Raw genomic sequence first — 56168 nt, 5'->3', positions numbered from 1 at the left:
AACCGACCACCAGGCCAAAGCCTGCCGAAATCGCTACCGTCTGCCACGGATGGCCGCCGATGTAGTCCTGGGTGGCCTCGACCACCGGCTGCGCCTTGCTGCGCACGCCAGTGACCGCGTCGCGGGCCTGTTTCAGTTTCAGTCCGACCTGGGCGCGCAGGGTTTCGGCTTCTTCGCCAACCAGCGCGGCGCTTTCGCTGAGCAGTTTTTCCGACTCCTCGATCAACGCCTGCAGCTCACTGAACGCCTGGTCCTTGATTTGCTCGGCATCGCTTTGCACGGTGGTTTTCCTGGCCATGGGTGCTTCCTCGTCAGTTGATGGGCATTGAACAGTGGATGCCGGCGGGCGCTGAAAGTTGCAGCGGTTTGCCGGGCATCGGCGGCTACAGTGTAAGATAGCGCCTATTTTCTAGCGGCAGGACACCCCTCATGAGTTTCAATCTGGCCAACAAGAGCTTCGCCGAACGGGCGCAGATCGAGGACGAGAAAGCACGCCTGTTCGAGCTCTGGCAGACCAACCTGGGCAAGGCCAAGGCCGATGCGGCGCGAATCATCGCCGAAAAGCCGCGGCGCAAGGGCAAGTGGGCCGAATGGGTGCGGGCAGAGCTGGACGGCATGTCACCGCCCGAGTACGCCAACATGGTCCGCAGTGAAGTCAACAAGCTGATGGCCGCGGCCAAGTAAGCCCCCGGGCCCATCACGCCATCACCAGGTGGCTTTGGCTGGCTGTGGCAGGTTGAGCCGGCCGCTGTCACTGAAGCGCCGGGTCCCGAAGGCGCCACCGGCCAGTTTGCCGCGCACCGTGTACGGCAGGCCATCGAGGCTGCGCACCTGGCTCAGGCCCACGGCCTGGCGCAGCACCGAGAACGCGGTGATGCTCACCGGCACTACCAGTACCTGCTCGCTGAAACGCCCGATGCTGCCACTGCGATCGCTGACACCGGCCGCCAGCGGCTGGCCATTGACCTCAAGGTTGAGGGCGATGCCGTTGTAGTCGATTGCGGTTTCGTTGGGGTTCTGCACACGGATCTTCACCGCCATGCGCAGTTCCAGATCCTGGCCGGGCAGGGGCTCGATGCCGATCACGCTGATGTTCAACGGGTCGCGGGGCTGCAACAGGGCGCAGGCGTTCAAACCGCCGATCAACAGCAGGGCCAGGCACAGGCGTAAGTATCGGGTCACGGCATAGCTCCAGCGCAGGAAAACAGCCCCGAGTGTGGCAAATGCACAGCGGCGTTGAAAGTCCTGTACGTTATGAAAGATACTTGTTCTCATTAACGTCCGCTAATTCTTCCCACTGGCCATCGAATCCTTCATGTTGACGTCTCCCGTGTCCGGGCTGCTTGCAAGCTTCCAGGAACATTACGATGACCTGCTGCAGTTCCTGACCCGGCGCATGAGCGACCGCCAGCGGGCCGCCGACGTCGCCCAGGAAACCTACCTGAAACTGGTGAAGATCGAGCAGCAGGACCTGCCGGTGCTGCATGCACGCAGCTTCATCTTTCGCGTGGCCGGCAACCTGGCCATCGATACCTTGCGCCGCGAACAACGCATGAGCAGCAGCCTCGACGACAGCGAAGCGGCGCGTCAGGTGCCATGCCCGGCGCCGGCACCGGAAGCGGCGTTGCTCGCCAGTGAGCGCCTGGAGCTGCTCGATGAAGCCTTGCTGCAACTGTCGGCCAACGCCCGTCAGGCCTTGCTGCTCAACCGCGTCGAAGGCCTGACCCAGGCGCAGATTGCACAACGGCTGGGCGTTTCCGAGAGCATGGTGGCAAAATACATCGGCCAGGCCCTGCGCCATTGTCGCGACTGGCTCAAACACAACCATGACTGACGCCTACGCCATGCCTGCGCCGCAACCGATCAGCGATTTGTCCGATGATGCCCTCGACTGGCAGGTGCTGCTGCATTCGGGCAACGCCAGCGCCGCTGACCGCCAACGCTACCAGCGCTGGTGCGCGCTGAGCCCGGCGCATGCCGAGGCTGCGGGTGAAGCCGAGGCACTGTGGGCTGACCTGGGGCAGACCCGGGCGGCGGCAGAAGTAGCCGCGCCGGCGCCACGTTGGCGGCGCTGGGGCTCGGCCGTGGCCGCCTCGCTGGTGTTGGCACTGGTCGGCTACGGCGGCGTGCAGCAGGCGCCGGCCCTGCTTGCCGACTACCACACCGGGGTGGGCCAGCAGCAGCGCATCACCCTTGCCGATGGCTCGCAGGTCACCCTCAACAGTGGCAGTGCGCTGTCGGTGGAGTTCAACAGCGGTGAGCGCCGGGTGCTGCTCAAGGCCGGCGAGGCCTTGTTCGAGCCTGCTGCCGACCCGCGGCCGTTCGTGGTCGATGCCGGCGCCGAGCCGGTGCAGGGCAGCGCTGCGGTGTTCAGCGTGCGCCGTGATGGCGGGCGCAATCGCGTGGTGGTAGCCCAGGGCCAGGCGCAGGTAGGCGGGCAGGTGCTGGAAACCTCGCCCGACGCCCGCGCGCAAACCGCCTGGCAGCGCGGCAAGCTGATCTTCAACGGCAAGCCGCTGCGCGAAGTGCTGGCCGAGCTTGAGCGCTATCAGCACGGGCGCATCGTGCTGTCGGATCAGCAACTGGCGGCGCTGCAGGTCAGCGGGGTGTTTGACCTGAACGACCCTGAAGGCTTGTTGCGCACCCTTGAACAGCGCTATGCGCTGAAAGTTACCTACCTGCCCTGGCTGGCGGTGGTGAACTGACGGGCCTCATCGCTGGCAAGCCAGCTCCCACAGGTATTGCATGCACCGTACCTGTGGGAGCTGGCTTGCCAGCGATAGGGTCGTAACTGCGCAAAAAATATTTTCGAATTGCCACTGCAAGTTCTTCTTCGCCCAATCGTCGTAGTGAGACTGATCAGCAATCCATTCTCATTTACAACCATTTGCCTGGAAGAAAACAGTGAAGGGTCCGCTCAAGCCAATCGCCCGTTCCACCGGTTATTTCAAACACGTCCTGCTGGCCTCGACCGCCGTCGCCGCGTTGCTCGGCACTCTGCAGGTGCACGCCGCCGACCCGGTAAAAGGCGCCAGCACCCAGCAGGAGCGTGAAGTATCCCTGGACTTGCCTGCGCAGAACCTCGACCAGGCACTGACCGCCTTCGCCGACCAGGCCGGCCTGCACCTGCTGTTCACCAGCCAGGATGTGGCGGGCCGGCAAAGCCCGGCGCTCCAGGGCCGTTACAGCATTGCCCAGGCCTTGCAGAGCCTGCTGGCCGGCAGCGGCATGAGCTGGCAGTTCAGCGCGCAGAATACGGTGATCCTGCGCAAGAGCGCGGCGGCGCAAAGCGTCAGCCTCAAGCCCATCGAAGTCAGCGTCGCCTCGCGTACCAGCACTTCGATCAGCGAAATCCCCGGTACTGTCTGGGTGGTCGACCAGCAGCAACTGCGTGAGCAGATCGACAGCGGCGTCAGCCTCAAGGAAGCTATCGGCAAGCTGGTCCCGGGTCTGGACCTGGCACCGGAAGGGCGTACCAACTACGGGCAGAACATGCGCGGGCGCAACGTCCTGGTGATGATCGACGGCGTCAGCCAGAACAGCTCGCGGGGTTTGTCGCGCCAGTTTGACAGCATCTCGCCGTTCAACGTCGAGCGCGTCGAAGTGCTCTCCGGCGCCAGTGCCATCTACGGCGGCGGCGCCACCGGCGGCATCATCAATATCGTCACCAAGAAGGGCGAAGCAGGCCCGGCGCGCTTTGAGACCCAGCTGGGTGCCAGCAGCGGCTTCAACAACAGCGACGACCTGTCGACCCGCATCGCCCAGTCGATCAGCGGCGGCAACGAGCGCATCAATGCGCGCCTGGGTGTGTCTGCCGAGCAGAACGAAGCCTTCTACGACGGCGCTGGCGAGCAGATCTTCATCGACAACACCCAGACCGACCTGCAGTACAACCGCACCATCGACGTGCTTGGCAGCCTGGGCCTGAAGTTCAACGACGAGCAGAGCCTCGACCTGCTGGCCCAGTACTACGACTCGGGCAACCACGGCAGCACCGGTATCTACTTTCCCAACCTGAACTACAACGGCCCGTCGGATCTGGAAGACGCCGAACTGCGCGGCGGCTACTCCACCGATCTTGAGCCGCGCACCAAGCGCCTGCTGCTCAACGCCAACTACCACCACAGCGATGTGCTCGGCCAGGACTTCTACCTGCAGGCCTCGTACCGCAAGGAAGACGACAACTTCTACCCGTTCCCGTACTACAACACCGGCAAACCGGCGGGCTCCAAAGGCGTGTACTTTGCCGCCTCGCAGCAGAACTTCGAAGTCAGCAGCCTCAAGGCGCTGTTCGCCAAGCAGTGGGACAGCCTCAAGCTGACCTACGGCGTGGACCTGGACCGCGAGCGTTTCAACGCCGACCAGACCACCTTCAATGCCCTGACGTCGTCCGAAAGCGGTGGCCTGGACCTGGATGAAGCCAGCAAGGCAGCACGCTACCCCAGCTACCGGGTCGACGGCATCTCGGCCTACGCCCAGCTGGACTGGAAGGCCACCGATAACCTGACCTTTTCCGGTGGCGCCCGGCGCCAGCAGATGGACGTCGATGTCGGCGACTTCAAGAACGTGCCCGGCGGCAACAACGACTACCAGGTCAACCTGTTCAACTTCGGCGCCATCTACGACTTCAAGAACGGTCATCAGGTCTGGAGCAACTACGGCGAAGGCTTCGACCTGCCGGACCCGGCCAAGTACTACGGCAAGCCGGGCCTGAGCGTCGAGGACAACCCGCTGGCCGGGATCAAGAGCCGCCAGGTGGAGCTGGGCTGGCGCTATGCCGACCTCGACTGGGACGCCCAGGCGGCGGTGTACTACATCTGGTCGGACAAGATCATCACCACCGACATGGCCACTTTGACCATCAATGTCGAAGAGCAGAAAAGCCGCGACTTCGGCTTTGAAGGCGCGCTGACCCGTCACTTCGAAAGCGGCTGGGAGGCCGGCAGCACCCTGCACCTGGTGCGCTCGCAAGAGCAAGACAAAGACGGCGACTGGATCAAGCGCGATGCTCGCTATGCGTCGCTGTCCAAGTCCACCGCCTTCGTCGGCTGGAAGGGCGATGGCCGCAGCGCCCGTTTGCAGGCCAACCACGCCTTCACCCTCAAGGACGATGCCGATCACACGATCAGCGGCTACACCACCTTCGACCTGCTGGGCAGCCAGGACACCGGTTTCGGTACCTTCAGCGCTGGTATCCAGAACCTGCTCGACAAGCAGTACAGCACCGTCTGGGGCCAGCGCGCGACGCTGTTCTATTCGCCGACCTATGGCCCGGCCTACCTCTATGACTACCAGGGCCGTGGCCGCACCTACACCCTGACCTGGTCGCTGGCCTACTGAGTCAGGCGAAGGCGGCCAGCAGGTCGGCTGCGAAGGCCTGCTCGGCATCACTGGCCACCTGGGCGCGGTGGCGCACCAGCACGAACGGCACGGCGAAATCCAGCGCCGGGTCCAGAGCCTGCAACAGGCCGCGCGCGACCCAGGGCTCGGCGTAGTGGCAGGGCAGATAACCGATGTGCCGGCCGGAGAGGATGAAGGCCAGCGCGCCTTCGACCTGCTCGGAACGGGCCGCGCCGCTGGTGCCGTCAAAGGGTTCCTGGCGGCTCTGGAAGCGGTAGGGGTGTTCGACCTGGTCGGCCTGTTGCAAGGCCGCCAGACTGACCTCGGTTTGCCCGGCCAGCGGATGATGGCTGGCGCAGTACAGGCGCTGGTTTTCTTCGAACAACGGCGTGTAATCGAACGCTGCCTGCTTGCCGGAAAAGTAACCAATGGCCAGGTCCAGACGCTGCTGCAACAGCTGGCGCTCAAGGTCGGCTGGCATGGCGCTGACCAACTCCAGGCGCACCGCCTCGTCACGCTGGCGAAAACGCTCGATGGCCCGCGCCAGGCGCAAGGTCACGGTACTTTCCTGGGCCTCGGAAATGCCGATGCGCACCTCGCCGAGCAAGCGTCCGGCGACGCCGTTGGCCTGATGCCGAAACGCCTCGATCTGCACCAGCAGTTCGCGGGTGGCCTTGAGCAGCACTTCACCCTTTGCGGTCAGGCCAAAGCCGCCCTTGCCGCGGCGGCACAGGCGATAGCCCAGGCGGGTTTCCAGGCGCGCCATCTGCTGGCTGATGCTCGGCTGGCTCAAACCCAGCACGCCCTGGGCGGCGCTGAAGCCGCCGGCCTCGACTACAGTGACGAACAGCCGCAGCAGGTGCAGGTCGAGGTCGTGCAGTTGTCCCAGCATCAAACATTGCTCCATATGAATGTCAGGTTAACTGACTTGCCATTTTAGTAATGTAACCCGGCAGGCATGCTGGCGGCATCCACTGACAAAGGTGCCCGACATGCGTACATCCCTGTGGTTGTTGTCCCTGGCCCTGGCCTTGCCGGTACAGGCCGAGGAAAAAGTCCTCAACCTGTACAGCTGGGCCGACTACGTCGCGCCCGAGACCTTGCAGCGCTTCGAGCAAGAAACCGGCTACAAGGTGCGCTACGACACCTTCGACACCACCGAAGTGCTGGAAACCAAGTTGCTCACCGGTGGCAGTGGTTATGACGTGGTGGTGCCGTCCGCCAGCCTGTTGGCCCGCGCCCTGACCGCAGGTGCCTTGCAGCCGCTGCACGCCCAGGCCATGCCCGGCTACGCCAACCTCGATCCGGACCTGCTGGCCAAGCTGGCCGAGGTCGACCCTGGCAACCAGTACGCCGTGCCCTACACTTGGGGCACCCTCGGCCTGGGCATGAACCTTGAGGCGGTGCGCCAACGCCTGGGTGATGTGCCGCTGGACAGCCTCGACCTGTTGTTCAAGCCCGAGTACGCCAGCAAGCTCAAGGATTGCGGGATTGCCATGTCCGACTCGCCTCAGGAGGTGATCGGCGTCGCCCTGCATTACCTTGGCAAGGATCCCTACAGCCGTGACAAGGACGACCTGGCGGCCGCCCAGGCGCTGCTCAAGCAACTGCAGCCGTCAATCAGCTACGTCGCCAACGGCCGGCAGATCAACGACCTGGCCAACGGCAGCGTGTGCCTGGCGCTGACCTACAACGGTGATGCAGCCATGGCCGCCGACCAGGCGCACAAGGCCGGCAAGCCGTACCAGGTGATCTACCGCATCCCCCGCGAAGGCACGCTGATCTGGCAGGACAACCTGGTCGTGCCCAAGGACGCGCCGCACCCAGAAGCGGCCCGCGCCTTCATCGCCTTCATGTTGCGCCCCGATTCGGTGGCGCCACTGACCAACACGCTGTTCTTCGCCAATGCCAACCAGGCCGCCACGCCTCTGGTGGATGAAGCGGTGCGCGGCGACCCGGACATCTACCCCTCGGCCGAAATACGCGCGCGGCTGTTTGCCGACCGCAGCATGAGCCTCGCCGACATGCGCCAGCGCACCCGCCTGTGGACCACCTTCCGTAGCCGCCAATAACAACAAACCAGGAGCCCGACCATGGACCTCGCCCCCGACAACGACCAGGCCATTACCCGCGACAGCCTCTACGGCACCATCGCCGAAAACACCTTTGCCGGTATCACCAGCTTCTCGCGCCGGCGCTACAGCCGCGATTTGCGCGGCGTCGATGTGGTGGTCAGCGGCGTGCCGTTCGACACCGCCACCAGTAACCGCCCGGGTGCGCGCTTCGGCCCGCGGGCGATTCGTGCCGCCTCGGTGCAGCAGGCCTGGGCCCGGCACTGGCCGTGGGAGTTCGACCCCTTCGAGCACCTGGCGGTAATCGACTACGGCGACTGCAACTTCGACTACGGCAGCCCGCACACCGTGCCCGAGAGCATCCAGGCCCATGCCGAGCAGATTCTCGAAGCCGGCTGCGCCATGCTCACCCTGGGCGGCGACCACTTCATCAGCTACCCGCTGCTCAAGGCCCATGCACGCAAACACGGTCCGCTGGCGCTGATTCATTTTGATGCCCACAGCGACACCTGGCCGGACGAGGAGGGCCAGCGTGTCGATCACGGCACCATGTTCTGGCACGCCGCCCGCGAAGGCCTGGTAGACCCGGCGCGCTCGGTGCAGATCGGCCTGCGCACCACCAATGACGATACCCAGGGCTTTGCCGTGCTCGATGCCCGCCAGGTGCATCAACGTGGTACCCAGGCAATCATCGAAGCGATTCGCCAGCGGGTTGGCGAGCAACCGGTGTACCTGACTTTCGACATCGACTGCCTGGACCCGGCCTACGCGCCCGGCACCGGCACCCCGGTGTGTGGCGGCCTGACCACGGTGCAGGCGCTGGAAATCCTCGGTGGGCTGCGCGGCATCAACCTGGTGGGCATGGACCTGGTGGAAGTCGCTCCGGCCTATGACCATGCCGATATCACCGCCCTGGCCGGGGCCACCCTGGCCATGGAAATGCTTTGCCTGTACGCCGCGAAGCATAAGGTCGATGGCTGATCCGGTAACAAAATGAATCACCTGCGGGGCAAATCGAGGTTTCCCGGCGAACCTGTCGCGCCTTAGGCTATCCAACGCTTGGGCGCGCTGGTTTTCGGCGCCGTGTGTTGCCGGAGGTGAATACCGTGAACCGATCGCTGACGGGCCTGGCCATGGCCCTGCTCCTGAGCTCGCCGCTGCAGGCGGCGCCTGTTGCCGCGCCGTTGCAGCTGGCGGCCAGCAACAACAACCCCTACAACAGCCCGATCATGCGCGCCAACCCCAACAGCCGCCAGGGCAGCGTGCCGGCCACGCCGCCGGTGCGCGGCCCGTCGACCCAGCCCAACCCGCGCCCGCCGACCCTCGAGAACCGTGGTATCGGCAATGGCGAAAACATCCGCCGCGAACAGACCACCCCGCGCCTGGAACCCAGCCGGCCGCCGCGCGCGCCCGCACCCTGAATAACAGGCCCTCCCTGGAAGGAATCGCTGATGTCCCCACGCACCTGGCTACCCACCCTGATGACCGCGGCGCTGCTGCCGCTGCTGGCCCATGCCGCGCCCGAGCGCGACTTCAAGAGCGAGGAGGGCAGCGTCAAGGTCAGCACCCTCGCCGAAGGCCTGCGCAATCCCTGGGCCCTGGCGTTCTTGCCGGACGGCCAGGGCATCCTGGTGACCGAGCGCGCCGGCAACCTGCGCATTGTCAGCCCCGAAGGCAAGGTCGGGCCGCCGCTGGGCGGCGTCCCCGAAGTCTGGGCCAAGGGCCAGGGCGGTTTGCTCGACGTGGTGTTGTCACCGACCTTCAAGCAGGACCGGATGGTCTACCTGTCGTATGCCGAAGGTGGTGGGGAGGGCGGCACGGCCGGTACCGCGGTGGGCCGCGGGCGCTTGTCGGCCGACAGCGCCAAGCTTGAAGACTTCAATGTGATCTTCCGCCAGCAGCCCAAGCTCTCCAGCGGCAACCATTTTGGCTCGCGCCTGGTGTTCGACCGCGACGGCTACCTGTTCATCGCCCTGGGCGAGAACAACCAGCGCCCGACCGCCCAGGACCTCGACAAGTTGCAGGGCAAGGTGGTGCGCATCCTCCCGGATGGCACGGTGCCCAAGGACAACCCGTTCGTCGGCCAGGCCAACGTGCGCCCGGAAATCTGGTCGTTTGGCCACCGCAACCAACAGGGCGCGGCGCTCAACCCCTGGACCGGCGAGTTGTGGACCAACGAGCATGGGCCCCGTGGTGGCGATGAGATCAATATCCCCAAACCCGGCAAGAACTATGGCTGGCCGATCGCTACCCACGGCATCAACTATTCGCTGATGCCGATCCCGGAGGCCAAGGGCGAGCACGTCGAGGGCATGCTCGACCCGCACCATGTCTGGGAGAAGTCCCCGGCCATCAGCGGCATGGCGTTCTACGACAACCCGCGCTTCAAACCCTGGGATCACAGCCTGTTCATCGGCGCCCTGGCGGCGCAGGAACTGATTCGCCTGGAGCTCAAGGGCGACAAGGTGGTGCATGAAGAGCGCCTGCTCGGCGAGCTCAAGGCGCGGATTCGCGACGTGCGGGTAGGGCCGGACGGGTATCTGTACCTGCTTACCGATGAGACGGATGGGGCGCTGCTCAAAGTCGGGCTGGATCTGTAGAGTTGCACCGAGCCCTGTGGGAGCTGGCTTGCCTGCGATCGAGCGCGCAGCGGTCGTAATCCAGGCTGTACTGGCCCCATCGCTGGCAAGCCAGCTCCCACAGGATGCGGGCTTGCCCCATACTGCGCTGCAGCCGCAGAATGCCCCCTTTTGCGACGGACGCCGCGCATGTCCTGCTTCACCGAACAGTCCCCGCTGACCCGCTACCAGCAGGCCATTGCCAGCCAGGGGTTTGTCAGCGATCCGGCCCAGTTGCAGGCCGCCACCGCCCTGCAAACCTGCTTCGAGGCCCTGCAACGCGGCGAAACCCCGCAGGGCGTGTACCTCTGGGGGCCGGTTGGGCGCGGCAAGACCTGGCTCATGGACCAGTTCCACGCCTGCCTGCAGGTTCCGGCCCGGCGCCAGCATTTTCATCACTTCATGCGCTGGGTGCATCAGCGCCTGTTCCAGCTCAATGGTACCGCCGAGCCCTTGCAGGCCCTGGCCTTGTCCCTGGCTGAAGAAATCCGCGTGCTGTGTTTCGACGAGTTGTTCGTCAACGACATCGGCGATGCGATCATTCTCGGCGGGTTGTTCCAGGTGCTGTTCGAGGCCGGGGTGGTGATCGTGGCCACCTCCAACCAGCCGCCCGGGCAGCTCTACAGCGACGGTTTCAACCGCGAGCGCTTCCTGCCGGCGATTGCCGCCATCGAGCAGCATATGCAGGTGGTGGCGGTGGCGGGTGAGCAAGACCATCGCCTGCATCCGGGCGCGCTGATACAGCGTTACTGGATTACCGAGAAAGGCCAGCCCGCAGCCCTGGCGCAGGTCTTCGAGCAACTGCGCGGTGAGCAAGCGGCGACTGAACAACCCTTGCTGATCGGCTCACGCCAGCTCAGCGTGGTGCAACGCTGTGAGACGGTGCTCTGGTGCCGCTACGCCGACCTGTGTGAGCAACCCTTCGCCGCCATGGATTTCATGGCCCTGTGCGACAGCTTCCAGGCCATTCTGCTCGGCGAGGTACCGGCGCTCGGCGCCCGCCAGCGCCCGGCGAAGATTGCCCGCGGCACCGAGGACGGCGCCCGGCGGGTGGTCGCCGGGGACCGTGAGTTGCCGCAACTGTCGGTACATGACGACAGCGTGCGGCGCTTCATCGCCCTGGTCGATGAATGCTACGACCGGCGGATCGCCCTGTACCTGGAAGCCGAGGTCGCCCTGGAAGCGCTCTACACTGAAGGGTATCTGGAGTTCCCGTTCCGGCGTACGCTCAGCCGCTTGCGGGAGATGCAACTGCAACGCTTCTGCTGAGGAATCGATCATGGCCGAGCCTCTTTCGCGCCACCTGCTGACCATGGCCTACCAGAACGGCTGGGCCAACCACCGGGTCTACAAGGCCTGCAGGCAACTGAGCCAGGATGAGTTCGTCGCCCCGCGGGCGAGCTTCTTCCCGTCGATCAAGGCCACCCTCAACCATATTCTTACGGTCGATTGGTTCTATTTGCAGGCCCTGGAGTGCGAGCAGCGCGGCGAAGCGCCCGACCCGGACAGCGAGCGCTTCTTCGAGCCCGAGGAGCCATACTCAACCTGCCTGGAACTGCACGCCGAACAGTTGCAGGCCGATCACCGCCTGATCGCTTACTGCAGCCAGTTACGTGACGACCAGTTGCAGCGCTATGTGAACATCGTGCGCCCCGACTGGGTGCAGCGCGAACAACGCCTGCGCCTGCTCTCGCACCTGTTCGAGCACCAGATCCACCACCGTGGCCAGGTGCACGCGATGCTCAGCGACACCGCGGTGCGCCCACCGCAACTGGATGAATTCTTTTGTGAGGATGAAGCGCACCTGCGCGCCCAGGACTTTGCCGAACTGGGCTGGACCGAAGCGCAGATCTGGGGGCGTTAGTGCTGCATCCAGCCCAGCGTCAGCAGCGCCAGCACCAGGTAGCGGCCGGCTTTGGCGAGGGTGACCAGCACTAAAAAGCGCCAGAACGGCTCGCGCATGATCCCGGCAATCAGCGTCAACGGGTCGCCGATCACCGGCATCCAGCTCAGCAGCAGCGACCACTGGCCATAGCGCTGGTAGCGTTGCTGGGCCTTTGCCAGTTGCTCGGACTTGAACGGGAACCAGCGCTTGTCGCGCAGGTGCTCGATGCCGCGGCCCAGCAGCCAGTTGACGATCGAACCGAGCACGTTGCCGGCGGTGGCGATCAGCAACAGGCTGACCAGCGCCTCAGGTTCGCGCAGCAGCAGGCCGACCAGCACCGCTTCCGATTGCAGCGGCAGCAAGGTGGCTGCGCCGAAGGCGCTGAGAAACAGCGCCCAATAGCTGAGCATCAAGGCCGGATCAGTAGTTGGCGACCACTTCGTCCTTGCCCTCAAGGGTCAGACCGATGACCTGGTAGGCGTCCTTGTGGTCGCCCATTTCCATGCCCGGCGAGCCCATGGGCATGCCCGGTACGGCCAGGCCCTTGAGGTCGGGACGCTTGCTCAGCAGCTTGATCTGCTCGGCCGGCACATGGCCTTCGACGAACTTGCCGTCGATCACCCCGGTATGGCACGAGGCCAGGCGCGGCTCGACGCCCAGGCGCTGCTTGAGCGCGCTCATGTTCGGCTCGACATGGTCGTTGACCGTGTAGCCGTTGTCGTGCAGGTGCTTGATCCAGTCCTTGCAGCAACCGCAGTTGGGGTCACGGTAGACATCGATGGTCGGCCCGGCCTGGGCCAGGGTGCTCAGGGCCAGCAGGCCGAAGGCGACGATTTTCTTGCTCAGCATGTACTTCTCCACTTCTAGAAACGCAGGCGAACTCCAGCGACCAGGCGGGTCTGGCCGATGTCGCCGTGCTCATCACGGATTTGCTCGGCGTTGTTGCCGTAGGCCCGGTTGACGCTGATGCCCAGGTACGGGGCAACGCCACGGGTGATTTCGTAGCGCAGGCGCAGGCCAATCTCGCTGTCGGCAAGGCCACTGCCCTGGTCCCGGGTGGCGTCGTTGCGGCCATAGAAATTGGCCTCCAGCGACGGTTCGAGGATCCAGCGATTGCTCAGCAGGATAGCGTAACTGCTCTCCAGGCGCAGCGCGGTTTGCTGACGTTCGCCGGCATACAGGGTGGCTTGCAGCTCCAGCCCGTACAGCGGCGTGCCCTGGATGCCGAAGGCGGCCCAGGTCTGGCCAGTGGCCGGCTTGAAGTCCTGGCGCAGGCCACCGACCAGCTCCCACCAGGGGCTGATGGCATGGCCCCAGAGCGCCTGCAGTTCGGCCTTGTGGGTCACGCCCTGTTCGCGTTCGCCTTCGCTGCGCAGCCACAGGCGGTCGACATCGCCGCCGATCCAGGCGTTGGCGTCCCACTTCAGGGCGCTGCTGTTGTCGAAGTTCTGGTACTCCAGTTGCTCGACCGTCACGGCCCAGTTGGTCTGCTGGTCGTGGACCTGATGACCAGGCAGGGGCGGGAAGGCCGCCTGGCGGTCGGCGTCGGTGATCGGCCGTAACGGTGTGCGCGGCGAATCGGACGCCATGCTGTGGTTCATGCCTTGCTGGGGCATGGCACCGTGGCCCATGGCGGCGTGATCCATGGCCTCGGCACGGGTCTCTTCACTGGCCAGCAGGGCGAGCAGGGCGAGGCCGCCGAACAGCGGCCGAACAATGGGCTTATTCATCGACGCGTACCTCGCGGAACATGCCCATCTCCATGTGGTAGAGCAGGTGGCAATGATAGGCCCAGCGGCCCAGGGCGTCGGCGCTGACCCGGTAGCTACGGCGGCTGCCCGGCGGGATGTCGAGGGTGTGCTTACGCACCTGGAAGCGCCCGTGTTCGTCTTCCAGGTCACTCCACAGGCCATGCAGGTGGATCGGGTGGGCCATCATCGTGTCGTTGACCAGGGTGATGCGCAGGCGCTCGCCGTAGGTCAGGCGCAGCGGCTCGGCGTCGGAGAACTTGATGCCGTTGAACGACCAGGCGAAGCGCTCCATGTGTCCGGTCAGGTGCAGTTCGATTTCCCGGGACGGCTCGCGGCCATCGGGGTCGGCGAAGGTGCTTTTCAGGTCGGCGTAGGTCAGCACCCGGCGGCCGTTGTTGCGCAGGCCAATCCCTGGGTCGGCGAGGTTGGGCCTGGGGTTCATGGTCTGCATGTCCACCAGCGGGTTGCCGCTTTCGCTGGCTGGGTGTTGCTGCATGCCGGTCATTTTCGAATGGTCCATGCCGGCCATCTGGCTGTGGTCCATGGCGCCCATCCCGGCCATGGCGCCGTGGCCCATGTCGGCCATGGTCAGGATGGGGCGTGGGTCCGGCTCTGGCACCTCGGCGCTCAGCCCGTTGCTGCGCGCCAGGGTACCGCGGGCGTAGCCGCTGCGGTCCATGCTCTGCGCGTACAGGGTATAGGCGGGCAGGTCGCCGACCCGCACCAGCACGTCATAGGTTTCGGCCACGGCGATGCGCAGTTCATCGACCTCGACTGGCTCCACCGGCTGGCCATCGGCGGCGATCACCGTCAGCTTAAGGCCCGGAATGCGAAAGTCGAAATAGCTCATCGCCGAGCCGTTGATCAGGCGCAGGCGCACAGTGTCGCCGGGCTGGAACAGGCAGGTGAAGTTGCCATTCGGCGGCTGGCCGTTGAGCAGGTAGGTGTAGGTAGCGGCGCTGATGTCGGCAAGGTCGGTGGGGCTCATGCGCATGGCCGCCCAGGCCTTGCGTTCGGCGACGGTTTGCTGCCAGCCATCTCTGGCGACATCATCGATGAAGTCGCCAACGGTGCGCTTGTGGTAGTTGAAGGCGTCGGACTGCTTTTTCAGGGTCGCCATCAGCGCCTCGGGGGCCTGGTCGCTCCAGTCGCTGAGCAGCAGCACGTAGTCGCGCTGGTAGCGATGGGCTTCGGGCTGCCTGGGTTCGATGACGATCGCGCCGTAGACCCCGGCCTGTTCCTGCAGGCCGCAATGGCTGTGGTACCAGTAGGTGCCGCTCTGCTGCAGGGTGAAGCGGTAAAGGTATTCGCCACCGGGCTCGATGCCGGCAAAGCTCAGGCCCGGCACACCATCCATGTTGGCCGGGAGGATGATCCCGTGCCAGTGCAGCGAGGTCGGCTCGTTCAGGCGGTTGCGCACCCGCAGGGTCACGCTGTCGCCCTCCCGCCAGCGCAGGGTCGGGCCGGGCAGGCTGTTGTTGATGGTCAGCGCCGTACGCGGGCGGCCGGTAACGTTGACCGGGGTCTGACCGATGAACAGCTCGAAGTGCTCGCCGCTCAGCTCATTGGCAAACACAGGGGGCGCAGCAAATGCCGGCAAGCGCCAGAGGCCGAGGCCGGCCAGGGCGCTGCCGGCGGCGAAGCCCTTGACGAAGGTGCGGCGGGTCGGGTGTCGAAGCATGGCTGCCATTCCAGGGGCGGGGATGGCACGACCTTAGCCAGTGCTGACTGTCAGCAAACTGAGCAGCGCATTACAGATTTGTCAGCTGGCCAGGCAGGTACGCGTTCACTTGTGGCCGCAGGTCGGTATACTCCGCGCCGCACGGAGCCCACCACTATGAAGGATCAGCGATTCATGCAGGCAATCAAGGCCTATTTCAAACGCCACGGCCACGACCCGTTCAAGCTCGGCCAGGGGCGTATCAGCGGTTACCTCTCGGCGGCCCTGGGGCTGCTCAGCCTGCTGGCGGTGTTGTGCTTCCTGTTTCCGCAGTGGCTGACCTTTGCCGAGTTTCGCAAGGTCTATAGCGTGCACTTTGCCCGTACCGCGCTGCTGATCGGGCTGATCCTGGCCTTCGCCCTGGGCACCCTGAACATCCTCCTCAACAAGCGCAAGCGCCTGGGCTTTACCGGCATCAGTGCGGCAGGCCTGGCGATGTTTCTCGGCGGCACCAACATCCAGACCGAAACCATCGGCCAGACCCCGTACTCGCTGGGCCTGGACTGGTTTGTACTCGCTCTGCTGGTATCGGCGGTGATCTTCATCCCGCTGGAAAAACTCTACGCCAAGGACCCGCAGCAAAACATCCTGCGCCCGCACTGGCGCACCGACCTCAGCTACTTCTTCGTCAGCCATATGCTGGTGCAGTTCATCCTCATCTTTGTCACCGCCTCGTCCAGCTGGCTGGCCGGCTGGGTGCTGTCCGATACCTTGCAGGCCAAGGTGCAAAGCCTGCCGATCGTGGTGCAGTTCTTGCTCGCGGTGTTCGTCGCCGACCTCGGCCAGTACTGGCTGCACCGCTTGTATCACGTGGTGCCGTGGATGTGGCGCTTTCATGCCGTGCATCATTCGAGCACGCACATGGACTGGCTGGCCGGTTCGCGCATTCATTTCTGCGAGATCCTTCTGACCCGCACCGGGGTGTTGGCGCCGCTGATCCTGCTGGGCTTTTCGCCCCAGGCGATGAACGCTTACGTGATCCTGGTCGGTGTGCAGGCGGTGCTCGCCCATGCCAACGTGCGTATCGACGGCGGCTGGCTCAACTACCTGCTGGTGCTGCCGCGCTATCACCACTGGCACCACGCCCGGCACAAGGATTACATCTACAAGAACTACGCGATCCATACGCCGCTGGTGGACATGCTGTTCGGCACCTTCAAGCTGCCGCCCAAGGAATGGCCGGCGCGATACGGCGTGTTCGGCAAGGACCTGCCTGAAGGTATCGTGCGCCAGCACCTGTACCCGCTGCGCAAGGCCGAAGCCAAGGCACCGGTACCGCCACCGGCTGCCTGAAGCGGCTTTGTGCCCGGCCCCTGACTGCGTTAGCCTTGAGGGGTCAACGCCATTGGGGGCAAGGAGTATCCATGGACAAGGTTATCGTGATCACCGGCGCCAGCCGCGGCATTGGCGCTGCCACCGCACGCCTGGCCGCGCGCGCCGGTTACCGTATCTGCATCAATTACCTGCGTGACGACGAAGCCGCCCAGCGGGTGCTGGCCGAGGTCCGTGAACTGGGTGCCGAGGCCATTGCGGTGAAGGCCGACGTCAGTGTCGAGGACGAGATCGTCCAGCTGTTCCAGCGCGTCGATGCCGAGCTGGGCCCGGTCACTGCGCTGGTCAACAACGCCGGCACCATCGGCCACCAGAGTCGGGTCGAAGAGGTGTCGGAGTTTCGCCTGCTCAAGCTGATGAAGACCAACGTGGTCGGGCCGATGCTGTGCGCCAAGCACGCGCTGCAGCGCATGTCGACCCGCCATGGCGGGCAGGGCGGCAGCATCGTCAACGTCTCGTCGGTGGCCGCGCGGCTGGGCTCGCCTAACGAATACGTCGACTATGCCGCCTCCAAGGGCGCGCTGGATACCTTCACCGTCGGCCTGGCCAAGGAAGTGGCCGGCGAAGGGGTGCGGGTCAATGCCGTACGCCCGGGCTACATCTTCACCGACTTCCACGCCCTCAGCGGCGACCCGCAGCGGGTCAGCAAGCTTGCGCCGGGCATCCCCATGGGCCGCGGCGGGCAGGCCGAGGAAGTCGCCGAGGCGATCCTCTGGCTGCTGTCAGACCAGGCCTCGTATTCCACCGGTAGCTTTCTGGACCTTGGTGGCGGGCGCTGATCAGCCGATCATTTCCTCGATACGCTGGGCCAGGGTGTCGAGGCTGAACGGCTTGGTCAGCACCCGGGTAGTGGGCTCGAACACGCCGCTGCCGAGCACCGCCTGCTCGGCGTAGCCGGTGATGAACAGCACCTTCAGTCCGGGCCGCAATTGGCGGGCGGCGGCCACCAGTTGCTGGCCGTTCATGCCGCCGGGCAGGCCGACATCGCTGATCAACAGGTCGACGCACGCACCCTTTTTCAGGGCCGCCAGGGCGCTGTGGCCGTTGGCGAATTCTATTCTGGCGCAGCCCAGTTCCTCGAGCACTTCGCCGACCAGCATGCGAATGGTTGCTTCGTCATCGACCAGCATCACCGTCATGTCGCGCAGTTCACGTTGCGGGCGGGCCGTTGGTTTCGCTTCGCTAAGCGGCAGGCTGGCGCTGTCCAGGCGCGGCAGGTACAGGTGCACGCTGGTGCCCTGGCCAGGTTCCGAATACACCCGCACCTGGCCACCGGACTGACGGACGAAACCATAGACCATCGACAGCCCCAGGCCCGTCCCCTGGCCCACCGGCTTGGTGGTGAAGAACGGATCGAAGGCGCGCGCCAGCACCTGCGGTGACATGCCGCTGCCGTTATCGCTGACGCTTAAGGCCAGGTAGTCACCGGGCTTGAGGTCCAGGTGCGCGGCGACTTGCTCATCGGCTGGCAGATGACGGGTTTCGATGCTGATCCTGCCCCCGCCCGGCATGGCGTCGCGGGCGTTGATGCACAGGTTGAGCAGGGCGTTTTCCAGTTGCGAGGCGTCGATGTTGGCTCGGCAGGATGCGCTGGAGGTAAACACCTCGATGTCGATGTGCGGGCCGACGCTGCGGCGGATCAGCTCAAGCATGCCGCCGACCAGGCGATTGACGTCGATGGTGCGCGGTTCCAGGGTCTGGCGCCGGGAAAAGGCCAGCAGCCGGTGAACCAGGGATGCGGCGCGGTTGCACACATCCTGGGCGGTGCGCAGGTAGGGGGCGATCTGTTCATGGCGCTCGCGCCCGAGCAGGTTGCGCGACAGTTCGAGCGAGCCGCTGATGCCGGTCAGCAGGTTGTTGAAGTCATGGGCGATGCCGCCGGTGAGCTGGCCGACCGCTTCCATTTTCTGCGCCTGGCGCAGGGCTTCTTCAGTCTTGCGCAGGCGTTTTTGCTCGCGGACCCGCTCGCTGATGTCGTAGGCGAACAGGTAAGCGCCGATCAGTTGCCCATTGCTGTCATGCAGCGGGCTGAACCGCAGTTCGTAGTGGCGATGCTGCTCGCCCTCGCCAAATTCGGCAACCTCGACGAATGCCTCACCTTTGAGTGCCCGATGCCATAGTTGCAGGCCCCGGGCGCAGTCTTCGGCTCGGCTGGCCATGAGTGTCGGCAGGCTGTCGCCGACGCTGGGTATCTGCTCGAAAATTCGCTGGAATTCGTCACGCGCGGCGCGGTTGATAGCCAGCCAGCGTATGTCCAGATCGACCACCTGGATTTGCGCCAGGGTCGCCTCGACCACATCGGTGAGGATCTTGCGCTCTGCCAGCGCCTGGGCCACCCGCAGTTCAAGCTCCTGGTTGAGGCGCTTGAGTTCGGATTCGGCACGTTTGCGCGCGGTGACATCCTGGAACAGCACGGCGACCTGCTTGCGGCTGGCCGGCTCCAGGCGAAAGGCGCAGATGTCCAGGTGGCGGCCGGTGGCTACCAGCTCCTGCTCGAAGCGGATCGGATTGCCGCTGTGCAGCACCGGTCCATAGCGGGCAATCCATCCATCGGCCTCATCGGGCACCATCTCTCGCAGCTTCTGCCCGACCACATTGTCGATCCCGGCATGCTTGGCGTAGGCGGCGTTGGCTTCGATATGCACGTAGTCACTGAGTGGGCCATGGGGGCCGTCGAAGAACTCGATGATGCAAAAGCCTTCGTCCATGGCCTCGAACAGAAAGCGATAACGCTGCTGGGTATCGGCCAGGGCCTGCTGGTCAGGTGCAGGCCCAGCGCGGCTGCGCTCGGCGAGCTGGGCTGTGAGCAGATTGTTCTGCTGCTGCAACTGCTCAAGTTGCTGGCGCAGGGACTGCAGTTCGCTCGACGGCATGCGCGTGTTCCGGCCTGGGGATAGTGGCAAATGTAGCGTCCCGCGCAGCACTCAACAACTGTGCGGCTCAATCACCGTGGTAGCGCGCGCTGGCCCATTCCCACCAGAGAGCGTTGAGCTCGCAGTAGGGGGCTATTCGCCCGCTGGTTTCGGCGTACAGGTCGTCGCGGTCAAGTTTCGCCGGGATGAAGCCCAGGTTGCGCAGGTCGCGGTCGATCAGTGCCGCGCTGCTGGCCAGGGCCTTGATCGGCTGGCGCGGGTAGGGGCGCGGGTCTTCACCGTAATACACCTTGGCCGGGCCGAAAGGTACGCCCTCCAGGCGAGTATGGCCGAGGTTGTTCAAAAAGCCTTCGGCAATGCTGCCGTCGGCGAAGATCACCTTGTAGGCCGCGCCGGGTACACCGCCGAGCTTGCCGTCGTCCAGGCTCAGCTCCAGCCAGTTGCTGGTGGCTGCCGGGTTGATTTGCTCGCGGCTGAGTTTGCCGCCATCACTGGCCGCTGGGTGGGTATTGAGCGTTCCGTGCTCGCGCAGGTTATCGACACGCCGCGACTGCGGTTTGCTGGTTTGCGCCGGCACGCGGGTGCTGCTGCCCGAGGCTTGCGCCGAGCTGTTGCGCTGCACGGCAAGCCAGGGCATCAGGCGTTCGTCGATGCGTTCGATCAGGTCGTCAAGGTGTTCACCAGCCTGTTCCAGGTCGCTCAGCACCAGGGCCTGGCGCTGCGCGTCGAGGGCCAGGAAGGTCGCACTGGCGCTGACCGCAGCGATGATTTGCGCAAGCTCGCTGCGTAGCAGCTCGGCGTCCAGGCTCTCTTCGAGCAGGGCATCCGGGCTGGTCTTCAGTTTGCAGTTGAGCAGTACGTGGCGCAGCAGGTCATAAAGCTGCTCGGCATGCTTTTGCGGGTCGCGATTGACCAGGCGCAATACCCGTTTGAGCCCGTGGCCAGGGCCTGGGACCCAGCCAAGCAGGGCCAGGGCGAGGTCGAAGAAAGCCTCGTCTTCCTCCTGCTGGTCGGCCGCCAGGTTCAGGGCCAGGATCGCTTCGACGGTGTCGTAGGCACTCAGGGCCTGGGCCAGGTGCGGGATGCTGCCGGCATCGATGGCGTCGGACAAGGTGACGCCGGCGGCCTTGATGTCGTAGGCAAAGTCTTCGTCGCTGTCGTCTTCGTCGTCTTCGTCGATCAGCTCTTCTTCGTCCTCCTCCTGATCGTCTTCAGCGTCGCCCAGGCACTCCCAGCGAATGCCCTGGTAGGCGGGCAGGCTGCGCGCGTGAGCGAGCAGCTCATGGGGGAAGATCACGTGCAGCAGTTCGCGGGTATCGATGCCGTAGAGCAGGGCCACTGCCGCGGCCTCGAATGACCAGTAGCCGACGTAACCGCTGATATCGTCGCCATGGGTGTCGTACCAGCTGGCGTGCTCAAAGTGCTCGTACCACTGCTCGCAGTAGCCCTGCAGGCGGCTGGCCGCTTGCTCGGGGCTGGTGGCATAGATGGTTTGCACCAACGGCGTGGCGTAGTCCTGGTACCACGCATCGACGTCGTAACGGTCGGGCAGGACCCGACTCAGCAGGTCTTCATAGAGGGTGTCTTCTTCGGCATAGCCGCCGTTGTCCATCAGCGTGACGAAGCGCTCGAGCAGGTCCTGGCGATCGAGCAGAATGCACAGGCTGATGACCAGCATGCATTCGTGGTGTTCTTCACTATCGCCCAGATTCAGCGGAGCGACGTTGGCTTGCTCGGTGTACACGGCCATCTTGCGTTGCAGTTGCTCGTACTCGGCGACCAGCGCTTCGAGCAAGGCGGGCAGGGCGTCGATGTCAACGCCGGCGGTATAGCTGATCAGCAGTTTGTCCAGCGCCAGGCCCTTGAGGCTCTTGCCGCTGAACACTGCCTCTTGCTCGTCGGAGTCGGCTTGCAGGCGATTGTCGCGCAGGAATGCACGGCTTTCTTCGTCGTGTTCGAGGAAGCGCTCGTAACGCTGCGGCGTAAGAAAATGCTGTCGCTTGTGCATGCCATCCATCCCTGGGAAATTCGAGCGCGCAGGGTGCCGCAAGCGCGCTCGAAGTACAACCGCCGATCAGAACGAGCGGACGATCTTGCCCAGGGTTTCCATGGCCTTTTCCGACTGCTCGGTCCAGGGGCTGCCGTAGTTGAGGCGGATGCAGTTGCGAAAGCGCCGGGTCGGCGAAAAGATCGGTCCGGGGGCGATGCTGATGCCTTGCGCCAACGCCATCTGGAACAGCTTGAGCGAGTCCATCTGTTCAGGCAGCTCCAGCCACAGAAAGTAGCCACCGGCCGGATGGCTGACCCGGGTCTGCGCCGGAAAATACCGGGCAATGGCCGCGAGCATCGCCGCCTGTTGCTCTTCCAGGGCATAGCGCAGCCGGCGCAGGTGCCGGTCGTAGCCGCCGTGCTGCAGGTAGTCGGCAATCGCCGCCTGGGCCGGCATCGAGGCGCACAGCGAGGTCATCAGTTTCAGCCGTTCGATCTTCTGCGCGTAACGCCCGGCTGCCACCCAGCCGATGCGGTAGCCGGGGGCCAGGCTCTTGGCGAACGAGCCGCAGTGCATCACCAGGCCGTCGGTGTCGAAGGCCTTGGCCGGTTTCGGCGCTTGCTGGGCGTAATACAGCTCGGCATAGACGTCGTCCTCGATCAGCGGCACTTGATGTTCGCGCAAGAGCTCCACAAGCTGCTGCTTCTTCTCTTCCGGCATGCTCGCGCCCACCGGGTTCTGGAAGTTGGTCATGCACCACACGGCCTTGACCGGGTGCTTGGCCAGGGTTTGCGCCAGCACCCCGAGGTCGATGCCTTCGCGCGGGTGCACGGGGATTTCCACCGCCTTGAGCTTGAGCCGCTCGAGGATCTGCAGGCAGGCATAGAACGCCGGCGCCTCGATCGCCACCAAGTCGCCGGGCTCGGTCACCGCCTGCAGGCACAGGTTCAGGGCCTCCAGCGCGCCGTTGGTGATCAGCAGCTCCTCCATGGGCAGCATCAGGCCGCCGACCATGTAGCGCAGGGCAATTTGCCGGCGTAGCTGCGGGTTGCCCGGCGACAGGTCGGTGACCACCATGCGCGGGTCCATCTCACGGCTGGCGCTGGCCATGGAGCGGGCCAGGCGCGGCAGCGGGAACAGATGAGGGCTGGGAAAAGCCGAGCCGAAGGCCACGGTTTGCGGGTCCTTGATCGAGTCGAGGATCGAGAACACCAGCTCGCTGACATCCACCTCGGTGGACTCGCTGGCTTGCTCGATGATCTGCGGCTCGCTGAACTGGCGCGGCGCGTGGGCGTTGACGAAGTACCCCGAGCGCGGCCGGGCGCGGATCAGCCCGCGGCGCTCCAGCAGGTAGTAGGCCTGGAATACCGTGGACGGGCTGACGCCGTGGGTCTGGCTGGCATAACGCACCGACGGCACGCGCTGGCCGGGGCCGAGGACCCCGGAGCGGATCAGTTCGGCAATGTCGTCGGCGAATTTCTCGTAGCGTTTCATCATGGCTCGAAAGGTTTCGGATGCTCGGGCAGTGTATGGGATCAGCGGTTCAAAGGCGCAACAAAACGGCTGTGGGCGACGCTGCGCACACCGGGTTCGTCCGTATCGATCAGTTCGAAGCTGATGTCCTGGGAGCTGCTTTGCGGGCGATCGGCCAACATCGCTACCGACACCGGCAAGTCGCTCATTTCCCCGGCCGCCAGGCTGAATTCGGTCCTGCCGTGCAGTTCGAAGCCTTCGGCATCGAGCAGGCGCAGGCGGTAGTGCTGGGATTGCTGGGTCTTGTTGATGACCTTGAGGGTGTAGATGTTCTCGATCTGCCCGGCGTTGTTCTCACGGAACAGGCCACGGTCCTTGATCACGTCCATCGACACCATCGGCCGCTGCTGCAGAGCGATCACCAGGGCGCCGATCATCACCACCAGGGCGGTGACGTAGCCGAGCAGGCGCGGGCGCAGCCAGTTGGTGGTGCCGCCTTGCAGGGTGTGTTCGGACTTGTAGCCGACCAGGCCGCGGGCGTAGCCCATTTTGTCCATGATTGAGTCACAGGCGTCGATACAGGCGGCGCAGCCGATGCACTCCATCTGCAGGCCGTCGCGGATGTCGATGCCGGTCGGGCACACCTGCACGCACATATGGCAGTCGATGCAGTCGCCCAGGCCCTTGGCCTTGTGGTCGACTTCCTTCTTGCGCGGGCCGCGGGATTCACCACGGGCCGGGTCGTAGGCGACGGTCAGGGTGTCCTTGTCGAACATTACGCTCTGGAACCGGGCGTACGGGCACATGTGCATGCACACCGCTTCACGCAGCCAGCCGGCGTTGATGTAGGTGGCGCCGGTGAAGAACAGAATCCAGAACAGACTGACACCGCCCAGTTGCAGGGTGAACAGTTCTTCGGCCAGCGGCCGGATCGGCGTGAAGTAGCCGACGAAGGTCAGCCCGGTCAGCAGGCTGATGGCCAGCCACAGGGTGTGCTTGGCCGAACGCCGGGCCAGTTTGTTCAGGCTCCAGGGCGCGGCATCGAGCTTGATGCGCTGGTTGCGCTCACCTTCGGTGACCTTCTCGCACCACATGAAAATCCAGGTCCAGGAACTTTGCGGGCAGGTGTAACCGCACCAGACCCGGCCGGCGAGCACGGTGATGGCAAACAGGCCGAAGGCGCAGATGATCAACAACGCCGAGAGCAGGATGAAGTCCTGCGGCCAGAAGGTGGCGCCGAAGATATGGAACTTGCTGTCGGCCAGGTCCCAAAGCACGGCCTGGCGACCGCCCCAGTTCAGCCAGACGGTGCCAAAGAACAGCAAAAACAGAAAACCCGCGCCAGCCAGGCGCAGGTTACGAAACAAGCCGGTGAAACTACGGGTGTGGATCTGTCGGTCACTGCTGGCAGGCTTCTTCTTGAAGGTGGAAGGCTCAGCAATTTCAACGATCTGGACGGGGATTCTATCGCTCATGGTTCGTCGCTCATCAGGCCTCGATCAGGCCAGAGCACTATGGCGCCCCATCTGTTTGCATAACAGTCTCAGGTATCTGGATAAAAACCGTATCAGATTTCCCTTGGAAACTCCGCAGGCCTCAGATTATCGAGCCTTGCTCGGTCTCCTTGAGGTGCCTGCGACCATCCACCGCACCCGCTACAGTGAGGGCATCGGCTTCCTGCTCGGTGATTGGCACGCGCTTGCCTTCGAGCTCGGCAACCGACATGCGCAAGGCCTCGTCGGTGACGATTCGCACCTGCGTGGCCTCGCCCTGGATGTGCATGTCATCGCTGATCAGGGTGCAGCGCTGGTTAGTGGTGTCGATTTCAATAGGCATGGCTTTGTCCTCTTTACTCGGGTCCTATATTTGGGACCGCACGGGTGCAGGGGATGCTGGCAGCAACCGATCAGCGGTCGGCGGCGCACTTGCCGCCAGTGGCGTTGTCCATCGATTAATCCCTACTGCATGGACACAGCCCATGGACGCCTGGTGGCATCAAGTCTGGATCACCCTGGTGGCGGAATTTGCCGACATCACCGATGCCAAGCAGCTTACCCAGGTGACCGTGCGCCTGGTCATGGCGGCGCTGCTGGGCGCCATTCTCGGTTTTGAGCGCGAACTCAAGGGCAAGGCCGCCGGGGTGCGCACCCATATGCTGGTGGCCCTCGGCGCGGCGCTGTTCGTGCTGGTGCCGCGCATGGCCGGGGCCGACGATGCAGCGCTGAGCCGGGTGGTGCAGGGCATCGTCGCCGGTATCGGCTTTTTGGGTGCCGGCACCATTCTCAAGGGCCACGACCAGGATGCCGGGCACGTCAAGGGCCTGACCACGGCTGCGGGCTTGTGGATGACTGCGGCGATCGGTGTGGCGGCGGGCATGGGCCGGGAGGCCACGGCGGTGGTCAGCACGGTGCTGGCGTTGCTGGTATTGGGGGTGATGCCGCTGGTGGTCAATCGCTTCGAGAAGGACGACGAGGACGAAAACGAGGAGGGCAGGAAGCACTGAGGGGAGCCTAGGCTCCCCTCAAAGATTGTTGCGTGCTCTTTTTTTGTTATTGGAGGGCGGCCTGTTGTTGTTTTTGGCGACCGTTGCCTCTGTATCTTTGGCGATCCCCATCCGGGATCAAGAGCAAACGTATTTTTTTGAGCGCTGATCTACCTTCATCATTGCTGATCCAACCGTGACCTGCGCTACCTTGGGGTAGTTTTATTGTTCTGTGTCCGGTTGCGGGGCAAGCCCCTGGAAAGCACATCCTCTCCAAAAAAATCTGTTAGCTGCGCCTCTGTCGTGTTGTTCTTGTTATGTCAGAGTCGTTTCGTCTTATTTTTATTGGGTGTGTCGCACTTTTTATTGTTCTTGTACCTGAGATATAGCAGGTGCCGTGCCAACTTTTTAAAACCCAATAAAATCAATGGCTTGAAGATTTTGCGGAAAAATATCCTCGGGAAATTCTGTCGATTTGTTTCCGAGTTACCCGGAATTTCCCTGAAAAGTGCGGGGGCGGTAACACCCGCACGCAGATCCGCCTGTTACCGCTTGTGATTATTGTGCCTGACGGGCGCGAGCCACCCGCGAGCCGCTGGCGCGGCCCAGCACTTCACTGATACGCAAGCCCGCGGCAATCAAGCGCTGCAGGTCGATACCGGTGTCGATACCGAGGCCCTGGAGCATGTACAGCACGTCTTCGCTGGCAACGTTACCGCTGGCGCCTTTGGCATAGGGGCAGCCGCCGAGGCCCGCAACAGAGCTGTCGAACACACTGATGCCTTCAAGCAGGCTGGCATAGACGTTGGCCAGGGCCTGGCCGTAGGTGTCATGAAAGTGTCCGGCCAGCTGGGCGCGTGGCACCTGGGCGCCGACCACTTCGAACAGGCGCCGGGTTGCCCCGGGGGTGCCGGTGCCGATGGTGTCGCCCAGCGACACTTCATAGCAGCCCATGTCGAACAGCTCGCGGGCCACCGGGGCCACCTGCTCGGCGCTGACCGTGCCTTCATAGGGGCAACCCAGCACGCACGAGACATAACCGCGCACCCGCACCCCGTGCTGACGCGCCGCTTCGATGATCGGCACGAAGCGCTGCAGGCTGTCGCTGATCGAGCAGTTGATGTTGCGCTGGGAGAACGCCTCGGAGGCGGCGGCAAAGACGGCCACTTCCTTGACCCCGGCCGCCAGGGCATCTTCGAAACCGCGCAGGTTCGGCGCCAGCGCGGCGTAGGTCACCCCGTTGCGCTGCTGGATATTGGCAAACACTTCGGCGGAGCCGGCCATCTGTGGTACCCACTTGGGGGAAACGAAGCTGCCCACTTCTATATAAGAAAGGCCTGCTGCACTCAGGTCATCGACCAGGCGAACCTTGTCGGCCACGCTGATGGGCTGGGCTTCGTTTTGCAGGCCGTCGCGCGGGCCGACTTCGACCAGGCGGACTTTTTCAGGCAATGACATGGGCAGGATTCCTCAGGGCTCAATGGCTGTTTTTCTGGTTGTTCAAGGTCGCGGCCAGGGCTTGCTCGCAGCGCTCTTCGGCAGTGTCCAGCTCCAGTTGCATCTGCTGGATGTCGAGCAGTTGCTGTTCAAGCTGGGCGCGGCGTTCGGCGATCTTCGCCAGCATGCTGTGCAGTTGCTTGAGGTTGCCGCTGGACGGGTCATACAGCTCGATCAGTTCACGGCACTCGGCCAGGGAAAAACCAATGCGCTTGCCGCGCAGGATCAGCTTCAGGCTGACCTTGTCGCGAGCCGAATAGACCCGCTCCAGGCCGCGACGCTCCGGGCTGAGCAGGCCCTGTTCTTCATAGAAGCGAATGGCCCGGGTGGTGATGTCCAGCTCGCGGGACAGGTCGGAGATGCTGTAGGTCTGGCTGCTCATTGCTTGGCTCGGGAAAAGGGCATGGAGCTAAGCTAATTGCAGGTTGACGTATACGTCAAGCAAGGATTGGTGGGGCTTGCCCCGCCATAGCTCCCTACACCTCAGCCATGGCCGCCCGCTCATCCTGCGCCACCACACCCTGACACAGCTCGATGATCTGTTCGCGCATCCAGCGGTTGGCCGGGTCCTGGTCGGTGCTTTCGTGCCAGTACAGGTGGGTTTCCAGCGGCGGCACGTCCACCGGCAGGTTGACATGGTTGAGCTGGTGGCGGCGGGCGAAGCGCTCCGGCACGGTCATGACCATGTCGGTCTGCTGCAGTACTTGCGAGGCCATCAGGTAATGCTGGGAGCGCAGGGCGATCTTGCGCTGCACGCCCATCTTGCCCAGGGCCAGGTCGACATAGCCCAGGCCATTGCGGCGGCTGGAGATATGGATGTGGGTCATGCCCAGGTAGTCGTCGAGGCTGAGCTTGTCCTTGAACAGCGGGTGGCCCTGGCGCATGGCGCACACATAGCGGTCTTGCATCAGCTTGACGTGGCGCACTTGCGGGTCGGTGTTGAGCGGCGCATCGACGGCAAAGTCCAGGCGCCCGGCGGCCAGTTCCTTGGTGGTTTCCCGGCGCTTGCACAAGAAGCTTTCGATCACCACCGCCGGCGCCAGGCGTCGCAGGCGCTGGAACAGCAGCGGCAGGATCACCGCCTCGGTGAGGTCGGTCATGCTGATACGAAAGGTCTTGCTGGCCTGCAGCGGGTTGAAGATGCGGCTCTCTTGCACCGACACGCGCAGCAGCGACAGGGCATTGCGCACCGGGCCGATGATGTTCTGCGCCATGGGCGTGGGCACCATGCCCTGGGCGGTGCGCACGAACAGCGGGTCGTTGAAGGTTTCGCGCAGGCGCGCCAGGGCGTTGGACACCGCCGGCTGGGTAATGCCGACGATCTGCCCGGCCCGGGTCAGGTTGGCTTCGGTGTAGATGGCATCGAAGACGATGAACAGATTCAGGTCGACCTTGCTCAGGTTCATGGGCGCTGCTCTTGTTGGTGTTATCCGTGGATCATATATCGGTTATGAATGTTTATACACGCCGAGAATAGACTAGGTGGATTTTACCGGCTGATCTAGGATCGATAACAGATCCCTTTTCCACTGAAGGTACTGCCCATGGATTTCGCCTATTCACCCAAGGTCCAGGCGCTGCGTGAACGTGTCACGGCGTTCATGGATGCCTATGTCTATCCCGCCGAAGCGGTGTTCGAGCGCCAGGTTGCCGAAGGCGATCGCTGGCAGCCGACCGCGATCATGGAAGAGCTCAAGGCCAAGGCCAAGGCCGAGGGTTTGTGGAACCTGTTTTTGCCGGAGTCGGAGCTGGGCGCGGGCCTGACCAACCTCGAATATGCCCCCCTGGCCGAGATCATGGGCCGCTCGTTGCTCGGCCCCGAGCCGTTCAACTGCTCGGCGCCGGACACCGGCAATATGGAAGTGCTGGTGCGCTACGCCAACGAAGAGCAGAAGCGCCAGTGGCTCGAACCGTTGCTGCGCGGTGACATCCGCTCGGCATTCGCCATGACCGAGCCGGACGTGGCCTCGTCCGACGCCACCAACATGGCCGCCCGCGCCGTGCGTGACGGTGACGAGTGGGTGATCAACGGCCGCAAGTGGTGGACCTCCGGCGCCTGCGACCCGCGCTGCAAGATCATGATCTTCATGGGCCTGAGCAACCCGCAAGGCCCGCGGCACCAGCAGCACTCGATGATCCTCGTGCCTACCGATACCCCCGGGGTAAAGATCGTCCGGCCGCTGCCGGTGTTCGGCTACGACGACGCGCCCCATGGCCACGCCGAAGTGCTGTTCGAGAACGTGCGCGTACCTTACGAGAACGTGCTGCTCGGCGAGGGCCGCGGTTTCGAGATCGCCCAGGGGCGCCTGGGCCCGGGGCGCATCCACCACTGCATGCGTTCGATCGGCATGGCCGAGCGGGCCCTTGAGCTGATGTGCAAGCGCTCGGTGGAACGTACCGCCTTCGGCCGGCCTCTGGCGCGCCTGGGGGGCAACGTCGACAAGATTGCCGATTCGCGGATGGAAATCGACATGGCCCGGCTGCTGACCCTCAAGGCTGCCTACATGATGGACACCGTCGGTAACAAGGTCGCTCGCAGCGAAATCGCCCAGATCAAGGTGGTGGCGCCGAACGTGGCGCTGAAGGTTATCGACCGGGCGATCCAGATCCACGGCGGCGCCGGTGTCTCGGGCGACTTCCCGCTGGCCTACATGTACGCCATGCAGCGCACCCTGCGCCTGGCCGACGGCCCGGACGAAGTGCACCGCGCGGCGATCGGCAAGTACGAGATCGGCAAGTACGTGCCCAAGGAAATGCTCCGTAGCAGTCATTGATGCTTGCCGTGCAAGTCCGCCTCCTTGTCGGCGGCGGGCTTGCCCTGTGCACGGGTTGAGAACAGCGAAACCAGCACGCCACCGCTGAGCAGGGCAATGGTCACCGCCAGTGACAGCATCGGCGGCACGGCGCCAATCAGGCCGTGGTAAAAGATCTTGCCGCCAATGAACACCAGCACCAGCGCCAGCGCGTACTTGAGGTAGATGAAGCGGTGCATCAGCGCCGCCAGGGCAAAGTACAGCGCCCTTAACCCGAGAATCGCGAAGATGTTCGAGGTGTAGACAATGAACGGGTCCTGGGTGATGGCAAAGATCGCCGGCACGCTGTCGACGGCGAACACCAGGTCGGCCAGCTCGATCAGCACCAGGGCCAGGAACAACGGCGTGGCATAGCGCAGTGCCTTGCTCTGCCCGGGCGGGGTGATGTGCACGAAAAAGCGCGGGCCGTGGATCTCGTCGGTTACCCGCATATGACGCCGGACGAACTTCAGCACCGGGTTGTTGGCCAGGTCCGGGTGGGAATCTTCGCTGGAGAACAGCATCTTTACCCCGGTGAACAGCAGGAAGGCGCCGAACACGTAGAGGATCCACTCGAACTCCTGCACCAGCGCACTGCCCAGGCCGATCATGATCGCCCGCAGCACCACCACGCCGAGAATCCCCCAGAACAGCACCCGGTGCTGATAGCGACGAGGGATGGCGAAGAAGCTGAAGATCATCGCCATGACGAACACGTTGTCCATCGACAACGACTGCTCGATGAGAAAGCCGGTGTAGAACTCCAGGGCCTTCTGCGCGCCCAGCTCGAACCACACCCACACGCCGAACAGCACCCCGACGCTGAAATAGCCGCCATACAGCAGCAGGCTCTCGCGCATTTCGATTTCGTGCAGCTTGCGGTGCAGCACGCCCAGGTCCAGTACCAGCAGGGTCAGGACGATGCCGAGAAAGGCCAGCCAGAACCACAGGCTGGTGCCAAGGAAGTCGTTGTCGAGAAATACCTGTAGAGCTGCCATGAGCCCCTCCTTAATGTCGACGTTGCTGAGCAACAGTGACTCCGACATGGCGGCTTGGCAGCCGTCAGAGGGGCCCGGCGTCACTAGGGACAAGCCTAGACCCGGAGAACCAGGGCGCCCAATCGAGGCTGTAACAATTGATTGCCCCGCCTGGCAGGCAGTGGCTCAGTAGACCCACACCTCGACCCGCCGATTGCGGATCCGCCCTTGTTCGGCGGTGTTCGCCGCCACTGGCAGTTCGTCACCCAGGCCGATTATTTCGCGCAACTCGACACCACTACGAGCCAGTTCCCGGCGCACTGCCATGGCCCGCAGCCGCGAGAGCAGGGCGGCGCGCTGCGGGTCATCCTTGGCATCACCAAAGCCCACCAGCACCACCCTGTTACTCAGCTTGTGCTGCGCCTGCAGGTACTGGACTACCCGCTGCACATCGCGCAGGGCCTTGTTGTCGAGGCTGGCGTTACCCTCCTGGAAGCGGAAGTTGACCGACAGGCGCCGGGCATCATTGGCAAGGCCCAGGTAGCGGCGCGGCATGTCGGTACGGGGCTGAACCTTGATGCTCTGCACCTGCTGGCCGACGAAGCCGCTGCCGGTGACGATGGCCTGGCCCTGGGGGCTTTGGGCGAACTCGACCAGGGCGCGGGCCAGGGGGTTGGCCTGGCCGGGGGGCAAGTAAAAGAACAACCGGCGTGACAGCGGATAGTCTTCGCTGGCCACCAGCGCCGCTGTCGGCAGCATGGCCCGGGAATCACCGTCGGCAATCGCCACGACCTTGGCGCCGTGCACCGTGGCCAGGCTGCTGAAGCCGATGGCCTGGCGATCGCCGAGCACCTGGCTGGCCAGTTGCTCCGCCGATTCGAAACGTTTGGTGTGGTCGGCCAGGGCTTGCCGTGCCGGGTCGAGGACTAGCGCTTTGAAGGTCTCGAAGGTGCCGGAGCGGTCATCGCGGGCGTACAGGTTGATCGGGCCGCTGCCGATGCCCAGTTGCTCCCAGCGGTCGATCTGCCCGCAGAAGATCTGCGCCAGCTGGGTGGTGGTCAATTGCGGCAGCGGGTTGTCGGGGTGGACGATCACCGCGACGCCGTCCAGGGCAATGATCTGCTCGGCGGCGGCACTATTAAGGTCGCCCAGCGCTTGCAGCTCGTTCAGTTCGGCTGGCTTGATCGGACGTGAGGAAGCCGCCAGCTCCGCTTGGCCGGATTTGAGTGCAGTGAAGCCAGTACTGGAACCGTGGGCGGCGACGTCGATGCGCAAGGCCTGGCCGTTGCTGTCCAGGGCACGGACCTGAAGCTCGTTGGCGGCGTCGCTGCTGACGATGCTGATGGCGCTGGCGCCTTGTTGCGCGAGCAAACCTGAGACCAGCGCCGGTGCCAGCGCGGCGCCGATAGTGTTGGAACCCTGAATACGCAATTGCGCCTGCGGGTCAGCGGCGCCAATCAGCGGGAGCAGGCAAAGCACAAGCAGGGAGAGGTGGCGCAACATGCCGTCTGGCACTCATGGGCAAAGGGTGTGCCGGGAGATTAAGACAGCCATGTGACCGGGGGATGACAGGCTGTGGCAGGAGCGGGCTTGCCCCGCGATAGCATGCTGTCTGCCAGATCGCATCGCGGGGCAAGCCCGCTCCTACAAAGCCTGTGGGAGCGTTTATCAGTTCAATTCAAGCCAGATCGGCGCATGGTCCGAAGGCTTTTCCATGCCGCGCAGGTCATAGTCGACGCCGGCGTCCTTGATCCGCGGCAGCAGCGCCTGAGAGGCCATGATCAAGTCGATGCGCAGGCCGCGCTTGGGCTCGTCTTCAAAGCCGCGGCTGCGGTAGTCGAACCAGCTGAAACGGTCGGCGACTTCCGGGTGCAGGTGGCGGAAGCTGTCGACCAGGCCCCAGTTTTTCAGGCGCGCCATCCACTCGCGCTCTTCCGGCAGGAAGCTGCATTTACCGGTCTTCAGCCAGCGCTTGGCGTTGTCGGCGCCGATGCCGATGTCGCAGTCTTCTGGCGAAATGTTTACATCACCCATTACCAGCAACGGCTGGTCGTTCTGGAACTGGGTTTCCAGCAGTGCCTGCAGATCGCTGTAGAAACGCTGCTTGGCCGGGAACTTGGTCGGGTGGTCGCGGCTTTCGCCCTGTGGGAAGTAGCCGTTCATGATGGTGATCGGCGTGCCATCGGCATCGGCGAAGGTGCCCCAGATGAAGCGCCGTTGGGCGTCTTCTTCATCGCTGCTGAAGCCCTTGTGCAGGCTCAGTGGCGCCTGGCGCGAGAGCAGGGCGACGCCGTAGTGGCCCTTCTGGCCATGAAAGTGCACGTGATAACCCAGGGCCTGGACGTCGGCGAGCGGGAACTGCTCGTCGCTGACCTTGGTTTCCTGCAGGCCGATGACGTCGGGCTGGTGCTTTTCGATCAACGCCGCCAACTGGTGGGGCCGGGCGCGCAGGCCATTGATGTTGAACGAGACGATCTTCATGGGCAGCACAATCCTGGTAAAACCCAGGATGCTAGCCGACATCGGCGGCGCCGGCCAGCGTGGCGAGCCACTCGATAGGTTGCTAACCTGTGCCACGAGGTGAACGTTGGCACCGCGAACACCTCAAAGGCAATGAATGCCCATTTCCGGAGGTTTGCCAGCATGCCCGAATCGACTGCCGCACCGGCTGAAGTCCGTCTGCTCGATGGCGGCTACAGCCGCGAGGCGCGCTCCCTGCTGTATCACGCCTATCGCCACGAACCGACCTTTGCCTTTCTGTTCGAGGCCCGGCGTCCGGGGTTCGACCAGCGCATACGCGCCACGGTGCGCGAGCTGGTCAACCAGCATTTTCTCCAGGACCTGCCCGCCATCGGCCTGTTGGTTGAAGACCGGCTGGTCGGCATCGCCTTGATCGCCCCGCCGCAGCGACGCCTGGGCATCACCGAAAGCTGGGCCTGGCGCATGCGCATGGTGCTCAGCACCGGCTTTCGCTGCACCCGCCGCTATTTGGACTACCAGGCCGCACTGATGGCCTGTCTGCCCAGTGATGCGGTGCATGTGTTGCCACTGCTGGGGATCCATCCGCAGTTTCAGGGCAAGCACTACGGCGAACAATTGTTACAGGCTGTGCACGATTGGTGTGCCGTGGATGAGCATTCCGAGGGGGTGGTGCTGGACACCGGCAACGAGCACTACCTGGCGTTCTATCATCGACAGGGCTATCAGGAAATTGGCGAGATCGCTGTAGGACCGGTTCACGAACACGTGTTCTTTCACCCCAATCCGCAGTCGTCGCAACAGGCTTCGGCCTCAATTGCATAACAACGAGGAATACCTCGGGCTCCATGCTGCCGCCAAGCTCTGGTAGCATCCGCGCCTATGACGTATTCAGGACGATTCACCTGCGGTTTGATTCTATGGGTTGCCAGCATCGGCGCGTATGCGCAAAGCGAGCTGGTGGTCCGGGTCAAACCTGCCAATAACGAACTCAAGGCCAATGTCGAAGGCTATATCGGCAGCCTTGGTAAACGCGATGAAGAGGCGCTGCTGCGCTTCAGCCGCGGCGCAGTCGAGCAGGCGCGCAAGGCCTCCCAGGCCCTGGGCTATTACCAGGCGCAGATTGATAGCGAGGTCAAGCCAGCGGCCAAGGCCGACAAGGGCCCGCAACTGGTATTGAGCATCGATCCCGGCGAGCCGGTGCACCTGCGTGATGTGACCATCCGAATCGACGGCCCGGCCAGCGAGCTCAAGGCCTTTCGCATTCCCGACAGCAAGGCGCTGCGCTCAGGCGCGGTGCTCAACCATGGCCATTACGAAGACGCCAAGCGCCTGATCCAGAACCAGGCCTCGCGCTATGGCTTTTTCAGCGGCCATTTCGTTCGCCAGCGCCTGGCGGTCGATCCCCAGGCCGGTGTCGCCGACATCGAGCTGATCTACGCCAGCGGCCCGCGCTACCGCCTGGGCAAGGTCAGCTTCGCCGGCGATACACCGCTCGATGAAGACCTGCTGCAACGCATGGTGCCGTTCAAGGCCGACACCCCCTACGATTCCGAGCTGATCGCCGAGCTCAACAACGCCCTGCAATCGAGCGGCTACTTCGAAGGCGTACGGGTCGATGCCGCGCCCACTGCCGCGGTCGAGCAGAGCATCCCGGTGGCTGTCCAACTCGACACCCGCAAGCCACGGACCATGGGCCTGGGCCTGGGTTTTTCGACCGACGTCGGGCCGCGCGGCAAGGCCAACTGGACCCGCCACTGGGTCAACCCGCAAGGCCATAGTTATGGCTGGGAGACCGAGCTGTCGGCGCCGCGGCAGAACGTCGGCCTGTGGTACGACATTCCGCTCGACCCGCCGCTGACCGACAAACTGCGTTTTGCCGGCGGCTACCAGAATGAAGAAATCGCCGGCACCGACACCGTGAGCAAGCTGCTCACGGTCGGCCCGGAATGGCACAGCAAACTGCCCAGCGGCTGGCAGCGGGTCATTTCGCTCAAGTACCAGCGCGAAGAGTACAAGCTCGGTGACGACTCGGGCCTGAGCAACCTGCTGATGCCCGGCATCAGCTATTCCTACCTGCGCAGTGACAACCGTATCGACCCGCACAACGGGTACCGCTTGCAGTTCGATGTACAGGCAGCCAAGGAGGGGCTGGTGTCCGACACCAACCTGCTGCACGCCAATGTGTTGCTCAAGGGCCTGACCACCCTCGGCCAGAACCATCGCTTCCTCGGCCGTGTGCAGTTCGGCGGTAGCGCCACCAACAGCTACAAGAATTCCGTTCCGCCGTCGCTGCGCTTCTTCGCAGGTGGTGACCAGAGCGTGCGGGGCTACGATTATCAGACCCTGTCGCCAAAGAACTCCGATGGCGATCGCATCGGCGGCCGTTACCTGGTGGCCGCCAGCGCCGAGTACCAGTATTCGGTTGCCGAGAAATGGCGGGTGGCGACCTTCGTTGACCAGGGCAACTCATTCAACAATCTGGAGCTTCCCAGCCTCAAGACCGGTGTCGGTATCGGTGTGCGCTGGGTGTCTCCGGTCGGGCCGCTGCGTCTGGATCTGGCCCGCGCGCTGGACGACGACGGCGGTTTGCGTTTGCACTTCTCCATGGGGCCGGAACTGTGAGTCGGGTTATCAAATTCATCGTTCTTGGCCTGCTGGCCTTGCTGCTGTTGCTGGTGCTGGGTGTCGGCCTGGTGCTCGGTACTCAGGCCGGCAGCCGCTGGGCACTGGGGCTGGTGCCGGGGTTGCAACTGGATAACTTTCAGGGCCGCCTGGCCGGGCAGTGGCAGGCCGAGCGCTTGCTGTGGGAACAAGGCGGCGATCGCGTCGAGCTGGTCGCGCCGGCATTGGCCTGGTCGCCGGCCTGCCTGCTGCGTATGACCCTGTGCATCGAGCAGCTGCAAGCCGATCAGGTCAACCTGGCCTTCGCCCCTGGCGAGCCGAAGCCCGACAGCGGGCCGTTGCAACTGCCGCAACTCAAGCTGCCGCTGGCCATTGAGCTTGGCAGTGTGCGCATCGGCCAGCTACGCCTGGATGGCAACGAACAGCTCAGCCAGTTGCAACTGGCCGCGCACTGGACCACTGGCGGGCTGCAGATCGACAGCCTGCAACTGCAACGCGATGATCTCAAGTTGAACCTGCAGGGCCTGCTCAAGCCCGAAGCCGATTGGCCGCTGCAGGCCCAGGGGCAGCTGCAGTTGCCCAGTGTCGACGGGCAACCCTGGCAACTGGCGTTGCAGGTCGACGGCGACCTGCAGAAAACCCTCAAGCTCACGGCTGACAGCAGCGGTTATCTGCAAGCGCGCCTGAGCGGCGAGCTGCAGGCACTGGCGCAGAATCTGCCAGCGCAACTGCAGATCAGCAGCGAGGCGTTCAAACCTTCGGCCGCGCTGCCCGACACCTTGCAACTGAACCAGTTGCAACTGAGCGCCAAGGGCAACCTGCAAAACGGCTATCAACTGCTCGGTTCAGCCAGCCTGCCTGCCGAACAGGGCCCGGTGGCGCTCAAGCTGCAAGGCCGGGTTGATGCCAAGGGTGCAGAAGTCAGCGCCCTGGACCTCAGTGCCAGCGCCGAGCAGGCGCTCAAGCTCAAGGCCAAGGCCGACTGGCAGCAAGGCCTGAGCGCAGACGCCAGCATCGACTGGCTGGATTTTCCCTGGCTGCGCCTCTATCCCATGGACCCGGCACCGGAAGTTTCCCTGCGCCGCTTCACCGGCCAGGTGCAATACCGCGATGGCAACTACCAGGGCGAATTCAACGGCGACCTGGACGGCCCGGCAGGCACCTTCAGCCTCAGTAGCCCGTTCAAGGGCGACCTCAAGCAAGTCAGCCTGGCGCAGCTTCAGCTGAGCGCGGGCCAAGGCAAGGCCACCGGCAGTGTCGGCGTGCAGTTTGCCGATGGCGTGGCCTGGGATGCCGCGCTGGAGCTGTCGGCGTTGAACCCTGCGTACTGGCTGGCCGAGTTGCCCGGCACCCTGGCTGGCCCCTTGCGCAGCAAGGGCGAGATGAAAAACGGCGAGTTGCGTCTGGATGCCGAGCTTGACCTCAAGGGTCGACTGCGTGGCCAGCCCGCTGTGCTCAAAGCGCTGGCGCAAGGGGCAGGGCAGCAATGGACCCTGGGCACCCTGGACATCCGCCTGGGCGACAACCACATCAATGGCAGTGGCAGCCTGCAACAGCGTCTGGCCGGTCAGATCGATATCAACCTGCCACGCCTGGGCCAGCTCTGGCCGCAGCTGCAAGGCCAGGTCAAGGGCCGCCTGGAGGTTGCCGGTACCTTGCAGGCCCCCCAAGGCAGCTTCGTTCTGCAGGGCCAGCAACTGGCCCAGGCTGACAATCGCGTGCAGCGACTGAGCCTGGATGCACGTCTGGACAACGCCCAACGTGCACTCATCGACCTTGAGGCCGGCAGTATTCGCCTGGGCGATACCAGCCTGGGGATGCTCACGGCCAAGGGCAGCGGTGATGTTCGTCAGCAAAAGCTGCAACTGGCCCTGGACGGGCCGCAGCTCAAGCTTGACCTGGGCCTGGATGGGCAACTGGACAAGGGCAACTGGCGCGGGCGCCTGGCAAGCGGCGAAATCCAGGCCGGTGGCCAGGACTGGCGCCTGCAGGCGCCGGCAAAACTGCAGCGCCTGGCCAGCGGCCAGGTGGAGTTCGGCGCCCATTGCTGGCGTTCCGGCCAGGCCAGCCTGTGCGGCGAAGACCAGCGCCTGGCGCCCGAGCCACGCCTGCGCTATCACCTCAAGCAGTTCCCGCTGCAGAGCCTGGCGCAGTGGCTGCCCAAGGATTTTGCCTGGCAGGGCCTGCTCAATGCCGACATCAACCTCGATGTGCCGGCCAGCGGGCCCAAGGGCACCATCCTCATCGATGCCAGCGGCGGCACCTTGCGCGTGCGTGAAAAGGACCAATGGCTGGACTTCCCCTACCAGACCCTGCGCCTGCAAAGCACCCTGGGCCCGCGGCGCATCGATACCCGCCTGGACTTTCACGGTGACAAGCTCGGCGAGCTGGCGGTCAATACCCGGCTTGACCCGTTGGCAAAGAACAAACCGTTGAGCGGTGACTTCCGCCTCAGCGGCCTGGACCTGGCCATCGGCCGTCCGTTTGCGCCGATGGTCGAGCGTTTGAATGGCCAGCTCAATGGCAGCGGGCGCCTGTCTGGCACTTTGCTGGCGCCTCAGGTCAATGGCAGCCTGAACCTTGTACATGGCGAAATCAGCGGTGCCGAGCTGCCGATCAGCCTTCAGGACCTGCAACTGCAAGCGTTGATCGCCGGCGAACAGGTCCAGCTCAACGGCAGCTGGAAAAGCGGCGAAAGCGGCCAGGGCAGCCTGAACGGGCAGATCGGCTGGGGCCAGGCCCTGGCTGTAAACCTGGCGCTGCAGGGCCAGCGCCTGCCGGTCAACGTCGAACCCTATGCGGCCCTCGAAGTGGCCCCGGACCTGAAAATCAGCCTGATTGACGACAAGCTTGCGGTGACTGGCAAGGTGCTGGTGCCCAAGGGCAAGATCACCGTGCGTGAACTGCCGCCGTCGACGGTCAAGGTCTCCGATGACACGGTGATCCTCGGTCACCAGACCGAGGAGGGCAAAGCGCCGATGGCCATGGCCATGGATATCGACGTGCAGGTGGGCCAGGACAAGCTCTCGTTCAGCGGCTTTGGCCTTACCGCCAACCTGCTCGGGCACGTGCATATCGGCGACAACCTCGATACCCGCGGCGAACTGAGCCTGGCCGATGGTCGCTACCGTGCCTATGGCCAGCGCCTGACCATCCGCCGTGCGCGCTTGCTGTTTGCCGGCCCTATCGATCAGCCGTACCTGGACATCGAGGCAATTCGCAAGACCGATGACGTGATTGCCGGCATCCGCTTGACCGGCAGCGCCGAGCAGCCCACCACCCAGGTGTTCTCGGAGCCGGCCATGAGCCAGGAGCAGGCCTTGTCCTACCTGGTGCTCGGCCGGCCGCTGGGCACCACTGGCGAAGATAACAACATGCTAGCCGAAGCGGCGCTCGGCCTGGGCCTGGCGGGCAGTGCCGGGATCACCGGCAGCCTGGCCTCGAGCCTGGGCATCGATGACTTCCAGCTCGACACCCAGGGCAGCGGCAACAACACGGCGGTGGTCGCCAGCGGCAACCTGACCGAGCGCTTGAGCCTGCGTTACGGGGTGGGTGTGTTCGAGCCGGCCAACACCATCGCCTTGCGCTACAAGCTCAGCAAGAAGGTTTACCTGGAGGCGGCCAGTGGCCTGGCCAGTTCCCTGGATATCTTTTACAAACGTGATTTCTAGAGGCGCCAATGATCAGCGCACGGTCGCCGCTGCGATGAACTCGTTGCTGTCGATCGTGGGTTGGGCCGGCGTGGACACCCGCTGCGGAGTGATCAGGCTGGTGTACTCCTCGATCAGCCGGTTCAACGCTTCCGGTGGCTCACAGGCCTGGAACTGCATGCGGATCTGTACTTCATCGGGGTCGCGTGCGGCATCGCCGTTGCGTTTGCCCTGGCTGCCGACCGTCACATAGAAGCGTTCGCGCTGCAGGTTTTCACTGGCATCGGTGGTCTCGGTGTTTTGAATCCGTACCGACAGGTCGACCTGCATGCGCTCCAGTGCCAGCCCGCGCGGCGACACCAGCGCGATCAGCGGGATCTGCATGGTGTGCTGGTCATCCATTGCCACTTCGACCATCTTGGCTTTCATCGGCGCGCCAAGCGTCTCGGCGTCGTAGTCGAAAAACTGGTCGAACAGCTTGATGTACTGCTGGGCAATCAGGTGGTTGGTGGCCGCAGCGGCTTCCTGCAGGCCGCGGGTAATATCACAGAGGTCGCTGGCGGTAATGGGGGCGTTCACTGCCGAGGTTTGGTCCAATCGTTCCCACTCCTTGTGCTCGTCAGCAGGCCTCTCGAGCATGAGAGGCCTGGGTTTTTATTTATGCTGCACGATCAGATGGCTGTTTCTTTGCGGCTTTCCTGTTCGTCAGGCATCGGCAGTGCCGAAACCGGCATCGCATCGAGGTTTTGCGCGGTGGCATCGGCCATGACCACAGGCTTGGTCGCAGCGTCGGTGAGAAAGTCGATGACCCGCATCAGCGCCTCGGGTGGGTCCTGGCGGCGTACCTTGGTGTTGAAGGCGTAACGTGCACGGGTATCGGTTTTGCGCGTTTGAGTGGATTTGTGGCTGACCTGGCCTTTGACATTGAGCCTGAATTTGCCCCAGCCCAGCGACGCGCCGAAACTTGCCTCTTTGCCGCTCTCTTCGGTGCTCTCGGCTTGCTGGCTGATGGTCAGTTCGAATTCGATGTTGCCTTCTTCGATGACGATGTTGGGGTGAGTGACCGCTGCCAGCAGCGGGATCTGCATCTTCTTCGAGACAGTTCCCTTGTACACCCCTTGTTCATCGGTGATGGTTTCGTCGTAGTCGAATTGAATGGCGACGGCTTTGCCATTCTGGATGCACACGCCCATAAGAAAGTCGGCGTAGGACTTGCTTGCCGAAATCTGTGCCTGGATCATCGCCTGCAGAGGTCCCGAGATCATCCGGTCCAGTGGCAAGGCGTTCATTACCGAGCCGATCAGGCCATTGTCGATTGTTGCCATCAGAGATTTCCTTGTCTTGATTGCACATCATTGTGCGGGGTTGCCTTGAATGCCGGAGTTATCGGCTCAAGTCGATGACGCTTAGCGCGGGCAGGGTTCCTGGCGACGGATATTGCCGATCTGGCGCAGGCTCAAGCCGTACTTGTTGGCGAGCATGCTGCGTGACAGACCGTCGGCGCTTTCCTGCTGGATTTGCTGGTTGCGCAGCTGGCGCAGAAAATGGTCAACCTTGGGGATCTCCAGGGCCATGCCGGCGAAGCGCTTGATCAGCGCATCCAGCGCCGGCGCCGGGAGAATTTCCGCCAGTGCGGTGCGTTCGCGGTGCTTGGGGATGTACTTGGGGCGCCCGCCAAAGGCGCAGGTCAGGTTGTAGGCATTCTCGATGCCCAGGCATTCGATCAGCATCTGCAGCGAGTGGGGCAGTTGTTCGATATCGATACGGTTCAGGTCGCTCAGTTCCATGGTGACTTCCTTGTAGGCGATAGTTCGGCACCTTGATGATCCGTGCCAGGCAGCTAGGGCCATTGCAGGCAGCGTCAATGCGACAAATCGCATCTGTCTGTCGTGGCTTGAGCTGGATTCTCGGCTACTGGACGGAAGGCGGGCTAGGCAGCAAGTGGGGCGGCAAGGGAGGGCTTTATGTACGCTTTCTGTAGGACGAACCATGCCGATGGGTGGGAAATGAATTGCGACGTAAGCGCAACGCCTTGATTACCGGGTGCCATGGCGATGGTGACCTTCCTAGGTTGAGCCACCCATGCTTACTCGCAAGGGCGTGCCAGCAACAGGCTGACCTGGCCCAGGTAGGGGGTTGGATGGCTGACGCCCTGTTCGGGGAAACTGCGCCAGTCGACCCACACGCACAGGGCGGTCAACGCCTGCGTGCCAGCCTTGCCGATGACCCTGGGGTGAAAGTCGCGGCGATAGCGCACCTGCGTCTGCTTCAACGGTCGTGCCTGATCGGCGCTGGCCAGGGTGCTGGCTACCAGTGCCGGAATTTGTGCCTGGGGCACATCGAAATGCTCGGTGTGCGGGTTGCTGTGCAGATGCCCGGCCTGTCGGCTGCGTTGCCAGAGTTGTTGCCACTGGCTACTGCCGGCGCTGTGCGCCAATTGTGCAGCCAGTTCCAGCAGCAAAGCCTGAGGTTGGGATTCGGTGGGCAGGGCATGGGCATTGAGGGGGCCGAGCAGCGCCAGGCTGAGCAGCAGGGTTCGCATCGACATGGTGATCCTTGCGTTGGTCTGGGCAGTCGTCCGGGAAGCCATGTTGGCAATGCTGCGGGGCGGGCAGAAGCGGGAAATAGTCCGCTGCCTGCGGGTGACGTTGTATCATGCGCTCGGCCCGCTTCGGGGCTTTTCGCCGATGTCGCAAGGAACTACCCATGACTCAAGGTCAACGCCTGAAATACTCCATCCTGATCTCCCTGCTGGTGCTGGGGATCATGCTCGGACTGTCCTACCTGCAAAAGCAGGGCACCATCAGCGAGCAAGTGTTCCAGTACATCGCCATTGCCGTGGCGGTGGTTGTGGTGGTGGTCAACGGCATCATGCGCCGCAAGGTCAAGCCCTGAGGCGGTAAGCGCGGCCGGCTGCGCGCCGGCCGGTCGCTCAACGGCAGGTGGCTTGCTCCAGTACTGCGCGGGCCTGGGGGTTGAGGCTGTAGCACTTGTCGTTGCCCAGACTGATCACGCCTTCGGCGCACAAACGCTTGAGCACTTCGCGAACGCTGAGGAACGACAGCGGAATATCCAGCTGTTCGAGCTGGCTGTGGACCCCGCGCACGCCGATACTGCGGCCATCGCGATCGGCCATGTGCAGGGCATCGATGACCTTCAGGCGGATCAGGCTGGTACGCAGGCCAAAGGCCTTGAGCAGCTCGCGGATGTGTTCATTGCCAGGGCGCTCGTGCTCGCCGGCTTCGGTTCTTGCAGTCACCGGTTGGCTCTTTGTGCGTCCAGGGCCAGCGGTTAGCGCTGGCTGTGGCTGGTTGTACATGTGAATGCTCCATTTCTTGGCCTGTCCAGGTAAGCAAAAGTGTTTGCCTACACCTATAAGACGAATGAGCGCGGCAAAACTGCAGTACCTGATGAAAAAAATCTTCAGCCTCACCCTCTAAAGACGTATTGAGCGGCGCAAACCGGTAAATTTATTTGGCGTATTTCGTTCAGTCAGGACGACCTTTCCCCTGATTGAGCTGGAGTGCGCGTGATCAAGCCCTTTCCCTTAGCGACCCTTTGTATGGCCGGGCTGCTTGCCGGCCTGAGCCTGTCCGTCCAGGCGCGCGTGGCGCCGGGTGATGCCAGCGCTGAAATCCGCCGCAGCAGTTACGGCGTGCCGCACATCCTGGCCAGGGACGAGCAGGGCTTGGGGTACGGTATCGGCTATGCCTATGCACAAGACAACCTGTGCCTGCTGGCTAACGAGGTGGTCACCGTCAATGGCGAGCGTTCGCGTTACTTCGGGCCAGAACAGCGCACCTTCGAGCAGCGCGAAAACCTGCCCAGCGACCTGTTTTTCAATTGGCTGAATACGCCAACGGCGGTGTTCGGCTTCTGGCAGGCACAACCGCCGGCCATGCGTGCACGGCTCGAAGGCTATGCCAAGGGCTACAACCGCGCGCTGGCCGAGTTCAAGGCCCAGGGGCAGGGCGTGCAGTGCCTGCAGGCCGAATGGCTACGGCCGATCACCACCCTCGACCTGGTCAAGCTGACTCGCCGCTTGCTGGTCGAAGGCGGTGTCGGCCAGTTCGCCGAAGCACTGGCCGGGGCCACACCGCCGAATGTCGTCGCCCAGTTGCGCCCCGACCTGCGTATCGCCCAGTTGCGCCAGGAGCAGTTTGCTGTCGAGCGCGGCAGCAATGCCGTGGCCATCGGTGCCGAGCGCTCATTCAACGGTCGCGGCATGCTCCTGGCCAACCCGCACTTTCCCTGGGCCGGCGGCATGCGCTTTTATCAGATGCAGCTGACCCTGCCGGGCAAACTGGATGCCATGGGCGCGGCCCTGCCGGGCTTGCCGCTGATCAACATCGGCTTCAACCAGCACCTGGCCTGGACCCACACGGTCGACACCTCCAAGCACTTCACCCTGTACCGGCTGGAGCTCGACCCCAAGGACCCGACCCGCTACCTGCTCGACGGCAAGTCGCAGGCCTTGACCCAGCAGCGCCTGAACGTGACGGTCAAGGGCGCGGACGGCCAGCTCAAGCCGCTGACCCGTGAGGTCTACAGCTCGGTATTCGGCCCGATCGTGCAATGGCCGGGGCGCCTGGACTGGAACAAGCAGTACGCCTTCAGCCTGCGTGATGCCAACCTCGAAAACACCCGGGTGCTGGCGCAGTGGGATGCGATGAACCGCGCCGACAGCCTGAAAAGCCTGCAAGCTTCGGTGCAGCGCCTGCAGGGCATTCCCTGGGTCAATACCCTGGCGGTGGACGCCAAGGGTCAGGCGCTGTACTTGAATCAGTCGGTGGTGCCGTACGTCGATGCCGCCTTGCTGGCCAGCTGCAGCGACCCGGCCGCCGGGCAGGAGATGATCGTGCTCGACGGTTCGCGCAGTGCCTGCAACTGGAAGGTCGACCCGCGGGCCGCCCAGGCAGGCATCTTCCCCGCGCAACTGCTACCGAGCCTGAGCCGCAAGGACTTCGTCCAGCATTCCAACGACTCGGCCTGGATGGTCAACCCGGCCACACCGTTGCAGGGCTATTCGCCGCTGGTCAGCCGCGAAGACCAACCCTTGGGCCCGCGCAGCCGCTTTGCCCTGCAGCGCCTGGCGAGCCTGAGCGAGAAGGGCAAGATCAGCCCGGCGGACCTGCAGCAGATGGTCATGGACAACCAGGTGTATGTCGCCGAGCTGGTCATGCCCGACCTGCTCAACTGGTGCGCCGCGCAAGCGGCAGATGCCAAGCTCGGCGCGCTGTGTACCAGCCTCAAGGCCTGGGACCTGCGCGCCAACCTCGACAGTGGCCTTGGCCTGGTGCATTTCCAGAACATCTTGCAGGCCTTGCAGGGGCGCAAGGACATCTGGCGTGTTGGTTTCGACGCCGCCGATCCGCAACACACGCCGCGCGGGCTGGCCGTTGATCGCGCCGAGGTGGCCAGCGCCTTGCGTGAGGCAGCCCTGGCTTCAGTTGCGCAGGTAAGCAAGGCCGGTTTCGCCGAGGACGCGCGCTGGGGGCAGATCCAGCAGGCTGCCGATGGCACGCCGATCCACGGTGGGCCGGCAAGCCTTGGCGTGTACAACGCAATCCAGAGCGTACCGGTCGCCGCCGACAAGCGCCTGGTAGTCAGCGGTACCAGCTACCTGCAGCTGGTGACCTTCGATGACCAGGGCCCGCATGCGCTGGGGATGCTGGCGTTCTCCGAGTCCAGCGAAGCGGGTTCGGCCCATGCCAGCGACCAGACCCGCGCGTTCTCGGCCAAACAGTGGCAGGTGATTCCGTTCACCGAGGCGCAGATCAAGGCCGATCCGCAGTACCGCTTGCAAGTGATTCGCGAGGTTGAAGGCGCGACGGTGGCCACGTCCGCGCCTTGATTCAGTCAACCAGATCCCTGAGCAGCAAACCGAAGGCCAGGTCTACCTGCTCGGGGATCGGTAAATACACCGTGTGCCCATCCCCCGGTGCTACCTCGATTTCGTCACCCTGGCGATTGCGCAACTGATGCAAGTCGAAGTGGTAATTGCCCTTGGGTGTCATCAGTTCCAGGTGATCACCCACAGCAAAACGGTTCTTCACCCGCACTTCAGCCAGGCCATTGACCCGCTCGCCGCTCAGTTCGCCGACAAACTGCTGGCGTTCGGACACCGAGTTGCCGCGCTGGTAGTTCTGATATTCGTCATGCACGTGCCGGCGCAGGAAGCCCTCGGTATAGCCGCGCTGGGCCAGTGACTCGAGGTTGAGCATCAGGTTGCGATCGAACTCACGCCCGGCTGCCGCGTCATCGATGGCCTGGCGATACACCTGGGCAGTGCGCGCGCAGTAGAAGTGCGACTTGGTCCGGCCCTCGATCTTCAGCGAATGCACGCCCATGCGCGTCAGCCGTTCGACATGCTGCACCGCGCGCAGGTCCTTGGCGTTCATGATGTAGGTGCCGTGCTCGTCTTCGAACGCCGGCATGTCTTCGCCCGGGCGGTTGCTTTCCTGCAGCACGAACACCTGCTCGGTCGGCGCGCCGAGGCCCAGGGTCGGCTGCACTTCGCGAACGATTTCACCGGTGACATTCTCGCTGGCCGCGGTGGCTGTGTATTGCCAGCGGCAGGCGTTGGTGCAACTGCCCTGGTTGGCATCGCGGCGGTTCAGATAACCCGACAGCAGGCAGCGACCGGAGTAGGCCATGCACAGCGCGCCGTGGACGAACACTTCCAGTTCCATCTGCGGCACCTGCTGGCGAATCTCCTCGATCTCTTCCAGCGACAGCTCGCGCGACAGGATTACCCGGGTCAGACCCTGGCTGCGCCAGAACTCGACGCTGGCCCAGTTCACCGTGTTGGCCTGCACCGAGAGGTGAATCGGCATCTGCGGGAAGTGCTGGCGCACCAGCATGATCAGCCCCGGGTCGGACATGATCAGTGCATCCGGGGCCATTTCGATCACTGGCGCCAGGTCCTTGAGGAAGGTCTTGAGCTTGGCGTTGTGCGGGGCAATGTTGACCACCACGTAGAAGCGCTTGCCCTGGGCCTGGGCTTCCTTGATGCCCAAGGCAAGGTTGGCGTGGTCGAATTCGTTGTTGCGCACACGCAGGCTGTAGCGCGGCTGCCCGGCATACACGGCATCGGCGCCGTAGGCGAAGGCATAGCGCATGTTCTTCAGTGAGCCGGCGGGGGCGAGCAGTTCGGGTTTGGCGAGAAGGGTCATGATCGGGTCGCGGCAAAAGGCGCGGATGCTACGCCGGCTGCAGCTAGTGTTTATTGATCTGCATCAACGGCACTTTTGGCAATGCCCGGCGCACTAATGAATAGAACGCACAAGGAGCGCACATGAACGAAACCGTCATGCAACACAAGGCGTTACTGGCACTGCTGGTGCTGGTGACCATCGCTTTCATCTGGATTCTCCTGCCGTTCTATGGCGCGGTGTTCTGGGCGGTGATCCTCGGTATCGTCTTCGCCCCGCTGCAGCGCCGCCTGCTGGCGCGCCTGGGCTGGCGGCGCAACCTGGCGGCCGGGTTGACCCTGTTCATCTGCCTGGTCATCGCAATTTTGCCGGTGATCATCATCAGTACCCTGCTGGTGCAGGAGGGCGCGGCGCTGTACAAGAACATTGAAAGCGGCGAGCTGGACCTGGCCGGCTACCTCGAGCGCTTCAAGAACATCCTCCCGGCCTTTGTGCAGAATTTCCTCGAGCGCATGGGCATGGGCGACCTGGCCGGCTTGCGCGATAAAATCACCAAGGGCGCCATGCAAGGCAGCCAGTTCTTCGCCACTCAGGCTTTCAGCTTCGGCCAGGGGACTTTCGATTTTCTGGTGAGCTTCGGCATCATGCTTTACCTGCTGTATTTCTTCCTGCGTGACGGCGCCGAGCTGGTGCGCAAGATCCGCACCGCGGTGCCGCTGGCCGAACAGCAAAAGCGCCGTCTGCAACTGAAGTTCAACCGCGTGGTACGCGCCACGGTCAAGGGCAACCTGCTGGTGGCGGTGACCCAGGGCGCCCTGGGCGGGATCATCTTCTGGATTCTCGACATCCCCAGCGCCTTGGTCTGGGGCGTGCTGATGGCTTTTCTGTCACTGTTGCCGGCAGTGGGCGCAGGGATCGTCTGGGCGCCGGTGGCGGTGTACTTCGTCGCCACCGGCGCCTTCTGGCAAGGCGCGGTGCTGGCCGCCTTCGGCGTGTTCGTTATCGGCCTGGTGGACAACGTGCTGCGCCCGATCCTGGTGGGCAAGGACACCAAGATGCCCGATTACCTGATCCTGGTCTCGACCCTTGGTGGCCTGGCAGTGTTCGGCCTCAACGGTTTTGTCATCGGCCCGCTGATCGCCGCGCTGTTCATGTCCAGCTGGGCGATCTTCGTCTCGACCAAACCGCAGGTGCAATTGCCCAGTTAACGGAAGCTGTAGGACACCCCGGTATAGACCCCGAAGCCTTCGCCCGGGGTCGAGCGGGCAATGTCGGTACCGTTGTCGTTGTAGCCGGGGGTGACGGTGGCGGCATAGCGTTTGTTGGTCAGGTTGCGCAGGTCGAGCCAGGCTTGCCAGTCCTGTTTCGGCGAGTTGTAGCCCAGGGTGGCGCCGAGAATGGCATAGGCGTCGGTCGGGTAGCTGTTGGCGTAGTCGACCTGGACCTTGGAGGCCATCTGCGTGTTGATCCCTGCAAACAGGCCGCTGGGCAGGTCGAAGCGCAATTCGGCCTGGTAGTAGTGCATGGGGATGCCCGGCAGGCGGTTGTCGCCGAAGGTATCGTCGTCGCGGTAGTGGAAGTCGCTGAAGGTGTAGGCCTGGCGCAGGCTCAGCTTGCCGACCCCGGCGCGCTGCCACAGCAGGCTGTCAAGGCCGGCCTCGATGCCCTGGTGCACGGTCGGGCTGGCGTTGAACTCCTTGGCGGGCTGGCCTGGCACGATCTCCACCGCCAGCAGCTCATGGCGTACGTCCGAGTAATACCAGGCCAGGTCCCAGCGGCCGATGGCCGACTCGCCGCGGGCCCCCAGCTCCAGGGTAGTGGCGGTCTGGTTGTGCATTTCAATCGGTTGCGTGTTGCTGGTCGAGCTCCAGATCAGCGACCACGGGTGCGGCGGCTCCACCGAACGGCTGAGGTTGCCATAGACCTGCAACTGCGGGCTGATGTCGTAGCGCAGGCCCAGGCGCGGGGCGTAGTCCCAATCGCTCTGGCTGACCTTGCCGCCATTGTCGGGGTAGGTCACCGCGCTCTCGCGGCGGGTGTAGATCGCCGCCAGGCCACTGGTCAGCCACAGGTCGGGGATCAGTTCCAGTTCGTTGCCGACATGCAGGACAGTGTCCGAGCCCTGGTAGGTGAAGTCCCGGGTTTTCGCCCCGAATACGCCATTGGCCCGCGCGTATTGCGAAGCGCCGCTGTTGGGCAAGTGCTTGGTGGTGCGCCAGCCGACGGTGGTTTTACTTTCGTGGCCGAACAGCGTGTGGCGGCGCTGATAATTCAGGGTGCCGCTGACGTCGGTGTAGGCGACCTTCAGGCGCATCGGACCTTCGCGCAGGTCCATCGGATAATCGTGATAGACCAGGCCTGCTTCGAGCTGCGAGTCATCATCGAGATAGAAGGTGGTCTTGTTGCCCAGCCAGGTGCTGCCCGGCTGCGGACGGCTGTCGTCGCGGCTCAGGTAGGCCGGGTTGGCCCCGCGCGGATCATGCTTGATCTGCTCCTGGGTCAAGCGCCCGGCCAGGTCATTCTCGGTCTCTCGATAACGCAGGTAGAAGCGGGTCTCCAGGTTCGGATTGAAGCGGTAGCCGACATTGGCGGCGATGCCCTTGCTGCTGCCGCTGCTGTGCCGCTGGTAGCCGTCGTATTCCGAGTCGGTCAGCGCCACGTAGTAGTCCAGGTCGCCCAGGACCTGGCCGGAGCTGATCTGGCGTTTGGCATAGCCGCGACTGCCGAGCTCGTAGCGCAGTTGCAGCGGTGCGGCGTCGCGGCCGGTGTGGGTGATGTAGTCGATAGCGCCGCCCAGCGCCAACGCGCCGCGGTCGAAGCCGTTGGCACCGCGCAGCACTTCGGCGCGGCTCAGCCACAGTGGTTCGAACAGTTCATAGGGCGTGCCGCCCGGGCCGGTCAGCGGCAGGCCGTCGAACATCGTGTACACACCCGAGCCGTGAGCGCCGGGGGCGCGGTTGATACCCGAACCCCGGATCGACAGCTTGATGCCGTCGTTGCCTGCCGACTGGGCGAACACCCCGGGCTGGTAGGCGAGCACATCCTGGTTGCTGGCGACCCGGCCTTGCTCCACCCGTTGCATGTCGATCAGGTTGCTGGCGCCGGGCACCTGCTGCAGGCGTTCGCGAGCATCTTGCAGTTCGCTCTGCTCCTGTTCCTGGATCAGCACCTGGCCGAGTTCGATGCTATCGCTGGCCTGCACCGACGCGGCACAGGAGATCAGCAAGGCGAGGGAGGAGCGGGGTAGGGTGGGACGCATCGATGGGGTTCCAGGACTGAGAGCGGGTATCTGACGTCGCAACTATCAGACGAAGCACAGTCGCCGATCTGTACCGGCCCCATCGCTGGCAAGCCAGCTCCCACAGGATCATCACCAAATCCTGTGGGAGCTGGCTTGCCAGCGATGGTTGCAGAGCAGCCCAAAACAAAACACCCCGCCGAAGCGGGGTGTTTATCAGTGCCTGATCGATCAACCGATCAGTTGCAGGCCTGCATGCTGGACCATGTCCAGCAACGGCTGCGGGTACACGCCCAGGACGAAGGCGAGGATGGCGATGGCCAGCAGCATCACGCCGCCGGTGCGCTGTTCCCAATTCAGCGGGGCGTCGTGGCGACGCAGGTTTGGCTCGATCAGGTACAGGGTGACCATCACGCGCAGGTAGTAGAACACGCCGATGGCACTACCGATCACCAGGGCTCCGACCAGCCACCACAGCTGCGACTCGACGCCGGTAGCGATGATGTAGAACTTGCCGATGAAGCCTGCGGTCAGCGGGATACCGGCCAGCGACAGCATCATCACGGTCAGCACCGCGGTCAGGTACGGACGGCGCCAGAACAGGCCGCGGTACTCGTACAGGGCGTCGGCGTCACGACCGTTGTATGGCGAGGACATCAGGGTGATGACGCCGAAGGCACCGAGGCTGGTGATCACGTAGGTGACCAGGTACACGCCGATGGCTTCGACCGCCAGGCCCTTGCTCGCCACCAGGGCGATCAGCAGGTAACCGAAGTGGGCGATCGAGGAGTAACCGAGCAGGCGCTTGAGGTTGCTCTGGGTCAGCGCCAGCAGGTTACCGATCAGGATCGAGGCCACGGCGATCACCGACAGCACGGTGGTCAATACGCCGCTGCTGGCCGCAGGGGAGATCATGAACAGGCGTACGACGACGGCGAACACCGCGACCTTGCTGGCGGTGGCCAGGAAGGCGGCGACCGGTGCCGGAGCACCTTCGTAGACGTCCGGGGTCCACAGGTGGAACGGCACCAGCGACAGTTTGAACGCCAGGCCGACCAGCATCATGCCCAGGCCCAGCTGGGCGATCATGCTTGGCATGCTGGTGGCCGCCAGGGCCTTGCCAATGCCGTCGAAGCTCAGGCTGCCAGCGTCGGCATACAACAGCGCCATGCCGAACAGCAAGAAGGCGGAACCTGCGGCCGAGAGCACCATGTACTTGATGCCGGCTTCCAGCGAACGCTTGTTGAAGAAGGCATAGGCGACCAGGCCATAGACCGGTACCGAGAGCAGCTCAAGGCCGATGAACAGGCCAGCCAGGTGCTGCGCGCTGACCAGTACCAGACCGCCCAGGGCGGACATCAGGATCAGCAGGTACAGCTCTTCGCGGTTGCCCGGGTAGCCTTTGCCGCCATCACCCAGGTAGGCGTGGGCGAGGGTGACGCAAGCCAGGGTGGCAACCAGGATCAGCGCCATGTACAGGCAGGCGAAGTTGTCGATGGTCAGCAGCGGGGTGACCGCCAGGGGCGCAACCTTCAGCGCCGGGATGATCGACAGCAGGGCCAGGTTCAGGCCCACGGTCGACAGCAGGAAGGTTTGCGAGTGGTTGCGCCGCCAGGCGATCGCCAGCATCACCACGACCGTGGTGATGGTGGTGATCAGCAGCGGCGCAAGCGCGATAAAGTGTTGAATCGTCAGGTCCATAGCGCTCTTACCGGGCCGAAGCGAGTTGAGTGAAAGCGGAACCCAGCCACTGCTGTACACCACTCATGGTGGCGGCAGAAGTGTCCAGGAACGGCTGTGGGTAGACGCCCAGCAGGATCAGCAGGCCAGCCAGGCCCAGCACCATGATCAGTTCGCGGGTGTCCATGCCAGCCAGGACTTCATCGGATTTGGCCGGGCCGAAGTAGGCGCGGTGAATCATGATCAGCGAGTACACCGAACCGAACACCAGGCCGGAAGTAGCGATCACGGTGACCCACGGCGAAGCGACGAAGCTGCCGATCAGGATCAGGAATTCGCCAACGAAGTTACCGGTGCCTGGCAGGCCCAGGGAGGCGGCGGCGAAGAACAGGCTGATGGCCGGCAGGTAGGCAATGCGGTGCCACAGACCGCCCATCTGACGCATGTCACGGGTATGCAGGCGCTCGTACAGCTGGCCACTGAGAATAAACAGTGCCGCTGCCGACAGGCCGTGAGCCAGCATCTGGATCACCGCGCCTTGCAGGGCCTGCTGGCTGCCGGAGTAGATACCGATCAGCACGAAGCCCATGTGCGAAACGCTGGAGAAGGCGATCAGGCGCTTGATGTCGGTCTGGGCGAAAGCCAGGAAGGCACCATAGAAAATCCCGATCAGACCCAGGGTCATGGCAATCGGCGCAAACTCGGCCGAAGCGTTCGGGAACAGCGGCAGGGCGAAACGCAGCAGGCCGTAGGCCGCAGTCTTCAGCAAGATACCGGCGAGGTCGACGGAACCTGCGGTCGGTGCCTGGGCGTGAGCGTCAGGCAGCCAGGAGTGGAACGGCACAACCGGCAGCTTGACCGCGAAGGCGATGAAGAAGCCGAGCATCAGCAGGTACTCGGTGCCCGCCGGCAGGTCGGCCTTGAGCAACTGGGTGTAATCGAAGGTGATCACACCGGTGTTGCTGTAGTTGACCAGTACCAGACCAAGGATCGCCACCAGCATGATCAGGCCGCTGGCCTGGGTGAAGATGAAGAACTTGGTGGCGGCGTAGATCCGGGTCTTCTTGCCATCCGAGGAGCTGTGACCCCAGAGCGCGATGAGGAAATACATCGGCACCAGCATCATTTCCCAGAAGAAGAAGAACAGGAACAGGTCCAGGGCCAGGAACACACCGACCACGCCGCCCAGGATCCACATCAGGTTGAGGTGGAAGAAGCCGACGTGGCGAGTGATCTCTTTCCACGAGCACAGTACCGAGAGCACACCGAGCAGGCCGGTGAGCAGGATCATCAGCAGCGACAGGCCATCGAGGGCCAGGTGCAGGCTGATGCCGAAGCGTTCGATCCACAGCACTTTGAATTCGAACGCCCACTCGGGCGCGGCGCCCGGTGCAGGGGCCAGGGTGTAGTCCCCGTTGGCCCACAGCCAGAGGCCGATACCAAGCAGCAGGGACATGGTCAGCAGCGCAATCCAGCGCGGCAGGGTGGCGCCGAAGCGCTCACCCAGCCAGCACAGCAGGCCGCCGATGAAGGGGATCAGGATCAGCCAAGGCAAAATCATGACGGGCTCAATTCCTTTCGCAAAGTCGCAAGGTTCATATCAGACCGCAGCCATAACAACGGCACCGAGCACAAGCACGGCACCTACGGCGATCGAAGCGGTGTACCAGCGCAGCTGACCGGTTTCGGTTTTGCTCATGGCGGCATGACCGCCCTTCGCCATACGCGGAATCAGGCCAATGCTGCGGTCAACCGGATCCTTGCGCAGGATGTGGCTGATCAGCAGGTAAGGTTTGACGAACAGCTTGTCGTAGATCCAGTCGAAGCCCCAGGCGGCGAACCACCAGGCCGACAGCACACGACCGATGCCGCTGTTGGCAATCGCGGTAACCAGGCGACGCTTGCCCAGGAACAGCATCGCCGCCAGCAGGATACCGGCGATGGCGATGGCGCCCGAGGCGATTTCCAGGCTGTGCTTGGCTTCGCCGCCGGCATGGCCGACGCTCTGCGGCAGCACGCCCGCCAGCGGTGGATGAATCCAGGCACCGACGAAGGTCGACAGCACGATCAGCACGCCCAGCGGCAGCCAGTGGGAAATCCCGTGGCCGGCGTGAGCTTCGGTCTTGGCTTCGCCGTGGAAGGCGATGAAGATCAGGCGGAAGGTGTACAGCGAGGTCATGAAGGCACCGACCAGGCCGGCGTACAGCAGACCGTTGTTGCCGCTGGCGAAGGCTTCCCAGAGGATCTCGTCTTTCGAGTAGAAGCCGGCGGTCAGCAGCGGCAGGGCAGCCAGGGCGGCACCACCGACGATGAAGCTGGCGTAGGCCAGTGGCAGTTTCTTCCACAGGCCGCCCATCTTGAAGATGTTCTGCTCGTGGTGGCAGGCAACGATCACCGCACCGGAAGCAAGGAACAGCAGGGCCTTGAAGAAGGCGTGGGTCATCAGGTGGAAGATCGCGCCTTCCCAGGCACCAACGCCCAGGGCCAGGAACATGTAGCCGATCTGGCTCATGGTCGAGTAGGCGAGGATGCGCTTGATGTCGGTCTGCACCAGGGCGGCAAAGCCGGCCAGCACCAGGGTCACGCCGCCGACCACACCGACCAGGTGCAGCACGTCAGGGGCCAGGGCGAACAGGCCGTGGGTACGGGCAATCAGGTAAACGCCCGCGGTCACCATGGTTGCCGCGTGGATCAGTGCCGAAACCGGGGTAGGGCCGGCCATCGCGTCGGCAAGCCAGGTCTGCAGCGGCAGTTGGGCCGATTTACCGACCGCGCCACCGAGCAGCATCAGGGTTGCCAGGACCATCCAGAAATCACCCGCCTGGAATTTCTGCGGGGCCAGCACCAGCAGTTCCTGAACGTTCAGGGTGCCCAGTTGCTGGAACAGGATGAACAGGCCGATGGCCATGAACACGTCGCCGATTCGGGTGACGATGAAGGCTTTGAGTGCGGCGTTACCGTTGTTGCGGTTGCTGTAGTAGAAACCGATCAACAGGTACGAACACAGGCCCACGCCTTCCCAACCGAAGTAGATGAACAGCAGGTTGTCGCCCAGGATCAGGAACAGCATGCTGGCAATGAACAGGTTGGTGTAGGCGAAGAAGCGCGAGTAACCGGCTTCACCGCGCATGTACCAGGAGGCGAACAGGTGGATCAGGAAGCCGACGCCGACCACCACGCCAAGCATGGTCACCGACAGGCCGTCCAGGTACAGGGTGAAGTTCGGCGCAAAGCCGTCCACCGACATCCACTGCCAGAGCAGCTGGCTGTACGCGCCGCCTGCAGGCGGGGCGACATTGAACTGCCAGATCACGTAGGCGGCGACGATGGCCGAGAGGCCCACCGAACCGACGCCAACCAGCGCCGACAGGTTCTCGGACCAGCGGCCGCGCGAGAACGACAGCAGCAGGAAGCCGATCAGGGGGAATACGAACGTCAGAAAGAGAAGGTTCATCCGCGCATCTCACTGGCAGCATCGATATCGAGAGTGTGGAAGCGGCGATACAGCTGCAACAGGATCGCCAGGCCGATACTGGCCTCGGCCGCTGCCAGGCTGATCACCAGGATGAACATGATCTGTCCATCCGGTTGCGCCCAGCGGCTGCCGGCGACGATGAAAGCCAGTGCCGAGGCGTTCATCATGATTTCCAGGCTCATCAACACGAAAAGAATATTGCGGCGCACCATCAGGCCGACAAGGCCGAGGCAGAACAGGATGCCGGCGACGGCCAGGCCATGTTCGAGAGGAATTGCTGGCATGTGATTACTCCTTCGCCTCGTTGCGGCCGAGGTGGAAAGCCGTCACCGCTGCGGCGAGCAGCAGCATCGAGGCCAGTTCCACCACCAGCAGGTAAGGGCCGAACAGGCTGATGCCGACGGCCTTGGCGTCAACCGTGGTGTGGCCGATGCCGGCGCCGCTTTCGCTGGCGAACAGCACGTACAGCAGTTCGACCAGCAGCAGTGCGCCAAGCACCACCGGGCCGAGCCAGATGCCCGGCTTGAGCCAGCCGCGTTCCTGGGCGACCGAAGCCGGCCCGAGGTTGAGCATCATCACCACGAAGACGAACAGCACCATGATGGCGCCAGCGTAGGCGATCACTTCCAGGACACCGGCGAACGGAGCGCCGAGGGCGAAGAAGGTCATCGCCACGGAGATCAGCGAAATGATCAGGTAGAGCAGGGCGTGCACGGGGTTGGTGTTGGTGATCACCCGAAGGGTGGACACCACAGCGACACCGGATGCGAAATAGAAAGCGAATTCCATCTTTCTTCCTTAAGGGAGCAAGCTCTTCACGTTGATCGGCTCGGCTTCGTTCTGCGCGGCGCCTTTCGGCTTGCCGGCAACAGCCATACCTGCAACACGGTAGAAGTTGTAGTCAGGGTTCTTGCCGGGGCCGGAGATCAGCAGATCTTCTTTCTCGTACACCAGGTCCTGACGTTTGAACTCGGCCATCTCGAAATCCGGGGTGAGCTGGATCGCGGTGGTCGGGCAGGCTTCCTCGCAGAGGCCGCAGAAAATGCAACGGGAGAAGTTGATGCGG

At 63.7% G+C, this 56168-nt stretch carries 50 protein-coding genes and 1 pseudogene (2 of these 51 cut by a window edge); 20 read left to right on the top strand and 31 right to left on the bottom strand.

The genetic code is table 11. From position 1 onward, the window contains the following. A protein-coding gene (locus ACIOVF_RS24750; RefSeq protein ID WP_045201351.1) for a YqjD family protein crosses the window boundary here: on the bottom strand, positions 1 to 298 show its 5' portion. It extends 23 nt beyond the left edge of the window; 298 of the gene's 321 nt are visible here — the first part of the coding sequence; it begins with the start codon at positions 296 to 298; the stop codon falls past the left edge of the window. Positions 299 to 429: 131 nt separating this feature from the next. Between ACIOVF_RS24750 and ACIOVF_RS24745 the strand changes: the two genes are divergently transcribed. Then, positions 430 to 684, top strand: coding sequence for a hypothetical protein (locus tag ACIOVF_RS24745; protein WP_045201352.1), 255 nt, complete (start codon positions 430 to 432; stop codon positions 682 to 684). Positions 685 to 705: 21 nt separating this feature from the next. On the opposite strand, the gene ACIOVF_RS24740 is transcribed toward ACIOVF_RS24745, so the two are convergent. After that, positions 706 to 1182 (bottom strand): LEA type 2 family protein, encoded by a 477-nt coding sequence (locus ACIOVF_RS24740; protein WP_401293203.1) that lies wholly within the window; start codon positions 1180 to 1182, stop codon positions 706 to 708. Positions 1183 to 1315: 133 nt separating this feature from the next. On the opposite strand from ACIOVF_RS24740, the pseudogene ACIOVF_RS24735 reads away from it, so the two are divergent. The 3 genes and pseudogenes from ACIOVF_RS24735 to ACIOVF_RS24725 all read left to right on the top strand — a co-directional run. Continuing rightward, positions 1316 to 1822: pseudogene (locus tag ACIOVF_RS24735) on the top strand (RNA polymerase sigma factor); the annotation flags it as partial. Between the two features lie 4 nt (positions 1823 to 1826). Next, complete coding sequence (locus ACIOVF_RS24730) at positions 1827 to 2705, top strand: FecR family protein (RefSeq protein ID WP_401293200.1); 879 nt, start codon at positions 1827 to 1829, stop codon at positions 2703 to 2705. Between the two features lie 199 nt (positions 2706 to 2904). Beyond that, positions 2905 to 5340, top strand: a complete 2436-nt coding sequence (locus tag ACIOVF_RS24725) for a TonB-dependent siderophore receptor (protein ID WP_401293197.1) — start codon at positions 2905 to 2907, stop codon at positions 5338 to 5340. Position 5341: 1 nt separating this feature from the next. On the opposite strand, the gene ACIOVF_RS24720 is transcribed toward ACIOVF_RS24725, so the two are convergent. Continuing rightward, positions 5342 to 6232, bottom strand: coding sequence for a LysR family transcriptional regulator (locus tag ACIOVF_RS24720; protein ID WP_045201356.1), 891 nt, complete (start codon positions 6230 to 6232; stop codon positions 5342 to 5344). A gap of 100 nt (positions 6233 to 6332) precedes the next feature. On the opposite strand from ACIOVF_RS24720, the gene ACIOVF_RS24715 reads away from it, so the two are divergent. From ACIOVF_RS24715 to ACIOVF_RS24690, 6 genes are all read left to right on the top strand, one after another. Then, a complete protein-coding gene (locus ACIOVF_RS24715) occupies positions 6333 to 7412 on the top strand; it encodes a polyamine ABC transporter substrate-binding protein (RefSeq protein WP_401293194.1) in 1080 nt (359 codons plus the stop codon). Between the two features lie 21 nt (positions 7413 to 7433). Next, on the top strand, positions 7434 to 8393 hold the full coding sequence (gene speB, locus ACIOVF_RS24710) for an agmatinase (RefSeq protein WP_045201358.1): 960 nt from the start codon (positions 7434 to 7436) through the stop codon (positions 8391 to 8393). A 152-nt stretch (positions 8394 to 8545) separates the two neighbouring features. Continuing rightward, positions 8546 to 8833, top strand: coding sequence for a hypothetical protein (locus ACIOVF_RS24705; RefSeq protein ID WP_371128683.1), 288 nt, complete (start codon positions 8546 to 8548; stop codon positions 8831 to 8833). 30 nt (positions 8834 to 8863) lie between these two features. After that, positions 8864 to 10012, top strand: a complete 1149-nt coding sequence (locus tag ACIOVF_RS24700) for a PQQ-dependent sugar dehydrogenase (RefSeq protein ID WP_045201359.1) — start codon at positions 8864 to 8866, stop codon at positions 10010 to 10012. 168 nt (positions 10013 to 10180) lie between these two features. After that, a complete protein-coding gene (gene zapE / locus ACIOVF_RS24695) occupies positions 10181 to 11299 on the top strand; it encodes a cell division protein ZapE (RefSeq protein ID WP_401293189.1) in 1119 nt (372 codons plus the stop codon). Positions 11300 to 11309: 10 nt separating this feature from the next. After that, positions 11310 to 11894 (top strand): DinB family protein, encoded by a 585-nt coding sequence (locus ACIOVF_RS24690; protein WP_045201361.1) that lies wholly within the window; start codon positions 11310 to 11312, stop codon positions 11892 to 11894. Here the strand turns inward: ACIOVF_RS24690 and ACIOVF_RS24685 are convergent. The 4 genes from ACIOVF_RS24685 to ACIOVF_RS24670 are packed head-to-tail and all read right to left on the bottom strand — an operon-like array spanning position 11891 to position 15347. After that, complete coding sequence (locus ACIOVF_RS24685; protein ID WP_045201362.1) at positions 11891 to 12325, bottom strand: YqaA family protein; 435 nt, start codon at positions 12323 to 12325, stop codon at positions 11891 to 11893. The genes ACIOVF_RS24690 and ACIOVF_RS24685 overlap by 4 nt on opposite strands. A 10-nt stretch (positions 12326 to 12335) precedes the next feature. Next, positions 12336 to 12764, bottom strand: coding sequence for a DUF411 domain-containing protein (locus ACIOVF_RS24680; RefSeq protein WP_045201363.1), 429 nt, complete (start codon positions 12762 to 12764; stop codon positions 12336 to 12338). A gap of 14 nt (positions 12765 to 12778) precedes the next feature. Then, positions 12779 to 13645 carry a copper resistance protein B gene (locus ACIOVF_RS24675; RefSeq protein WP_045201364.1) on the bottom strand — a complete coding sequence of 289 codons (867 nt, stop codon included), beginning with the start codon at positions 13643 to 13645 and terminating at the stop codon, positions 12779 to 12781. Then, positions 13638 to 15347, bottom strand: coding sequence for a copper resistance system multicopper oxidase (locus tag ACIOVF_RS24670; protein ID WP_213601908.1), 1710 nt, complete (start codon positions 15345 to 15347; stop codon positions 13638 to 13640). The genes ACIOVF_RS24675 and ACIOVF_RS24670 overlap by 8 nt, the downstream gene beginning before the upstream one ends. A gap of 156 nt (positions 15348 to 15503) precedes the next feature. Here ACIOVF_RS24670 and ACIOVF_RS24665 point away from each other — a divergent pair, with 156 nt between their 5' ends. Both ACIOVF_RS24665 and ACIOVF_RS24660 read left to right on the top strand, forming a co-directional pair. Further along, a complete protein-coding gene (locus ACIOVF_RS24665) occupies positions 15504 to 16679 on the top strand; it encodes a sterol desaturase family protein (RefSeq protein ID WP_401293183.1) in 1176 nt (391 codons plus the stop codon). A gap of 71 nt (positions 16680 to 16750) precedes the next feature. After that, positions 16751 to 17497 (top strand): SDR family oxidoreductase, encoded by a 747-nt coding sequence (locus ACIOVF_RS24660; RefSeq protein ID WP_045201367.1) that lies wholly within the window; start codon positions 16751 to 16753, stop codon positions 17495 to 17497. On the opposite strand, the gene ACIOVF_RS24655 is transcribed toward ACIOVF_RS24660, so the two are convergent. The 5 genes from ACIOVF_RS24655 to ACIOVF_RS24635 all read right to left on the bottom strand — a co-directional run bounded on the left by ACIOVF_RS24655 (position 17498) and on the right by ACIOVF_RS24635 (position 24890). Then, the gene (locus tag ACIOVF_RS24655; protein ID WP_401293178.1) at positions 17498 to 19591 is read right to left on the bottom strand and encodes a PAS domain-containing protein; all 2094 of its coding nucleotides are present in this window, start codon (positions 19589 to 19591) and stop codon (positions 17498 to 17500) included. Positions 19592 to 19658: 67 nt separating this feature from the next. Beyond that, positions 19659 to 21599 carry a PoNe immunity protein domain-containing protein gene (locus tag ACIOVF_RS24650; protein ID WP_401293176.1) on the bottom strand — a complete coding sequence of 647 codons (1941 nt, stop codon included), beginning with the start codon at positions 21597 to 21599 and terminating at the stop codon, positions 19659 to 19661. Between the two features lie 66 nt (positions 21600 to 21665). After that, on the bottom strand, positions 21666 to 23075 hold the full coding sequence (gene mapR, locus ACIOVF_RS24645; RefSeq protein ID WP_045201498.1) for a GntR family transcriptional regulator MpaR: 1410 nt from the start codon (positions 23073 to 23075) through the stop codon (positions 21666 to 21668). 41 nt (positions 23076 to 23116) lie between these two features. Beyond that, positions 23117 to 24529: a cytochrome c oxidase accessory protein CcoG gene (ccoG, locus tag ACIOVF_RS24640; RefSeq protein ID WP_045201369.1), complete on the bottom strand. Its 1413-nt coding sequence runs from the start codon at positions 24527 to 24529 to the stop codon at positions 23117 to 23119. 121 nt (positions 24530 to 24650) lie between these two features. Beyond that, positions 24651 to 24890: a DUF3203 family protein gene (locus ACIOVF_RS24635; protein WP_045201370.1), complete on the bottom strand. Its 240-nt coding sequence runs from the start codon at positions 24888 to 24890 to the stop codon at positions 24651 to 24653. Positions 24891 to 25032: 142 nt separating this feature from the next. Here ACIOVF_RS24635 and ACIOVF_RS24630 point away from each other — a divergent pair, with 142 nt between their 5' ends. Next, on the top strand, positions 25033 to 25557 hold the full coding sequence (locus tag ACIOVF_RS24630) for an MgtC/SapB family protein (RefSeq protein WP_045201371.1): 525 nt from the start codon (positions 25033 to 25035) through the stop codon (positions 25555 to 25557). A 537-nt stretch (positions 25558 to 26094) separates the two neighbouring features. On the opposite strand, the gene ACIOVF_RS24625 is transcribed toward ACIOVF_RS24630, so the two are convergent. The 3 genes from ACIOVF_RS24625 to ACIOVF_RS24615 all read right to left on the bottom strand — a co-directional run bounded on the left by ACIOVF_RS24625 (position 26095) and on the right by ACIOVF_RS24615 (position 28439). Further along, on the bottom strand, positions 26095 to 26994 hold the full coding sequence (locus ACIOVF_RS24625; RefSeq protein WP_258610232.1) for a hydroxymethylglutaryl-CoA lyase: 900 nt from the start codon (positions 26992 to 26994) through the stop codon (positions 26095 to 26097). A 19-nt stretch (positions 26995 to 27013) separates the two neighbouring features. Continuing rightward, the gene (locus tag ACIOVF_RS24620) at positions 27014 to 27415 is read right to left on the bottom strand and encodes a MerR family DNA-binding transcriptional regulator (RefSeq protein WP_010226535.1); all 402 of its coding nucleotides are present in this window, start codon (positions 27413 to 27415) and stop codon (positions 27014 to 27016) included. Positions 27416 to 27509: 94 nt separating this feature from the next. Then, on the bottom strand, positions 27510 to 28439 hold the full coding sequence (locus ACIOVF_RS24615; RefSeq protein ID WP_045201373.1) for a LysR family transcriptional regulator: 930 nt from the start codon (positions 28437 to 28439) through the stop codon (positions 27510 to 27512). 138 nt (positions 28440 to 28577) lie between these two features. On the opposite strand from ACIOVF_RS24615, the gene ACIOVF_RS24610 reads away from it, so the two are divergent. Then, positions 28578 to 29807 (top strand): acyl-CoA dehydrogenase, encoded by a 1230-nt coding sequence (locus ACIOVF_RS24610; RefSeq protein WP_045201374.1) that lies wholly within the window; start codon positions 28578 to 28580, stop codon positions 29805 to 29807. Here the strand turns inward: ACIOVF_RS24610 and ACIOVF_RS24605 are convergent. From ACIOVF_RS24605 to xthA, 3 genes are all read right to left on the bottom strand, one after another. Continuing rightward, complete coding sequence (locus tag ACIOVF_RS24605) at positions 29801 to 30823, bottom strand: TerC family protein (protein ID WP_045201375.1); 1023 nt, start codon at positions 30821 to 30823, stop codon at positions 29801 to 29803. The genes ACIOVF_RS24610 and ACIOVF_RS24605 overlap by 7 nt on opposite strands. A 165-nt stretch (positions 30824 to 30988) precedes the next feature. Continuing rightward, positions 30989 to 32305: a substrate-binding domain-containing protein gene (locus tag ACIOVF_RS24600; protein ID WP_401293168.1), complete on the bottom strand. Its 1317-nt coding sequence runs from the start codon at positions 32303 to 32305 to the stop codon at positions 30989 to 30991. Positions 32306 to 32470: 165 nt separating this feature from the next. Continuing rightward, positions 32471 to 33283, bottom strand: a complete 813-nt coding sequence (gene xthA, locus ACIOVF_RS24595) for an exodeoxyribonuclease III (protein ID WP_093384940.1) — start codon at positions 33281 to 33283, stop codon at positions 32471 to 32473. A 162-nt stretch (positions 33284 to 33445) separates the two neighbouring features. On the opposite strand from xthA, the gene ACIOVF_RS24590 reads away from it, so the two are divergent. Genes ACIOVF_RS24590 through ACIOVF_RS24580 form a run of 3 tightly spaced genes read left to right on the top strand, consistent with a single transcriptional unit; the run spans position 33446 to position 39576 of the window. Next, entirely contained in the window at positions 33446 to 34105 is a 660-nt protein-coding gene (locus ACIOVF_RS24590) for an N-acetyltransferase (protein ID WP_045201378.1), read from the top strand. A gap of 57 nt (positions 34106 to 34162) precedes the next feature. Further along, on the top strand, positions 34163 to 35905 hold the full coding sequence (locus tag ACIOVF_RS24585; protein WP_045201379.1) for an autotransporter assembly complex family protein: 1743 nt from the start codon (positions 34163 to 34165) through the stop codon (positions 35903 to 35905). Next, positions 35902 to 39576: a translocation/assembly module TamB domain-containing protein gene (locus ACIOVF_RS24580; protein ID WP_401293163.1), complete on the top strand. Its 3675-nt coding sequence runs from the start codon at positions 35902 to 35904 to the stop codon at positions 39574 to 39576. The genes ACIOVF_RS24585 and ACIOVF_RS24580 overlap by 4 nt, the downstream gene beginning before the upstream one ends. A 12-nt stretch (positions 39577 to 39588) precedes the next feature. Here ACIOVF_RS24580 and ACIOVF_RS24575 read toward each other — a convergent pair whose 3' ends face one another. The 4 genes from ACIOVF_RS24575 to ACIOVF_RS24560 form a co-directional block, all read right to left on the bottom strand. After that, positions 39589 to 40122, bottom strand: a complete 534-nt coding sequence (locus tag ACIOVF_RS24575) for a DUF2589 domain-containing protein (protein ID WP_093387610.1) — start codon at positions 40120 to 40122, stop codon at positions 39589 to 39591. A 104-nt stretch (positions 40123 to 40226) separates the two neighbouring features. Further along, positions 40227 to 40880, bottom strand: coding sequence for a DUF2589 domain-containing protein (locus ACIOVF_RS24570; RefSeq protein WP_045201381.1), 654 nt, complete (start codon positions 40878 to 40880; stop codon positions 40227 to 40229). A gap of 81 nt (positions 40881 to 40961) precedes the next feature. After that, on the bottom strand, positions 40962 to 41342 hold the full coding sequence (locus ACIOVF_RS24565; protein WP_045201382.1) for a Mor transcription activator family protein: 381 nt from the start codon (positions 41340 to 41342) through the stop codon (positions 40962 to 40964). A 299-nt stretch (positions 41343 to 41641) separates the two neighbouring features. Continuing rightward, positions 41642 to 42103 carry a hypothetical protein gene (locus ACIOVF_RS24560; protein WP_230090834.1) on the bottom strand — a complete coding sequence of 154 codons (462 nt, stop codon included), beginning with the start codon at positions 42101 to 42103 and terminating at the stop codon, positions 41642 to 41644. 158 nt (positions 42104 to 42261) lie between these two features. Between ACIOVF_RS24560 and ACIOVF_RS24555 the strand changes: the two genes are divergently transcribed. Further along, positions 42262 to 42450 carry a hypothetical protein gene (locus tag ACIOVF_RS24555; protein WP_093384931.1) on the top strand — a complete coding sequence of 63 codons (189 nt, stop codon included), beginning with the start codon at positions 42262 to 42264 and terminating at the stop codon, positions 42448 to 42450. Positions 42451 to 42487: 37 nt separating this feature from the next. On the opposite strand, the gene ACIOVF_RS24550 is transcribed toward ACIOVF_RS24555, so the two are convergent. Continuing rightward, positions 42488 to 42874: a fe2+ zn2+ uptake regulation protein gene (locus ACIOVF_RS24550; protein ID WP_045201383.1), complete on the bottom strand. Its 387-nt coding sequence runs from the start codon at positions 42872 to 42874 to the stop codon at positions 42488 to 42490. Positions 42875 to 43117: 243 nt separating this feature from the next. Between ACIOVF_RS24550 and ACIOVF_RS24545 the strand changes: the two genes are divergently transcribed. After that, positions 43118 to 45409, top strand: a complete 2292-nt coding sequence (locus ACIOVF_RS24545) for an acylase (RefSeq protein ID WP_401293156.1) — start codon at positions 43118 to 43120, stop codon at positions 45407 to 45409. Between the two features lies 1 nt (position 45410). Here ACIOVF_RS24545 and yegQ read toward each other — a convergent pair whose 3' ends face one another. Continuing rightward, positions 45411 to 46730, bottom strand: a complete 1320-nt coding sequence (gene yegQ / locus ACIOVF_RS24540) for a tRNA 5-hydroxyuridine modification protein YegQ (protein WP_213601888.1) — start codon at positions 46728 to 46730, stop codon at positions 45411 to 45413. 122 nt (positions 46731 to 46852) lie between these two features. Here yegQ and ACIOVF_RS24535 point away from each other — a divergent pair, with 122 nt between their 5' ends. Then, complete coding sequence (locus tag ACIOVF_RS24535) at positions 46853 to 47917, top strand: AI-2E family transporter (protein ID WP_045201386.1); 1065 nt, start codon at positions 46853 to 46855, stop codon at positions 47915 to 47917. Here ACIOVF_RS24535 and ACIOVF_RS24530 read toward each other — a convergent pair. The 7 genes from ACIOVF_RS24530 to nuoI all read right to left on the bottom strand — a co-directional run. Continuing rightward, complete coding sequence (locus ACIOVF_RS24530; RefSeq protein WP_401293151.1) at positions 47914 to 49968, bottom strand: TonB-dependent receptor family protein; 2055 nt, start codon at positions 49966 to 49968, stop codon at positions 47914 to 47916. The genes ACIOVF_RS24535 and ACIOVF_RS24530 overlap by 4 nt on opposite strands. A gap of 210 nt (positions 49969 to 50178) precedes the next feature. Further along, positions 50179 to 51648, bottom strand: coding sequence for an NADH-quinone oxidoreductase subunit NuoN (gene nuoN, locus ACIOVF_RS24525; protein WP_045201388.1), 1470 nt, complete (start codon positions 51646 to 51648; stop codon positions 50179 to 50181). A gap of 7 nt (positions 51649 to 51655) precedes the next feature. Next, positions 51656 to 53188 (bottom strand): NADH-quinone oxidoreductase subunit M, encoded by a 1533-nt coding sequence (gene nuoM / locus ACIOVF_RS24520; RefSeq protein ID WP_045201389.1) that lies wholly within the window; start codon positions 53186 to 53188, stop codon positions 51656 to 51658. A gap of 39 nt (positions 53189 to 53227) precedes the next feature. Beyond that, positions 53228 to 55081, bottom strand: a complete 1854-nt coding sequence (gene nuoL / locus ACIOVF_RS24515) for an NADH-quinone oxidoreductase subunit L (RefSeq protein WP_038996051.1) — start codon at positions 55079 to 55081, stop codon at positions 53228 to 53230. Further along, complete coding sequence (gene nuoK, locus ACIOVF_RS24510) at positions 55078 to 55386, bottom strand: NADH-quinone oxidoreductase subunit NuoK (RefSeq protein WP_028944232.1); 309 nt, start codon at positions 55384 to 55386, stop codon at positions 55078 to 55080. The genes nuoL and nuoK overlap by 4 nt, the downstream gene beginning before the upstream one ends. A 4-nt stretch (positions 55387 to 55390) precedes the next feature. Further along, positions 55391 to 55891, bottom strand: coding sequence for an NADH-quinone oxidoreductase subunit J (gene nuoJ / locus ACIOVF_RS24505; RefSeq protein ID WP_038996050.1), 501 nt, complete (start codon positions 55889 to 55891; stop codon positions 55391 to 55393). Between the two features lie 9 nt (positions 55892 to 55900). Then, positions 55901 to 56168: the 3' end of an NADH-quinone oxidoreductase subunit NuoI gene (nuoI, locus tag ACIOVF_RS24500; protein ID WP_009400993.1), read on the bottom strand. It continues 281 nt past the right edge of the window; the window shows 268 of its 549 coding nt (coding positions 282-549); its start codon lies off the right edge, out of view; the stop codon is at positions 55901 to 55903.

The sequence above is a fragment of the Pseudomonas sp. NPDC087612 genome (assembly GCF_044743505.1).
GTDB lineage: Bacteria > Pseudomonadota > Gammaproteobacteria > Pseudomonadales > Pseudomonadaceae > Aquipseudomonas.
This window is presented reverse-complemented; position numbering and strand designations above follow the sequence as displayed.

Excerpts from the sequence above, each read along its gene's own strand:
- zapE (WP_401293189.1), top strand. The coding sequence starts at position 10,181 with ATGTCCTGCTTCACCGAACAGTCCCCGCTGACCCGCTACCAGCAGGCC.
- ACIOVF_RS24555 (WP_093384931.1), top strand. The coding sequence starts at position 42,262 with ATGACTCAAGGTCAACGCCTGAAATACTCCATCCTGATCTCCCTGCTG.
- ACIOVF_RS24590 (WP_045201378.1), top strand. The coding sequence starts at position 33,446 with ATGCCCGAATCGACTGCCGCACCGGCTGAAGTCCGTCTGCTCGATGGC.
- ACIOVF_RS24545 (WP_401293156.1), top strand. The coding sequence starts at position 43,118 with ATGGCCGGGCTGCTTGCCGGCCTGAGCCTGTCCGTCCAGGCGCGCGTG.
- ACIOVF_RS24605 (WP_045201375.1), bottom strand. The coding sequence starts at position 30,823 with ATGGCAGCTCTACAGGTATTTCTCGACAACGACTTCCTTGGCACCAGC.
- ACIOVF_RS24565 (WP_045201382.1), bottom strand. The coding sequence starts at position 41,342 with ATGGAACTGAGCGACCTGAACCGTATCGATATCGAACAACTGCCCCAC.
- ACIOVF_RS24650 (WP_401293176.1), bottom strand. The coding sequence starts at position 21,599 with ATGCACAAGCGACAGCATTTTCTTACGCCGCAGCGTTACGAGCGCTTC.
- ACIOVF_RS24675 (WP_045201364.1), bottom strand. The coding sequence starts at position 13,645 with ATGAATAAGCCCATTGTTCGGCCGCTGTTCGGCGGCCTCGCCCTGCTC.
- ACIOVF_RS24530 (WP_401293151.1), bottom strand. The coding sequence starts at position 49,968 with ATGCGTCCCACCCTACCCCGCTCCTCCCTCGCCTTGCTGATCTCCTGT.
- ACIOVF_RS24705 (WP_371128683.1), top strand. The coding sequence starts at position 8,546 with ATGGCCCTGCTCCTGAGCTCGCCGCTGCAGGCGGCGCCTGTTGCCGCG.
- ACIOVF_RS24535 (WP_045201386.1), top strand. The coding sequence starts at position 46,853 with ATGAACGAAACCGTCATGCAACACAAGGCGTTACTGGCACTGCTGGTG.
- ACIOVF_RS24715 (WP_401293194.1), top strand. The coding sequence starts at position 6,333 with ATGCGTACATCCCTGTGGTTGTTGTCCCTGGCCCTGGCCTTGCCGGTA.
- ACIOVF_RS24620 (WP_010226535.1), bottom strand. The coding sequence starts at position 27,415 with ATGAGCAGCCAGACCTACAGCATCTCCGACCTGTCCCGCGAGCTGGAC.
- nuoN (WP_045201388.1), bottom strand. The coding sequence starts at position 51,648 with ATGGACCTGACGATTCAACACTTTATCGCGCTTGCGCCGCTGCTGATC.
- ACIOVF_RS24635 (WP_045201370.1), bottom strand. The coding sequence starts at position 24,890 with ATGCCTATTGAAATCGACACCACTAACCAGCGCTGCACCCTGATCAGC.
- ACIOVF_RS24690 (WP_045201361.1), top strand. The coding sequence starts at position 11,310 with ATGGCCGAGCCTCTTTCGCGCCACCTGCTGACCATGGCCTACCAGAAC.
- ACIOVF_RS24585 (WP_045201379.1), top strand. The coding sequence starts at position 34,163 with ATGACGTATTCAGGACGATTCACCTGCGGTTTGATTCTATGGGTTGCC.
- ACIOVF_RS24745 (WP_045201352.1), top strand. The coding sequence starts at position 430 with ATGAGTTTCAATCTGGCCAACAAGAGCTTCGCCGAACGGGCGCAGATC.
- ACIOVF_RS24570 (WP_045201381.1), bottom strand. The coding sequence starts at position 40,880 with ATGGCAACAATCGACAATGGCCTGATCGGCTCGGTAATGAACGCCTTG.
- yegQ (WP_213601888.1), bottom strand. The coding sequence starts at position 46,730 with ATGACCCTTCTCGCCAAACCCGAACTGCTCGCCCCCGCCGGCTCACTG.
- nuoJ (WP_038996050.1), bottom strand. The coding sequence starts at position 55,891 with ATGGAATTCGCTTTCTATTTCGCATCCGGTGTCGCTGTGGTGTCCACC.
- ACIOVF_RS24560 (WP_230090834.1), bottom strand. The coding sequence starts at position 42,103 with ATGTCGATGCGAACCCTGCTGCTCAGCCTGGCGCTGCTCGGCCCCCTC.
- ACIOVF_RS24660 (WP_045201367.1), top strand. The coding sequence starts at position 16,751 with ATGGACAAGGTTATCGTGATCACCGGCGCCAGCCGCGGCATTGGCGCT.
- nuoM (WP_045201389.1), bottom strand. The coding sequence starts at position 53,188 with ATGATTTTGCCTTGGCTGATCCTGATCCCCTTCATCGGCGGCCTGCTG.
- ACIOVF_RS24625 (WP_258610232.1), bottom strand. The coding sequence starts at position 26,994 with ATGTCATTGCCTGAAAAAGTCCGCCTGGTCGAAGTCGGCCCGCGCGAC.
- ACIOVF_RS24685 (WP_045201362.1), bottom strand. The coding sequence starts at position 12,325 with ATGCTCAGCTATTGGGCGCTGTTTCTCAGCGCCTTCGGCGCAGCCACC.
- xthA (WP_093384940.1), bottom strand. The coding sequence starts at position 33,283 with ATGAAGATCGTCTCGTTCAACATCAATGGCCTGCGCGCCCGGCCCCAC.
- ACIOVF_RS24550 (WP_045201383.1), bottom strand. The coding sequence starts at position 42,874 with ATGTACAACCAGCCACAGCCAGCGCTAACCGCTGGCCCTGGACGCACA.
- nuoK (WP_028944232.1), bottom strand. The coding sequence starts at position 55,386 with ATGCCAGCAATTCCTCTCGAACATGGCCTGGCCGTCGCCGGCATCCTG.
- nuoL (WP_038996051.1), bottom strand. The coding sequence starts at position 55,081 with ATGAACCTTCTCTTTCTGACGTTCGTATTCCCCCTGATCGGCTTCCTG.
- speB (WP_045201358.1), top strand. The coding sequence starts at position 7,434 with ATGGACCTCGCCCCCGACAACGACCAGGCCATTACCCGCGACAGCCTC.
- ACIOVF_RS24680 (WP_045201363.1), bottom strand. The coding sequence starts at position 12,764 with ATGCTGAGCAAGAAAATCGTCGCCTTCGGCCTGCTGGCCCTGAGCACC.
- ACIOVF_RS24600 (WP_401293168.1), bottom strand. The coding sequence starts at position 32,305 with ATGTTGCGCCACCTCTCCCTGCTTGTGCTTTGCCTGCTCCCGCTGATT.
- ACIOVF_RS24665 (WP_401293183.1), top strand. The coding sequence starts at position 15,504 with ATGAAGGATCAGCGATTCATGCAGGCAATCAAGGCCTATTTCAAACGC.
- ACIOVF_RS24720 (WP_045201356.1), bottom strand. The coding sequence starts at position 6,232 with ATGCTGGGACAACTGCACGACCTCGACCTGCACCTGCTGCGGCTGTTC.
- ccoG (WP_045201369.1), bottom strand. The coding sequence starts at position 24,529 with ATGAGCGATAGAATCCCCGTCCAGATCGTTGAAATTGCTGAGCCTTCC.
- ACIOVF_RS24670 (WP_213601908.1), bottom strand. The coding sequence starts at position 15,347 with ATGCTTCGACACCCGACCCGCCGCACCTTCGTCAAGGGCTTCGCCGCC.
- ACIOVF_RS24730 (WP_401293200.1), top strand. The coding sequence starts at position 1,827 with ATGACTGACGCCTACGCCATGCCTGCGCCGCAACCGATCAGCGATTTG.
- mapR (WP_045201498.1), bottom strand. The coding sequence starts at position 23,075 with ATGAAACGCTACGAGAAATTCGCCGACGACATTGCCGAACTGATCCGC.
- ACIOVF_RS24615 (WP_045201373.1), bottom strand. The coding sequence starts at position 28,439 with ATGAACCTGAGCAAGGTCGACCTGAATCTGTTCATCGTCTTCGATGCC.
- ACIOVF_RS24630 (WP_045201371.1), top strand. The coding sequence starts at position 25,033 with ATGGACGCCTGGTGGCATCAAGTCTGGATCACCCTGGTGGCGGAATTT.
- ACIOVF_RS24700 (WP_045201359.1), top strand. The coding sequence starts at position 8,864 with ATGTCCCCACGCACCTGGCTACCCACCCTGATGACCGCGGCGCTGCTG.
- ACIOVF_RS24655 (WP_401293178.1), bottom strand. The coding sequence starts at position 19,591 with ATGCCGTCGAGCGAACTGCAGTCCCTGCGCCAGCAACTTGAGCAGTTG.
- ACIOVF_RS24610 (WP_045201374.1), top strand. The coding sequence starts at position 28,578 with ATGGATTTCGCCTATTCACCCAAGGTCCAGGCGCTGCGTGAACGTGTC.